General features: G+C 43.6%; 58 protein-coding genes and 2 tRNA genes (2 of these 60 cut by a window edge). 34 read left to right on the top strand and 26 right to left on the bottom strand.

The genetic code is table 11. The features are described 5' to 3' along the window. Positions 1-773: the final stretch of a phenylacetic acid degradation protein PaaN gene (paaN, locus tag C1N53_RS11225; protein ID WP_137759399.1), read on the top strand. The gene continues 901 nt to the left of window position 1, outside the view; only the last 773 of its 1,674 coding nucleotides appear in the window; its start codon lies beyond the left edge, outside the window; it ends in the stop codon at positions 771-773. Positions 774-884: 111 nt separating this feature from the next. On the opposite strand, the gene C1N53_RS11220 is transcribed toward paaN, so the two are convergent. After that, on the bottom strand, positions 885-1,181 hold the full coding sequence (locus C1N53_RS11220; RefSeq protein WP_137759398.1) for a hypothetical protein: 297 nt from the start codon (positions 1,179-1,181) through the stop codon (positions 885-887). A 455-nt stretch (positions 1,182-1,636) separates the two neighbouring features. On the opposite strand from C1N53_RS11220, the gene C1N53_RS11215 reads away from it, so the two are divergent. Continuing rightward, positions 1,637-2,077 carry a response regulator gene (locus C1N53_RS11215; protein ID WP_137759397.1) on the top strand — a complete coding sequence of 147 codons (441 nt, stop codon included), beginning with the start codon at positions 1,637-1,639 and terminating at the stop codon, positions 2,075-2,077. A 65-nt stretch (positions 2,078-2,142) separates the two neighbouring features. On the opposite strand, the gene C1N53_RS11210 is transcribed toward C1N53_RS11215, so the two are convergent. From C1N53_RS11210 to C1N53_RS11190, 5 genes are read right to left on the bottom strand one after another with little or no spacing between them, the layout of a single operon-like run. Then, a complete protein-coding gene (locus C1N53_RS11210) occupies positions 2,143-3,495 on the bottom strand; it encodes a sensor histidine kinase (RefSeq protein WP_137759396.1) in 1,353 nt (450 codons plus the stop codon). An 8-nt stretch (positions 3,496-3,503) separates the two neighbouring features. After that, positions 3,504-4,544: an ATP-binding protein gene (locus C1N53_RS11205; RefSeq protein WP_137759395.1), complete on the bottom strand. Its 1,041-nt coding sequence runs from the start codon at positions 4,542-4,544 to the stop codon at positions 3,504-3,506. Next, the gene (locus C1N53_RS11200) at positions 4,534-4,947 is read right to left on the bottom strand and encodes an anti-sigma regulatory factor (protein ID WP_206077568.1); all 414 of its coding nucleotides are present in this window, start codon (positions 4,945-4,947) and stop codon (positions 4,534-4,536) included. Before C1N53_RS11200 ends, C1N53_RS11205 begins: the two co-directional genes overlap by 11 nt. Beyond that, positions 4,931-5,347 (bottom strand): STAS domain-containing protein, encoded by a 417-nt coding sequence (locus C1N53_RS11195; protein WP_137759394.1) that lies wholly within the window; start codon positions 5,345-5,347, stop codon positions 4,931-4,933. Before C1N53_RS11195 ends, C1N53_RS11200 begins: the two co-directional genes overlap by 17 nt. Positions 5,348-5,350: 3 nt before the next feature. Further along, complete coding sequence (locus tag C1N53_RS11190; RefSeq protein ID WP_137759393.1) at positions 5,351-6,226, bottom strand: STAS domain-containing protein; 876 nt, start codon at positions 6,224-6,226, stop codon at positions 5,351-5,353. Between the two features lie 302 nt (positions 6,227-6,528). Here C1N53_RS11190 and C1N53_RS11185 point away from each other — a divergent pair, with 302 nt between their 5' ends. Then, entirely contained in the window at positions 6,529-7,071 is a 543-nt protein-coding gene (locus C1N53_RS11185; RefSeq protein WP_137759392.1) for a DUF4136 domain-containing protein, read from the top strand. Here C1N53_RS11185 and cobA read toward each other — a convergent pair. Continuing rightward, the gene (gene cobA, locus C1N53_RS11180; RefSeq protein WP_137759391.1) at positions 7,068-7,811 is read right to left on the bottom strand and encodes a uroporphyrinogen-III C-methyltransferase; all 744 of its coding nucleotides are present in this window, start codon (positions 7,809-7,811) and stop codon (positions 7,068-7,070) included. The two genes, C1N53_RS11185 and cobA, sit on opposite strands and share 4 nt — an antisense overlap. Before the next feature lie 767 nt (positions 7,812-8,578). On the opposite strand from cobA, the gene nirB reads away from it, so the two are divergent. The 11 genes from nirB (at position 8,579) to C1N53_RS11125 (ending at position 21,873) form a co-directional block, all read left to right on the top strand. Continuing rightward, a complete protein-coding gene (nirB, locus tag C1N53_RS11175; RefSeq protein ID WP_137759390.1) occupies positions 8,579-11,080 on the top strand; it encodes a nitrite reductase large subunit NirB in 2,502 nt (833 codons plus the stop codon). Positions 11,081-11,153: 73 nt separating this feature from the next. After that, entirely contained in the window at positions 11,154-11,507 is a 354-nt protein-coding gene (nirD, locus tag C1N53_RS11170; RefSeq protein WP_137759389.1) for a nitrite reductase small subunit NirD, read from the top strand. A 62-nt stretch (positions 11,508-11,569) separates the two neighbouring features. After that, entirely contained in the window at positions 11,570-12,505 is a 936-nt protein-coding gene (gene moaCB / locus C1N53_RS11165; protein ID WP_137759388.1) for a bifunctional molybdenum cofactor biosynthesis protein MoaC/MoaB, read from the top strand. 312 nt (positions 12,506-12,817) lie between these two features. Next, positions 12,818-14,182 carry an MFS transporter gene (locus tag C1N53_RS11160; protein WP_137761472.1) on the top strand — a complete coding sequence of 455 codons (1,365 nt, stop codon included), beginning with the start codon at positions 12,818-12,820 and terminating at the stop codon, positions 14,180-14,182. Between the two features lie 140 nt (positions 14,183-14,322). Further along, positions 14,323-17,841 carry a nitrate reductase gene (locus tag C1N53_RS11155; RefSeq protein WP_137759387.1) on the top strand — a complete coding sequence of 1,173 codons (3,519 nt, stop codon included), beginning with the start codon at positions 14,323-14,325 and terminating at the stop codon, positions 17,839-17,841. Between the two features lie 29 nt (positions 17,842-17,870). Then, positions 17,871-19,373: a rubredoxin gene (locus C1N53_RS11150; RefSeq protein WP_137759386.1), complete on the top strand. Its 1,503-nt coding sequence runs from the start codon at positions 17,871-17,873 to the stop codon at positions 19,371-19,373. Beyond that, complete coding sequence (locus C1N53_RS11145) at positions 19,363-20,103, top strand: sulfite exporter TauE/SafE family protein (protein ID WP_137759385.1); 741 nt, start codon at positions 19,363-19,365, stop codon at positions 20,101-20,103. Before C1N53_RS11150 ends, C1N53_RS11145 begins: the two co-directional genes overlap by 11 nt. 147 nt (positions 20,104-20,250) lie before the next feature. Further along, positions 20,251-20,484, top strand: a complete 234-nt coding sequence (locus C1N53_RS11140) for a MoaD/ThiS family protein (protein WP_168194014.1) — start codon at positions 20,251-20,253, stop codon at positions 20,482-20,484. Between the two features lie 43 nt (positions 20,485-20,527). After that, positions 20,528-21,004, top strand: coding sequence for a molybdenum cofactor biosynthesis protein MoaE (locus C1N53_RS11135; RefSeq protein ID WP_137759383.1), 477 nt, complete (start codon positions 20,528-20,530; stop codon positions 21,002-21,004). Positions 21,005-21,006: 2 nt separating this feature from the next. Further along, entirely contained in the window at positions 21,007-21,288 is a 282-nt protein-coding gene (locus C1N53_RS11130) for a SelT/SelW/SelH family protein (RefSeq protein ID WP_240773193.1), read from the top strand. Positions 21,289-21,294: 6 nt separating this feature from the next. Continuing rightward, on the top strand, positions 21,295-21,873 hold the full coding sequence (locus C1N53_RS11125; protein ID WP_137759381.1) for a molybdenum cofactor guanylyltransferase: 579 nt from the start codon (positions 21,295-21,297) through the stop codon (positions 21,871-21,873). 66 nt (positions 21,874-21,939) lie between these two features. Here the strand turns inward: C1N53_RS11125 and C1N53_RS11120 are convergent, their stop codons facing one another. The 4 genes from C1N53_RS11120 to C1N53_RS11105 all read right to left on the bottom strand — a co-directional run bounded on the left by C1N53_RS11120 (position 21,940) and on the right by C1N53_RS11105 (position 23,655). Further along, positions 21,940-22,320, bottom strand: a complete 381-nt coding sequence (locus C1N53_RS11120) for a DUF805 domain-containing protein (RefSeq protein WP_137759380.1) — start codon at positions 22,318-22,320, stop codon at positions 21,940-21,942. A gap of 366 nt (positions 22,321-22,686) precedes the next feature. After that, positions 22,687-22,760, bottom strand: a tRNA-Pro gene (locus C1N53_RS11115). 123 nt (positions 22,761-22,883) lie between these two features. Next, positions 22,884-23,279 carry a hypothetical protein gene (locus C1N53_RS11110; RefSeq protein ID WP_137759379.1) on the bottom strand — a complete coding sequence of 132 codons (396 nt, stop codon included), beginning with the start codon at positions 23,277-23,279 and terminating at the stop codon, positions 22,884-22,886. A 148-nt stretch (positions 23,280-23,427) separates the two neighbouring features. Then, positions 23,428-23,655 carry a hypothetical protein gene (locus C1N53_RS11105; protein ID WP_137759378.1) on the bottom strand — a complete coding sequence of 76 codons (228 nt, stop codon included), beginning with the start codon at positions 23,653-23,655 and terminating at the stop codon, positions 23,428-23,430. Positions 23,656-23,972: 317 nt separating this feature from the next. On the opposite strand from C1N53_RS11105, the gene C1N53_RS11100 reads away from it, so the two are divergent. After that, positions 23,973-25,064, top strand: coding sequence for a PAS domain-containing sensor histidine kinase (locus C1N53_RS11100; protein ID WP_137759377.1), 1,092 nt, complete (start codon positions 23,973-23,975; stop codon positions 25,062-25,064). Between the two features lie 12 nt (positions 25,065-25,076). Here the strand turns inward: C1N53_RS11100 and C1N53_RS11095 are convergent, their stop codons facing one another. Beyond that, the gene (locus C1N53_RS11095) at positions 25,077-25,511 is read right to left on the bottom strand and encodes a hypothetical protein (protein ID WP_137759376.1); all 435 of its coding nucleotides are present in this window, start codon (positions 25,509-25,511) and stop codon (positions 25,077-25,079) included. Between the two features lie 312 nt (positions 25,512-25,823). Between C1N53_RS11095 and C1N53_RS11090 the strand changes: the two genes are divergently transcribed. Continuing rightward, positions 25,824-26,465 carry a TVP38/TMEM64 family protein gene (locus C1N53_RS11090; protein ID WP_137759375.1) on the top strand — a complete coding sequence of 214 codons (642 nt, stop codon included), beginning with the start codon at positions 25,824-25,826 and terminating at the stop codon, positions 26,463-26,465. A 27-nt stretch (positions 26,466-26,492) separates the two neighbouring features. Here C1N53_RS11090 and C1N53_RS11085 read toward each other — a convergent pair whose 3' ends face one another. Further along, positions 26,493-26,900: a hypothetical protein gene (locus tag C1N53_RS11085; RefSeq protein WP_137759374.1), complete on the bottom strand. Its 408-nt coding sequence runs from the start codon at positions 26,898-26,900 to the stop codon at positions 26,493-26,495. A 559-nt stretch (positions 26,901-27,459) separates the two neighbouring features. Here C1N53_RS11085 and C1N53_RS11080 point away from each other — a divergent pair. Next, positions 27,460-28,911, top strand: coding sequence for a tyrosine-type recombinase/integrase (locus tag C1N53_RS11080; RefSeq protein WP_137759373.1), 1,452 nt, complete (start codon positions 27,460-27,462; stop codon positions 28,909-28,911). A gap of 17 nt (positions 28,912-28,928) precedes the next feature. Here C1N53_RS11080 and C1N53_RS11075 read toward each other — a convergent pair whose 3' ends face one another. Both C1N53_RS11075 and C1N53_RS11070 read right to left on the bottom strand, forming a co-directional pair. Beyond that, a complete protein-coding gene (locus tag C1N53_RS11075; RefSeq protein WP_137759372.1) occupies positions 28,929-29,489 on the bottom strand; it encodes a recombinase family protein in 561 nt (186 codons plus the stop codon). Positions 29,490-29,667: 178 nt separating this feature from the next. Next, positions 29,668-30,075 carry a hypothetical protein gene (locus tag C1N53_RS11070; RefSeq protein ID WP_137759371.1) on the bottom strand — a complete coding sequence of 136 codons (408 nt, stop codon included), beginning with the start codon at positions 30,073-30,075 and terminating at the stop codon, positions 29,668-29,670. A gap of 289 nt (positions 30,076-30,364) precedes the next feature. On the opposite strand from C1N53_RS11070, the gene C1N53_RS11065 reads away from it, so the two are divergent. Next, entirely contained in the window at positions 30,365-30,847 is a 483-nt protein-coding gene (locus C1N53_RS11065) for a hypothetical protein (RefSeq protein WP_137759370.1), read from the top strand. Positions 30,848-30,906: 59 nt separating this feature from the next. Here the strand turns inward: C1N53_RS11065 and C1N53_RS11060 are convergent, their stop codons facing one another. After that, on the bottom strand, positions 30,907-31,212 hold the full coding sequence (locus tag C1N53_RS11060; protein ID WP_137759369.1) for a hypothetical protein: 306 nt from the start codon (positions 31,210-31,212) through the stop codon (positions 30,907-30,909). A 292-nt stretch (positions 31,213-31,504) separates the two neighbouring features. On the opposite strand from C1N53_RS11060, the gene C1N53_RS11055 reads away from it, so the two are divergent. The 4 genes from C1N53_RS11055 to C1N53_RS11040 are packed head-to-tail and all read left to right on the top strand — an operon-like array spanning position 31,505 to position 33,278. Then, positions 31,505-31,717, top strand: a complete 213-nt coding sequence (locus C1N53_RS11055; RefSeq protein WP_137759368.1) for a helix-turn-helix domain-containing protein — start codon at positions 31,505-31,507, stop codon at positions 31,715-31,717. Further along, a complete protein-coding gene (locus C1N53_RS11050) occupies positions 31,714-32,229 on the top strand; it encodes a hypothetical protein (protein ID WP_137759367.1) in 516 nt (171 codons plus the stop codon). The genes C1N53_RS11055 and C1N53_RS11050 overlap by 4 nt, the downstream gene beginning before the upstream one ends. Positions 32,230-32,232: 3 nt before the next feature. Continuing rightward, positions 32,233-32,751 carry a PD-(D/E)XK nuclease superfamily protein gene (locus tag C1N53_RS11045; protein ID WP_137759366.1) on the top strand — a complete coding sequence of 173 codons (519 nt, stop codon included), beginning with the start codon at positions 32,233-32,235 and terminating at the stop codon, positions 32,749-32,751. A gap of 5 nt (positions 32,752-32,756) precedes the next feature. Further along, a complete protein-coding gene (locus C1N53_RS11040; RefSeq protein WP_137759365.1) occupies positions 32,757-33,278 on the top strand; it encodes a hypothetical protein in 522 nt (173 codons plus the stop codon). On the opposite strand, the gene C1N53_RS11035 is transcribed toward C1N53_RS11040, so the two are convergent. The 3 genes from C1N53_RS11035 to C1N53_RS11025 all read right to left on the bottom strand — a co-directional run bounded on the left by C1N53_RS11035 (position 33,275) and on the right by C1N53_RS11025 (position 35,536). Then, the gene (locus C1N53_RS11035; protein ID WP_137759364.1) at positions 33,275-34,072 is read right to left on the bottom strand and encodes a site-specific DNA-methyltransferase; all 798 of its coding nucleotides are present in this window, start codon (positions 34,070-34,072) and stop codon (positions 33,275-33,277) included. The genes C1N53_RS11040 and C1N53_RS11035 overlap by 4 nt on opposite strands. Beyond that, on the bottom strand, positions 34,073-35,041 hold the full coding sequence (locus C1N53_RS11030; RefSeq protein WP_137759363.1) for a Dam family site-specific DNA-(adenine-N6)-methyltransferase: 969 nt from the start codon (positions 35,039-35,041) through the stop codon (positions 34,073-34,075). Between the two features lie 78 nt (positions 35,042-35,119). Next, complete coding sequence (locus C1N53_RS11025) at positions 35,120-35,536, bottom strand: hypothetical protein (RefSeq protein ID WP_137759362.1); 417 nt, start codon at positions 35,534-35,536, stop codon at positions 35,120-35,122. Positions 35,537-35,851: 315 nt separating this feature from the next. Here C1N53_RS11025 and C1N53_RS11020 point away from each other — a divergent pair, with 315 nt between their 5' ends. From C1N53_RS11020 to C1N53_RS11005, 4 genes are all read left to right on the top strand, one after another. Further along, positions 35,852-37,285: a hypothetical protein gene (locus tag C1N53_RS11020; protein ID WP_137759361.1), complete on the top strand. Its 1,434-nt coding sequence runs from the start codon at positions 35,852-35,854 to the stop codon at positions 37,283-37,285. 105 nt (positions 37,286-37,390) lie between these two features. After that, a complete protein-coding gene (locus C1N53_RS11015) occupies positions 37,391-37,792 on the top strand; it encodes a hypothetical protein (RefSeq protein ID WP_137759360.1) in 402 nt (133 codons plus the stop codon). Between the two features lie 22 nt (positions 37,793-37,814). Beyond that, positions 37,815-38,315, top strand: a complete 501-nt coding sequence (locus C1N53_RS11010; protein WP_137759359.1) for a hypothetical protein — start codon at positions 37,815-37,817, stop codon at positions 38,313-38,315. Positions 38,316-38,468: 153 nt separating this feature from the next. Beyond that, complete coding sequence (locus C1N53_RS11005; RefSeq protein ID WP_137759358.1) at positions 38,469-38,771, top strand: hypothetical protein; 303 nt, start codon at positions 38,469-38,471, stop codon at positions 38,769-38,771. Positions 38,772-38,996: 225 nt separating this feature from the next. Here C1N53_RS11005 and C1N53_RS11000 read toward each other — a convergent pair. Further along, positions 38,997-39,070 (bottom strand) — tRNA-Arg (locus C1N53_RS11000). Between the two features lie 184 nt (positions 39,071-39,254). Between C1N53_RS11000 and C1N53_RS10995 the strand changes: the two genes are divergently transcribed. Continuing rightward, positions 39,255-39,674, top strand: a complete 420-nt coding sequence (locus C1N53_RS10995; RefSeq protein ID WP_137759357.1) for an organic hydroperoxide resistance protein — start codon at positions 39,255-39,257, stop codon at positions 39,672-39,674. Positions 39,675-39,810: 136 nt separating this feature from the next. Here C1N53_RS10995 and sucC read toward each other — a convergent pair whose 3' ends face one another. Beyond that, complete coding sequence (gene sucC, locus C1N53_RS10990) at positions 39,811-41,007, bottom strand: ADP-forming succinate--CoA ligase subunit beta (RefSeq protein ID WP_137759356.1); 1,197 nt, start codon at positions 41,005-41,007, stop codon at positions 39,811-39,813. A 239-nt stretch (positions 41,008-41,246) separates the two neighbouring features. Between sucC and C1N53_RS10985 the strand changes: the two genes are divergently transcribed. After that, the gene (locus C1N53_RS10985; protein WP_137759355.1) at positions 41,247-41,936 is read left to right on the top strand and encodes an ABC transporter ATP-binding protein; all 690 of its coding nucleotides are present in this window, start codon (positions 41,247-41,249) and stop codon (positions 41,934-41,936) included. Between the two features lie 288 nt (positions 41,937-42,224). Then, positions 42,225-43,331 (top strand): T9SS type A sorting domain-containing protein, encoded by a 1,107-nt coding sequence (locus C1N53_RS10980; protein ID WP_137759354.1) that lies wholly within the window; start codon positions 42,225-42,227, stop codon positions 43,329-43,331. Between the two features lie 98 nt (positions 43,332-43,429). Here C1N53_RS10980 and C1N53_RS10975 read toward each other — a convergent pair whose 3' ends face one another. Beyond that, positions 43,430-43,657, bottom strand: a complete 228-nt coding sequence (locus tag C1N53_RS10975; RefSeq protein ID WP_137759353.1) for a hypothetical protein — start codon at positions 43,655-43,657, stop codon at positions 43,430-43,432. 286 nt (positions 43,658-43,943) lie between these two features. On the opposite strand from C1N53_RS10975, the gene C1N53_RS10970 reads away from it, so the two are divergent. From C1N53_RS10970 to C1N53_RS10960, 3 genes are all read left to right on the top strand, one after another. Further along, the gene (locus tag C1N53_RS10970) at positions 43,944-44,312 is read left to right on the top strand and encodes a hypothetical protein (protein WP_137759352.1); all 369 of its coding nucleotides are present in this window, start codon (positions 43,944-43,946) and stop codon (positions 44,310-44,312) included. Positions 44,313-44,474: 162 nt separating this feature from the next. Continuing rightward, positions 44,475-45,080, top strand: a complete 606-nt coding sequence (locus C1N53_RS10965) for a DUF3347 domain-containing protein (RefSeq protein WP_137759351.1) — start codon at positions 44,475-44,477, stop codon at positions 45,078-45,080. 25 nt (positions 45,081-45,105) lie between these two features. Further along, positions 45,106-45,687 carry an AraC family transcriptional regulator gene (locus C1N53_RS10960; RefSeq protein WP_137759350.1) on the top strand — a complete coding sequence of 194 codons (582 nt, stop codon included), beginning with the start codon at positions 45,106-45,108 and terminating at the stop codon, positions 45,685-45,687. Between the two features lie 80 nt (positions 45,688-45,767). Here the strand turns inward: C1N53_RS10960 and C1N53_RS10955 are convergent, their stop codons facing one another. Beyond that, positions 45,768-46,178, bottom strand: coding sequence for a two-component system response regulator (locus tag C1N53_RS10955; RefSeq protein WP_137759349.1), 411 nt, complete (start codon positions 46,176-46,178; stop codon positions 45,768-45,770). A gap of 9 nt (positions 46,179-46,187) precedes the next feature. Next, positions 46,188-49,532, bottom strand: a complete 3,345-nt coding sequence (locus C1N53_RS10950) for a PAS domain S-box protein (RefSeq protein WP_137759348.1) — start codon at positions 49,530-49,532, stop codon at positions 46,188-46,190. Positions 49,533-49,913: 381 nt separating this feature from the next. Here C1N53_RS10950 and C1N53_RS10945 point away from each other — a divergent pair, with 381 nt between their 5' ends. Together C1N53_RS10945 and C1N53_RS10940 are read left to right on the top strand one after the other, a co-directional pair. After that, positions 49,914-52,145: a cation-translocating P-type ATPase gene (locus C1N53_RS10945; protein WP_137759347.1), complete on the top strand. Its 2,232-nt coding sequence runs from the start codon at positions 49,914-49,916 to the stop codon at positions 52,143-52,145. Between the two features lie 25 nt (positions 52,146-52,170). After that, positions 52,171-52,380, top strand: a complete 210-nt coding sequence (locus tag C1N53_RS10940; protein WP_137759346.1) for a heavy-metal-associated domain-containing protein — start codon at positions 52,171-52,173, stop codon at positions 52,378-52,380. 86 nt (positions 52,381-52,466) lie between these two features. Here the strand turns inward: C1N53_RS10940 and C1N53_RS10935 are convergent, their stop codons facing one another. Next, the gene (locus C1N53_RS10935; RefSeq protein WP_137759345.1) at positions 52,467-53,468 is read right to left on the bottom strand and encodes a type IX secretion system membrane protein PorP/SprF; all 1,002 of its coding nucleotides are present in this window, start codon (positions 53,466-53,468) and stop codon (positions 52,467-52,469) included. Positions 53,469-53,477: 9 nt separating this feature from the next. Continuing rightward, positions 53,478-56,362 carry the 3' portion of a gliding motility-associated C-terminal domain-containing protein gene (locus C1N53_RS10930; RefSeq protein ID WP_137759344.1) on the bottom strand. The gene runs 1,576 nt beyond the window's last position, so only the last 2,885 of its 4,461 coding nucleotides appear in the window; its start codon lies off the right edge, out of view; its stop codon occupies positions 53,478-53,480.

Below are 56,362 nucleotides of genomic sequence, written 5' to 3'. Positions count from 1 at the left end.
AAGGTAAAACGGTATTTACAGAAAAAACCGGCGTTAATTCCATCATACTGGATTCGATGCCTGACCTGGATAAGGTGCTACAGAACCTGGCTTTTTCACTTACCTTATACTCCGGGCAAATGTGCACGGCCCCGCAGAATTTCTTTGTGCCTGAAACCGGCGTGCAGGTTGGAGGGGAAACAGTGCCTTATGAGCAGGTGGTTCAGAAATTAGCCGATGCCGTAACAGGTCTGGTCAATAATCCCAAGGCTGGTCCGCACATACTGGGAGCCATACAAAACCCGGCAACAACAGAACGAGTGAAAGGAGCAGCCTCTGTAAAAGGGAAAGAAATACTAAGTAGCTGCGACTTCAGCAACCCGATATTTGCCAATGCCCGCACCTGCACACCTGTTATTTACGAGGTAGATGCCACTGAGAAAGAGAGCTATAGCCGTGAATTGTTTGGCCCGATTGCGCTTATCATTAAAACCAAAGATACTAATCAGTCTATAGAGATAGCAAAGGAGATGGCCCTAAACTACGGCGCAATTTCTTGCGGCGCCTATACCACTGATGCGGATGTGAAAGAAAAGATAATGGATGAAATGGGCTTAGCGGCAACACCGGTAAGCTTTAACCTGACCGGCGGACTCTACGTGAACCAGAATGCCAGTTTCTCCGATTTTCATGTGACAGGTGGTAACCCTGCCGGGAATGCTTCTTTCACAAACCCCGAATTCGTGATCAAACGCTTTACCTGGGTTGGCTTCAGAGAGCCGGTAGGGAGCTAAGTAGAAAGGTCCAAGATAGCAAAGTAAAGAGGCTGTTCTGAGATTCAGAACAGCCTCTTTACTTTGCTGCTGCAGCCTTAGTGCTTCTATGGAGCATATCCCAAGTCAGCCTTAACCTCTTAGCTTGTCTGCGTCGCGGTGAAGGTCGTCGAGGCCGCTTTGTAAGTTTTGCCAGCCGCTGTTGTCTTCGCCGCTGGTGCCAAGTTTATTTGCGATGAGGCCTCTTTTTTGTTCAAGGGCAGCTATGTGCTCATGAAACGTATGATGAGAATCGGCCGTTGTAGCGTTTACCTTAGCTTTTAAGGTTTTAATTTTGCTATCCAGCTCATCTAAGCTCTTTTGAATCTCTTCTCTTGTCAGATGATTCGGAGCACGCATGTTTTCGGGTTTTAGGTGATATGTATCCATTGTTTAAGTCTTATATCTGTATAGTGAGATAAAATTTCTGTTTTAAGAATAGATACTGTAAAAAGCAGAAAAAAGATGTAGGAGGTACGGCATGAAGTGTCTTATGCCTTGGTAAAGAATGTTATAACAGAATATGGATATGAGAAAACAGGCTACTGCATGAATCTATGTAAGTGCTTAAAAGAAATAAAATAGCCTGATATAAATACTGATATTGCCTTCCTGATTTCGCACATTATATTTTGTTTTATATCTTGTAGCTTGAACCGGATACTTTCATTAAAATATTTTATCTCTGAAGCTCCGGAAGCAGGTACGGAATTTTTAATATATTAATATTCAATATCTTAATTAAACTGTGGAACGCAAAGTTTGAACTTTGCGTTTTGTAAGCACTATTTGGGTAAGTTATAATGATGTTATAACTCTTAATTATAAACTGGTACACAACTTGTATGAATGAGCAGACTACGCAGCTTGACTTGGTATTATTAGTAGACGATGATGAAACTACTAATTACCTGAACAAGCGACTTCTGAATGAGATGAAGGTTGCTAAAGAAATAATGGCCTTAAAGAACGGGCAGGAGGCGATTGAGTACCTGGATAAGGCATACAATACCGATGGCGACCCGGCGTTTAAGCGCCCGGATCTTATTTTCCTGGATATAAAAATGCCTGTTATGGATGGCTTCTCATTTCTGGATGAGTATCATAAGCGTGGGCTTGATGCTGCAGATCATGTGATCATCTTAATGCTTACTTCTTCAGCCAGTTTTTATGATCTGCAGCGGCTTAAAAACTACAAGAAGGTAAGAAAGCACTATTCCAAAGCGCTTACAAAACATGACATACGAGAAATTATGGCAGAGTATTTTAAAAGAGTAAGCAACTGATTTGCCTCAGAAATCTCAAGAATAAAAAAGGAGAGCCTGTTACTAAACCAGCAGGCTCTCCTTTTTTATTCTTCTTTTACGATCTCATCGGCAGGCCAGGTAAAGATAAACTTGGAACCACGCCCTTCAGACTCTACCCAGATACGGCCTTCTTTTTCTTTGATGATTTTATGCACAATGGATAGCCCCAGCCCTGTGCTGTCAGAACGGTTGCTGCTTTGCCCCAGCGTTTCATATTTCATAAATATGGCCTCCTGGTGCACGGGAGCTATACCTGGTCCGTTATCTGTTACGCTAAACTGAAGTACATCTCCGAGTTCTTCATAGTGTATTTCAATGCTGGCATCCTGTGGCTTGTCGTGGTATTTAACAGCATTGCCGATCAGGTTGCTGAATACCTGGTACAAGTATATCTCCTGGGAATAAAGCAGTGGCAGGCGTTGCGGAACCAACAGTTTAAAGGAAGAAGGCACATTCAGCGATTCGATAACCTGATGCAAGAGTACCTGCAGGTCGATGATTTGCTTGCTCAGGTTGTGATGGCCTGCTAACGAATAAGCCAGTATGCCTGTTATCAGACGATCCATTTTAGTAGTCTGGTCACGCAGGAGAGGGAAGACAGAGTTAGCGTCTTCCATATCGTTGGCTTCCAGGCATGCCTCCAGCACTACCGTCAGGGCATTTATATTCTGGAGAGGTGCGCGCAGGTCGTGCGAAACCGTATGTGCAAAAGAATCGAGGTCCTCGTTTATTTTTAACAACTGCTGGTTTTTTCTATCGCGCTCTTCCAACAGCTGGCTTATTTCCTGGTTCGAAAGCTGCAGCTGGCCGTTCAGGCGGCGAATTTCCTGGAGTTGTTGTTCTGCCTCCAGGTTGCGCAGGCGCAGTTGCTCCAGTAACTCGAGCAGGTGCATATTCTGCCGCTTTATTTCGGCATAAGGGGAGATGTCTTCTTCGTTATCGAACTCGCTGGCCCACCTGTCTATGGTTGCTTTGGAAATAGTATAGGCCTGGTTCGGCAGCCTTTTCCGAAGTGTAACGCGGGTACCTTTGTCAAACTCGCTGGTTACATGAAAATAGTCTACCAGCTTTTTAGAGTTAATGAGTCCGGTCCCCTTACCGGAAGAATTAAAACCTGTATGGTTCAGCAGGCTGTCTACGTTACCGATGCCGCGCCCCCGGTCGCTCACAAGGGCTTCTAAAAAGTTATAGCCATCCTCTTCGTGTATACCGAATTGTATGCTGCCATTGCCAACATGTTCTACCACATTGCGGCATATCTCAGAAACAGCAGTCGCAAATTTTGTCTGGTTAGCCAGTGCAATACCCACCCGCTCCGATAACTGCATAGCTCTCTTATAGGCCAGCACCACATCGAGTTCATTCGTTATATTGATTTTAGATATTATGCGCTGCATTTGCTCTGCTATAATTTTGCCTTGCAAACCAAGACTAACGTATCGTCGGTATGGCGGCTGTTGTCTTTATACAATACGGCGGCAATGATACTGGCATGGTGGCGGTGCAGGCCCGGGTATTTACCTAAATCCCAGCGCGACTTCAAGCCATCTGAATGTACAATCAACAACTTGTTGCGTCCCCAGTCCAGTTGTTGATTATGCAATGATGTAGGAATATTGTGGCCTATAATGCCATTATAAGAAATTATATTTTTATAGCTGCCACCCATTGTACCCCCATCCGCAGAAAAAAGTTTTCCGGCTATGTTTCCAACGCCACAATACGTAATGTGCTGTGCTTTGCCTGTAATATGGGCTGCAAAGCCAACAGCTCCGCGGGTTTTTCTGATAGCATCATGTATGGTACGCAACGATTCAGCCGGGTTTTGACTGGGGGCTTTGCAGAAAGTCTCAACGGCTTGCTGGGCAGCGGCATGGGCTTGTTCGCCATGGCCGAGGCCATCCAGTGCTAGCATAAATAAATCTGTACCTTTGGTAACAATGGCAAAGCCGTCACCACAATCTACTTCCTGTGGTTTAGGCACCATTACAGAGCCGATCTCAAACCTTGTGATGGATTGAACAGGAGTAACAGCAGGCTTGTTCTTGTATATACGGGAAAGTATAACTGTGCCGATGCCTGTATGGGAATAGATGTCAAATTCATCCGACTGCCGCTTTATGGCTCCCAGACCTTCTCCGGCAGAGCCATACGTAGAAACGCCATCCTGCATCATACGGTGCAGGTCACCTATGCCGGGGCCATTGTCGTAGCAGATAATTTCTATGCCTTTTACAGGTTTGCCTATCGCCTTTACCAGAATTTCTCCGCCTGAAGGGGAATGTTTAGCCAGGTTAGAAGCCATTTCGGCCACAATAATATTTACCCGGCCTACCAGGTTTGGCGACAGGCCATAACTCTCGGCAAGCCGGGTAATATCACGTTTTGCCAGACTTGAGAAGCTCCTGTCCGGTATAGAAAATCGGTTATGGTGGTTAACGTCCATGCTTCCAATGAATAATGGAAACAGTAGTTCCTTCTCCAACTTTGCTTTTAATGTCAAACTCATTCACAAGCCTTTTAGTGCCAGGTAAACCCAGCCCCAGGCTTTTTCCGGTGGAGAAACCGTCGCGCATGGCAGCCTGAATATCAGCAATACCAGGGCCTTCGTCAATAAAAGTTAAACGAACGCCTCTCTGTGCGTTTTTGCTGATAATTTCTAAAACGACCTTTCCTCCATTGGCGTATTTGAGCATGTTACGAACCAGTTCGCTTGCAGCAGTAATAAGCTTTGTTTGGTTTACAAGGCTCATTCCTATTTTTGTGCTGAATTCACGGACTCTGTTCCGAAAGAGAACTACATCCTGCTCCCGCACAATCTGCATTATGTCTTTACTCAGTACTATCATCCGCGTCTCCTTCTTCTTCGTCTTCTTTTGCGGAGAAGGTATCGAGGTCGATTTTAGTATACAATAGCTCCATTCCTTTTTCTACGTTAAGGGCGGTATATACCCCCTGTAGCGTCAGGCCCAGTTCTACCAGTGTAATGGCTACAGCAGGCTGCATTCCTACAACAACAGTCTCTGCATCCATAATACGAGACATCGAGGCAATATTGCCCAAAATGCGGCCCATAAATGAATCCACAATGCTTACAGCAGAAATATCTATCAGCACTCCCCTTGCACCCGTTTTGCTCACCATTGTTATCAGGTCGTTTTCCAGGTTCAGGGCAAGCCTGTCGTAAAGATCAACCTGTATGGTGACTAGCAGGAAGGGGCCCATCTTTAGAATAGGTATCCTTTCCATGTATTATCCGATTATTTTAAATTTATTTGATCTGTCGCTTCCGCGCTTTACTTCCAGGTTTAGCATACTGAAAGCAAGCTGCAGTGCGCTGGCCAGGGAGGCTTTTGTTTTGATATTGGATAGGTCTATACCTAAATGCACAATGGTCTGCGCAATTTCAGCTCGAATACCGCTAATGATACATTCAGCACCCATCAGGCGGGTAGCACTTACAGTTTTGATTAAATGCTGCGCAACCAGAGAGTCAACGGCCGGCACACCGGAAATATCCAGGATAGCGATGCTGCTGCCGGTGTTCACAATTTCCTGAAGGAGGTTCTCCATCACAATCTGTGTGCGGGCACTATCAAGGGTGCCGATAATAGGCAGGGCCAGTATACCATCCCACACCCGTATAACCGGCGTCGATATTTCGCTTATTTCATCTGTCTGGCGAAGAATAACTTCTTCGCGGCCTTTGATAAACGTTTCAAATGTAATAATGCTTAATTGATCCAGTAGCTTGTGGATACGCATTATCTCTGTATAGAGCACTACTGGCTGGTCTTTTAATTCAGCTTCCAGCACATCGCTCAATGCCTGCTTCAGACCAAGCACATATAAGCCAGTCTCACGCGGACTAAAACCTTGTCGGGCACGGGTAACAGACAAGTCGCTCAGAATATCAGTTACCTGTTCGAAATCGGAAGTATAGATATCCTCAAAATTTCCTTTACTGATGGCACGAAGCAGGCCGTTTAGCAGCTCTTCAGACTGTTCCTGCAGCTCATCATTCGACATAAGGTCGTCTCGAAGAGTAGCATCGTTCAGCTGGTTGCTTATCCATTTTTCAAGGATATTGTCCTTGTTTCGTAGTAAAATATCTATTATGTTATCCATGAGTTGGCCTAACGAGGCTTTTTAGAAAGATGTTTTTTCCTGAAATTAAAAATGCTTTAAATTCCACGTGAATTTAGCACAATTTGTACGAAGTGGAAAGTTTTGTACTAAGTGAATTCCAAATGCATGCTGATTTTGTCCTGTGTTATATATGTTTATAGATATTATCCTATATCCGGATAGTGCTGGTAATGTATGTTTTCCTGCCGATAAATAACACAAAACCACCCTGTGCGTAACCATAAATGCTAAAGCAGAAAGCTACCGGCTTTTTTCTAAATAGGATTAAATACGCTTTATAAATGAAAAATATAGCTATCATCTGGTGTTGCCTGCTTGCCTTGGTGGCACTAGCCTGTTCGCCTGTTACTATTCTGAACACAGAGGCATCCGAAAATTTTAGCCTGGGCAATTACCAGACATTTGGCTTTTATGAGGTAGATGCCAGTGGAGATGCCCTTGGAACAAATTATGGGCCTCAGCTGGAGTATCTAAAGCAGGAGATCAGCAGGCAGCTGGCAGCTCGGGGCCTTGCAGAAAATGCTACGGAACCGGATCTGCGTATAAATATAGGTGTCGTGGTGGCAGAAGAAGTGCAGACCCGGGAAACTAATCTTATTTCGGATCCGCCTACGTACATCGGGCAGCGCCGTTATACCTGGAGAAGCCGCGAGGTAGAAGTGGGGCGTTATCGGGAAGGAACCTTGTCGCTGCACCTGGTTGACCGGGAGCGTGAGGCACTGGTCTGGCAGGGAACCGCTGAAGCTGTAGTGCCAAAAGATCCTGAAGATATCCAGGCGCGTATCTCGAAAGGCGTGGAGAAGCTGATGAGCCGGATTCCTTAGCTTCTTGCTTCGCCCTGCGCTACGGCTATTACCCAGCCAATCATGATAATAGCAGGGTGAGTAAGCCCGTTTGTCTGTATCATTTCAGGTAAATCCTTTACCACACCTATAGCCGATTTGCGGTGTGGGAGCGAAGCATGCTGAATAATGGCCGCAGGTATATGTCCGTTGCCGGCTTCTATATACGTATAGGCAATTTCTGCCGCTTTTTTCATACCCATGTAAATAACCACCGTAGCATTGCTCTGCATTGCCAGGCGCAGATCATCTGAAAGTGAACCGTCTTTCTTAGTGCCTGTTAAAACCCAAATTCCTTCACTCACGGCGCGGTGTGTTAAAGGAATATCCTCAAATCCGCTTGCCTGCATGCTAGTAATGCCTGGTATATACTGCGTGTTGATGCCGTGTTCCCTGGCAAACAGTATTTCCTCGAATCCACGGCCAAAGATAAACGGGTCACCACCTTTCAGCCTTACTATTACACCTTTGGTTTGTGCCTTTTCTTTGATCAGCTCATGAATGGTTTCCTGTGGTGTGTAGGAGCCATAAGGATGTTTCCCGACATATACCTTCTCGCAGTCCTCGCGTGTCAGGTTTAGTAATTCTTTGTTGGCAAGGTTGTCGTACAGCACCACATCCGCCTGCTGCAAAACCTTGTATGCTTTTACCGTAATAAGTTCAGGATCGCCTGGTCCCGCTCCCACTACATAGAGGGTTGGGTTCGTTTTTTTGTCAGACATACTGCATAAATAGTTTATTAATTTTAAAAATAATACCTGCTCTGCTCTTTATTTACTCCCGGCTGCCTATTTGTGCTGGTTTACTGTTGCTTACAGACCAGCGTACAGTCTGTTGGCAGTTCATATTACATCGCTTCGCATACAAGAGCACAGAGGGCACAACCTAAAATGATAGCTCTGACTGCCGGCAGTGCAGTTGCTGACAATAACATATATTGTTCAGATTCCTTTCCCGTTCATTCTGCACATAAGCTATTAATGGGTTTTTGCCTGCACTTTTTTTCTGATATAAATTTTTCAAGCAGGAGCTAATAAGTTAAGAATATAAAAATTAGTTAAAAGCCAGTTCCAAGCATTTTTAACAGATAAAGTAAAATTACTTAAGTATGTGTTTGAAAAGCAACAGTTGAAATATATTTATAAAATAGTTAAGTGGGTATATGTTTTGATATCGAATTGATAATTAAATACGTAAAAAATTAACATACCCCCCTTGCTATTGTAGGGTGTGTCTATTATGTTTATGGTAAAATTAAGTAATAACCCCTGAAATATATAGGGGCATTACTTAAAATGATAATTTTAACATTAGGTATATATGCTGTTTAAAGTGCAAAAATGCCATAAGTAAATTAAGAGCCTTTAAGAGTGAGTGCATACTAACAGGTTTTGTATTGTTCGAAGAAAGCTAGGTTAAAGCAGGGTATATTGTAGTAGGTTCTGCTGGAGTTATTTAAAGAATAGATTAACATTAAGTATTTATAATTATGGCACAGCACCGTCAGACAATAGTTGTTATAGGAAATGGCATGGTAGGATATAAGTTTTGTGAAAAACTAACCGCCAGAACAGCTGACTTTAACATTGTGGTTTTTGGAGAAGAGCCTCGCCGGGCTTACGACCGCGTGCATTTAAGCGAGTATTTTAATGGCAAGTCTGCGGAAGATCTCTCACTTTCTTCAGAAAACTGGTACCAGGAAAAAGGCATCACGCTTTACCTGGGAGATACCGTGCAGGAGATAAACAGAACAGAAAAAATGGTGCACTCTTTAAAAGGAGTAGTCCAGCCCTACGATTACCTGGTGTTTGCGACTGGTTCCGCTGCCTTTGTGCCTGATATACCTGGAGTGGAAAAAGACGGTGTTTTTGTGTACCGTACCATTGAAGATCTGGAAATGATACAGAAATATGCCGGGTCGGCTAAGAATGGAGCTGTGCTGGGAGGAGGACTTCTAGGACTGGAAGCCGCCAAGGCATTACTTGATTTAGGAATACAGGAAGCGCATGTGGTGGAGTTTGCCCCTCGCCTGATGCCACGCCAGATCGACTCGGCGGGCAGTGCCATGCTGCAGGCAAAGCTGGAGGCGCTTGGCCTGCAAATGCACCTTCAGAAAAGCACTAAGTGTATAGCAGGAGAAAATAAGATTACCGGGCTGCAGTTTACCGATGATACTTTGCTGGAGGTGGATATGCTGGTAATATCGGCTGGCATCAGACCACGCGACGAGCTGGCAAAGCTGGCAGGATTGGAGACGGGCTTACGTGGCGGCATTGTGGTAAATGAGAAGATGCAGACCAGTGATAAGCACATTTTTGCGATAGGTGAGTGTGCTTTGTATGATGGGATGATCTATGGACTGGTGGCGCCGGGCTATGATATGGCAGAAGTGGCGGCTACTACCATATGTGCAGGTAAGCGGAATTTTACCGGTTACGACATGAGCACTAAACTGAAACTGATTGGTGTGGACGTTGCCAGCTTTGGTGATCCGTTTGTGTCGGAACCCGATAGCAGGTCTATTGTTTTCGAAGACAGGCACAAAGGTGTTTATAAGCGCATTAATATTTCCAACGACGGCAAATACTTGTTGGGAGGTGTACTGATAGGCGAAGCAGAAGCCTATAATATGCTGTTGCAGACGGTCAACAACAAACTTGTGCTTCCCCCTAACCCAGAAGACTTGGTGTTAGGAGCAAGGGGAGGGGAGTTTGCCGGTGGTGCAGGCGTTATGAGCCTTCCGGATGAGGCCCTGATCTGCTCCTGTGAAGCTGTTTCGAAAGGTGCCATCTGCGCAGCTGTAACAGAGGGAGGTGCTACCAACCTGGAGGAGATTAAAAAGCATACCAAAGCGGGTACCTGCTGTGGGGGATGTGTGCCTCTGGTGAAGGATCTCCTAAACGATACCCTGAAAGCAAACGGTTCCTATATCAAGAATACAATTTGCGAACACTTCGATTTTTCAAGACAGGAGTTATTTGATCTGTTAAAGCTGAATAGCATTATAACATATGATGAAGCCCTGGATGTATTCGGGAAAGGGGATGGCTGTGAGGTATGCAAACCTGCTGTAGCCAGTATCCTCTCCAGCCTCTGGAACGATGTGATTGTAAGGCAGCAAACCATCCAGGATAGCAATGACCGTTACCTGGCCAACATACAGAAAGGCGGTACATATTCGGTGGTGCCGCGCATACCGGGAGGGGAAATAACACCGGATAAACTGATTGTGATCGGGCAGGTAGCCAAGAAATACGGCCTCTATACCAAGATAACAGGCGGGCAAAGAATTGATATGTTTGGGGCGCATTTAAGCGACCTGCCCGACATCTGGGAAGAGCTGATTGAGGCCGGATTTGAGAGCGGGCATGCCTATGGCAAAGCCCTGCGGACTGTGAAAAGCTGCGTGGGCAGCACCTGGTGCCGCTTCGGCCTGCACGACAGCGTTTCCTTTGCCATTGAGGTAGAAGATCGTTATAAAGGCATCCGTGCTCCGCATAAAATCAAAGGAGGTGTAAGCGGCTGCATAAGAGAGTGTGCCGAAGCACAATCGAAAGACTTTGGCATAATAGCCACCGACAAGGGCTGGAACCTGTACGTGTGTGGAAATGGTGGCTCCAAGCCGCAGCATGCGCAATTGTTAGCCTCTGACATTGATAAAGATACTTGCCTTAAATACCTCGACAGGTTCCTGATGTTCTATATTAAAACAGCTGATGCCCTTACCCGTACCGCCACCTGGCTCAATAAAATGGAAGGCGGCATGAGCTACCTTAAAAATGTAATCATAAACGACAGCTTAGGTATAAGTGAGCAACTGGAGAAGGAAATGCAACTGCTTATTAACAACTACCATTGCGAGTGGAAAGAGGTGGTGCAGAACCCGGAGCTGCGGAAGCGTTTTGTACACTTTGTGAATGCTCCCCGCGAAAAGGATCCGAACGTGAAGTTTGAATTGATGCGGGAACAGGTAAAAGCAACGGAGTGGTAATTAGCTGCGCCAAGTGATAAATTAGAAGGTAGTAAATAACCAGATTCTATAAAGTTTTAAATCAGAAACAATTATGGAAGTAGAAGTTTTAACATCCGTAGACTGGGTACTTGTCTGTAAGACAGACGATGTGCCTGAGAATGGCGGTGCTTGTGTAAAACATAACGATGAGCAGATCGCCATCTATAATTTTAGCAGGCGCGGAACATGGTATGCTACACAGAATCTATGTCCGCATAAGCAGCAGATGGTGCTTTCGCGGGGCATGATTGGCAGCTCCGGCGACACCTGCGAACCGAAAGTAGCCTGCCCTTTTCATAAGAAAACCTTCTCGCTGCTTTCCGGCGAATGCTTGTCGGGGGAAGATTATCAGATTAAAACCTACCCGGTAAAAGTAGTAGGAGATGAAGTATACATTGGCATATAGTAATAACATTTCTGCTACTTTAGCTGGCAGAAAAGAAACAGGTTATTACTAAACAGGAACTCATGCACGATTTAACGTCTCAATCTACTGCCTTGCAAACAGCACAAGCCATTGGCGTAGTGTTCTGTACCGCAGAAACTATTGCACTCCTGGAGCAAGGAGGGTTGCCTGGTGGTAGTCCTTTTAGCTTAGCCAGAGCGGCAGGTTTTATAGGTGCAAAAGCTACCCCGCAACTACTGCCACAACGCCATGCCATACAGCTCGACAGCCTGCAACTGGAGTTCGAAACGCTACAGGAAGAGCTGCATAAGGGTATACTGGAAGAAGGGGTGCTGCAGCGAAGCGGGATTCTGATAAAGGCAGTGGGCAAGGCCATAGGGCGTGCAGGAATAGAAACAGAAGTACTTACTGCGGTGTCGGTAGCAGCCCTGGAGCTGTTTGACCTGCTGAAGACAGTTGATGCACAGCTGGAAATCGGACAGCTGAGGGCGCTGGAGCAGAAAAAGAAAAAGTATTTTAATACACCGCCTGTATGTGCCGTGCTGGTATGCTCCGATTCTACTGCTGCCGGTGAGCGTGAAGACAACAGCGGCAAAATAATCATGCAGATGCTGGAAGAGGTGAATGCGGAAGTAAAGCATTACCTCGTTTTGCCCGACGATAAAGCGCAGATACAGCAGCAAATCAAGAAGTGGGTGGAGGAAGATGTTCAGTTCATTTTTACGACAGGCGGTACCGGTTTAGGCCCCCGGGACAATACGGTAAGTGCTGTAAAGGAAATGCTGGAAAGAGATGCCGATGGTATAGCAGAAGCTATACGGGTACACGGGCAAATGCGTACGCCACTTGCCATGATGAGCCGTGGTGTGGCAGGGGCCATAGGACATACCCTGGTTGTAACCTTACCGGGCAGCTCGAATGGTGTCCGGGAGTCTTTAGAAGCCATACTGCCAGCTGTATTTCATGCCCGCAAGATGATGAAGGGCGGAGGACACTAGCCGCTGTAAACCGTGCCCGGTTTCACTGCTCAGGTGAACTGTTCATCAGGTGGAGGGTTTTTGAATTTGTTCTGCGACACGAACAGGTTGCAGGAAAAGCTGGCGGTATCCTACTTCTTTAAATCCATTCGTTGGGCAATGCACATGTACTGCCCAGGGGGGTAACCTTAAATTTATTCCTGCTTCCGGTTTTAATGAGCTGAGCAGGATTAAAGCAGAATCTCCAGCTTCTCCTTCTTGTATCTGCAGCAGATACTTGTGACAGACTAAATTATTTAAACCTCAAATAACCTAAAACCAGATCACATCATGATGAAAGTTTCAAACGGCAAGGCAACTTCGATTAATCTTTTTAGCCTGAAAACCATTCAGATGCGTACGTTCCATCTTTCCTGGCTGGCGTTTTTCCTCTGCTTCTTTGGTTGGTTTGGCATTGCTCCGCTAATGGCAGTTGTACGGGAAGAACTGCATCTTTCCAAATCTGAGATTGGCAACATTATTATTTCTTCGGTGGCTATTACTATTCTGGCCCGCCTGGCGATAGGCTGGCTATGCGATAAGATAGGTCCCCGTATCAGTTATACCCTGATTCTGTTATTGGGATCATTACCTGTTATCTGTATCGGGTTTAGCAACAACTATGAATCTTTTCTGCTTTTCCGCCTGGCGATAGGGGTAATCGGTGCTTCGTTTGTAATTACACAGTACCACACCACTGCCATGTTTGCCCCAAATGTGGTAGGCACCGCGAATGCAACAACAGCAGGCTGGGGTAATCTGGGTGGTGGTATCACGCAAATGGTGATGCCATTGATTTTTGCCGGCTTTGTGGGTTTGGGCTTTGTAGACGCACAGGCCTGGCGCTATGCTATGGTCGTGCCAGGTGTCTTAATGATCCTTTGTGGGATCGCCTACTACTACTGTACCACCGACTACCCGGGTGGTAACAAGGCTGATCTGGCAGGAACTGAAGGCTTCCGGAAAAAAGATAAAGTTCCTTTTTGGAAAGCGGTTGCCGATTACCGGGTGTGGGCGCTTTTTGTGCTGTATGGCGCCTGCTTCGGAATTGAGCTTACTATCAATAATATTGCGGCCATTTACTACCACGATAACTTTGCGTTAAGCCTCGAAACAGCCGGTCTGATAGCAGGTTTGTTCGGGTTGATGAATATCTTCGCCAGAACACTGGGAGGCTTTTTCGGCGACAGGGCCGGAATGCGTTGGGGCCTGGCCGGTAGAGTGTGGTTTTTAGGCGCTGTTATTCTGGTAGAAGGGCTGGCCCTGGTGCTGTTTTCGCAAATGACCATGCTGCCGCTTTCCATTATGGCGCTGATCGTTTTCAGTCTGTTCGTGCAGATGTCGGAGGGAGCTACTTTCTCGGTTGTTCCTTTCATCAATAAAAAAGCAATGGGAGCCGTGGCGGGTGTGGTTGGAGCAGGCGGAAATGCCGGAGCAGTAGCGGCGGGTTTCCTCTTTAAAGTGGAAAGCCTTTCTTATCCCGAAGCCCTCTTTATTATTGGCCTGGTGGTAGCTGCTACCTCTGTGCTTGCTCTGCTCGTGCGCTTTTCTCCCGAAATGGAACAAGAAGCCAGGCTGGAAATGAAGGCGCTACTGGCTGAGAAGGATAATAGGCCAGCTCCTGTGAAAGTGTATGCTGAGGAAGCGGTGGAAAGCTGAGAGAGCTTGGGAGGTAGAAAGTTAAAAAGTTAGAGAGTTAAAAAGAGGGGGCAGTTGTACTTCCGCAAAACCCCAGCCTCTGGTGCCTGTATAGAAATGCTCCTTTACCTGAGCTGTATCACAACCAAACCTGAGTAAAAATGCCTGCGAACAAATTGCATAAAGAATCTTTTACCAGCACCTGTTGCTACTGCGGCGTAGGTTGTGGTGTGGTGGTGAAAAAAGAGAAAAATGGTACTGTAACCGTAGAGGGCAACCAGCATCATCCTGTAAACAGGGGCATGCTGTGCAGCAAAGGAATGAACCTACACTATACAGTGAATGATACGTCTGATCGCCTGCTGTACCCGCAGATGCGCTACAACAAAAGTATGCCGCTGCAACGGGTGGGGTGGGAAGAAGCCTTGCAAAGAACGGCTGCTGTTTTTAAAACCTTTATCCAGAAGTATGGGCCTGACGCTGTTGCCTTTTATGTATCGGGACAATGCCTGACAGAGGAGTACTATGTTGTGAACAAACTCATGAAAGGCTTTATCGGGAGCAACAACATCGATACAAATTCCAGGCTTTGCATGAGCAGTGCCGTGGCAGGCTACAAAATGGCTTTGGGCGAAGACAGCGTGCCTGTCTGCTACGATGATATAGAGCTGGCAGATTGCTTTTATGTAACCGGTGCCAACCCGGCCTGGTGCCACCCGATACTGTGGCGCAGGGTAGAAGCACATAAAACCGCAAACCCGAACGTAAAAGTTATAGTTGCAGATCCGCGTGCCACCGATTCTAGTGCCCTGGCTGACCTGCACCTGCAACTGAATCCCGGCACCGATATTACCCTTAACCATGCCATCGGCAGAATATTAATTGAAAACGGTGACATAGACGTTGCTTTTATCAGCAGGCATGCGGAGGGTTTTGAGAAGTACAAAGCATTGGTCTTTGAAAAATCAGTAGCTGAAGCGGCAGAGATATGTGGGGTGCCCGAGGAACAACTGAGGCTGGCAGCCCATTACATCGGCAATGCCAAAGGCTTTATTTCGATGTGGACCATGGGGTTGAACCAAAGTTCGATCGGTGTGAGCAAGAACCTGAGCCTGCTTAACCTGAACCTGATTACAGGCCATATCGGGAAACCCGGTTCGGGGCCTTTTTCTTTAACCGGGCAGCCCAACGCCATGGGGGGCAGAGAAGTAGGTGGCCTGGCCAACCTGCTGGCAGCCCACCGCAACCTGAACGATTCGAAGCACCGGGAGGAGGTACAGAAGTTCTGGGGAGGAACAGCCATCGCAGCAAAGCCAGGGTTATCAGCCACCGAAATGTTTGAGGCGCTGCATGCTGGAACTTTAAAAGCGATCTGGATTATCTGTACCAATCCCTTAACGAGCTTACCCAATGTGCGGGTGGCAGAGGAAGGGCTACGGAAAGCTAAGTTTGTGGTGGTGCAGGAGATTAGCAGTAAGCCTGAAACACTGCAGTATGCCGATGTTATTCTGCCTGCGGCAGCCTGGGCAGAGAAAGAAGGCACTATGACCAACTCTGAGCGACGCATCAGTTACCTGCACAAGGTGCTGGACCCGCCCGGTGAGGCGCTGCCAGACGCAGAGATTATCTGCAGGTTTGCCCGGCAAATGGGGTACCAGGGATTTGATTTTGCCAATGCCGCAGCTATTTACCAGGAGCATGCCCGGTTAACAGACGGAACAAATATCGATATAACCGGCCTGAATTATGAGGTGCTGAAAGAGAAGGGAACGGTGCAATGGCCATATAAAACCGGAGAAGCTGGTCAGGGGACAGCACGCTTATTTACAGACAAAGTATTTTATACTCCGTCTGCTAAAGCCATTATCCATCCGGTGCCCGATGAGTTCCGAAGCGAAAAGCCTGACCAGGATTACCCGTTGATCCTGACCACAGGGCGCATCCGGGACCAGTGGCACACGATGAGCAAAACCGGCAAAGTAAACAAACTTAAAAAGCACATCAGCCAGGCTTTCCTGGAAATGCATCCTTTGGATGCCGATCTGTTAGGTATAAGTAACGAGGACATCGTGGTGGTTAGCTCCAGAAGGGGGGATGTAAGAGTAAAAGCTAACGTTTCTTCCTCAATTAAAAAGGGCGTGGTGTTTCTGCCCATGCATTGGGGCAAAATTCTGGGAAGCGACCTGAACCGGGCCAATAACCTGACAAGCGACCTTGTCGATCCTGTTTCCAAAGAACCTGACTTTAAGTATTGTGCCGTTAAAGTTGAAAAGTATAAAAAACCTTACCAGCGCATTGTGATAGTGGGTGCCGGTGCCGGAGCTTTTGGCTTTGTGAAGTCTTACCGGGAACTGAACCAGGACGATGAAATCACCATTTTCAGCAAAGAAGATTTTCCATTCTACAACAGGGTAATGCTTCCCGACTACATTAGCGGCCAGCAGCAATGGGAGCAACTCGTGAAAATGAAAGACGCTGAGGAACCAGCCTATCGTATCCGTTTACTGCGTGGGGTAAGTGTAGAGAAGGTGGACAGGGAACGCAAGTTTGTTACTGATTCACGTGGAATCCGCACCGACTATGACATTTTGATCATGGCCACTGGTAGCCGTGCCGCAGTGCCGAAGCACGTGCCGAACCTGCCGGGCATCTTTACCATGCGCAGCCGCACCGATGCCGATAACTTTAAAAGCCACCTGCCGGCAAAGGCGCATGTGGTAATTGTGGGAGGTGGTTTGTTAGGACTGGAAATGGCTGCTTCGCTACGGGAGATCGGCACCAGGGTAACCATTATACAGCGTATTTCCCGTTTCCTGGACAGGCAACTGGACCCGCTCGGGAGCCAGCTGCTGCAGGAGGAAATGATGGATCAGGGCTGTGATTTATACTTTAATGATGAAGTACAGCTCTACTATGGCCGCTCCAGACTGACAGGAGTGGGATTGCGCAGTGGCCGCCGCATCGACTGCGATGCCATGATCATTGCTATTGGTACCGTGCCTAACCTGGAGCTGGCGCGGGAATGCGGACTGGACTGCAAGCGCGGGGTGCTGGTAAACGAACGACTACAAACCAGCGATCCGGACATCTTTGCTATTGGCGAGATTGCGGAGTTCGAAGGAGTCCTGTATGGCATCACGGCTGCGGCAGAGCAACAAGCTGACATTGTAGCCCGATACCTGGCAGGAGATATTGCCAGCCATTATACCGGCAGCACCTTTATGAACATCATCAAAATACACGGGTTCGACTTGTGCAGCATTGGCATACCCGAATGCCCGGATGAGGAACACTATGAAGAAGTGGTATTTATAGACAAGGCCAAACGCTATTACAAGAAATGTATTATTCACCAGGACAGGTTAGTAGGGGCTATCCTAATCGGAGATAAAAGTGAGTTCCAGGAGTTCCGGGAGCTGATCTCGAACAAAACCGAGCTAAGTGAAAAACGCCTCCAACTGTTGCGCAGCGGAAGCAAAGCAGAGCCTGTGATCGGGAAACTGGTATGCAGCTGCAACAACGTGGGCAGTGGCAACATCAAAAACAAGATAGCAGAAGGCTGCACCGATTTTAAACAGTTATGTACCGCCACAGGTGCAGGCACCGGCTGCGGCTCCTGCCGCCCCGAAGTAAAGCAGATACTCGAAGAAAGTATGAAGCAGGAGGTGGTAAAGGTGTAGTGAGAAAGTTAAGAAATTGAAATGTAGCAATGGCAGCAAAAGACTATACTATAAAAATAAACCTGACAGGTGGCATTGTATCGGCTGGTGATTTGTATCATATACTGGAAGCGGCGGAGAAAGCACAAGTGGAGCATATCCGTTTCGGAAACAGGCAGCAGCTTTTTTTTTCAGTGGCAGAAGAAAAACTGTGGGAACTGCAGCAAGATTTAATGGCCGCCGATATCATTTTTGAACTTAACAAAGACCTGCACCCCAATATCCTGAGTTCTTATGTAACCGAAGACGTTTTTTACCATGCTAACTGGCTGCGGGAGGGTGTATACAAAGACATACTCGACCTGTTCGATTACCGGCCACAGGTAAAGATAAACCTGGTAGATAGCGAACAAGCCTTTGTGCCTTTTTTTACAGGTAACCTGAATTTTATCGCCTCCGAAACGAGCAATTACTGGTTTCTGTACATCCGTTTCCCGAAAACAAACATTATTTACCAGTGGCCGTCGCTTGTTTATTCAGAAGATATTCCCGGGCTTAGTAGCCTGGTTGAGCAGGTGATTTTTTCGAATAAGGAGCGGTTTTACGACCAGCGGGCAATAGACGGAAATCTGCTGCATAACATGGTGCGGGCAAGCGGAAACTTTGTAATTCAGCCTATCACCCACCCGCTAAGGTTGCCTGAGTTTAAGCTGCCCTACTACGAAGGTTTTAACCGCTATGGCAACAAATTATGGCTGGGTATTTACCGCCGGGACGAACAGTTTCCGCTCTCTTTTCTGAAGCGTATATGTACCATATGCCTTCAGACCAGGATCGGTCAGTTGTACACTACCCCCTGGAAATCGCTGGTGATAAAGGGTATTGAGCTGGCTGACCGGAACTTGTGGGACAATGTGCTAAGCAGGTACCGCATTAATGTACGCCATGCCTCCAATGAGCTGAACTGGCAGGTAGAAGACCTGTGTGCGTATGGCCTGAACCTGAAAAACCACCTTGTCAGGAAATTCAATGAAGAAGATGTAAGAACCTATCGCTTGTGTTTTGCCATAAAAACGCAGCCTAAAACGGGGCTTTTCGGCTCTATCATTATCCGTACACAGCAAGATATTGGCAGTAGTGCCGCACTAACAGAAGAGCTGTTCGAAATACTTTATACCCGCGATTTTAATCCTAATTCAAAAGATTTTATTAGTTTTAAAAAAGGAGTAGCCAAAGAAGACCTGAGCACGTACCTGATAAAGCTTTGCGACGATTATTATGAGCAGCAAAGTGAGCCTGAACTGCTCTCGGTCGCTGCGCAGCCGAATGAACAGGTGCCTGGTAAACCGGAAGAACTGGCAGTATATAAAGTATACCAATGCCGCAACTGCTATACCATGTACGACGAGCATTATGGCGACGAAGTGAACGAGGTACAAAATGGTACTCCCTTTACATCTATTCCGGATTATACATGCCCTACCTGCGGAGCACCAAAGGCAGATTTTGTAATAGCCGGAAGCTCATTATCATTACTACAAAATGGAACCTGATCTACTTATAGCACTGGCACTTCTTGTTGTTGGATTTTTGTATGCCTCTGTAGGCCATGGCGGAGCAAGTGGTTACCTGGCTGTGTTGTCGATTTTTGCGGTACCGGTGGTAACTTATAAGCCCATGATTTTGGTGCTGAACATGGTGGTAGCCGGTATGGGCTTTGTGCAGTTTTACAAGGCAGGCTACTTTAAGTGGAAGCTGCTCTGGCCTTTTCTGATTACTTCTATACCGCTTGCTTTTCTGGGTTCTAAAACAATACTGCCGGCCGGTAATTATAATCTGCTGTTGGGCCTGGCCCTGATCGTGCCTGTGATCCGTTTGCTGGGAATGGGGCCAAAAGAAAAAGAGCAGCAGAAAGAACCTGTGCTGTGGGTGGCCCTGTTATGGGGGTGTGCCATCGGGTATTTGTCTGGCTTGCTAAATATTGGCGGCGGAATCTTTCTAAGCCCGATCCTGATGCTTTTAGCCTGGGCCCGAGCAAAAGAGGCAGCTGCTGTGTCCAGCCTCTTTATTTTCTTTAACTCCTTCGCCGGATTACTGGGGAATACAACTTTTGACACAGCCTTTAACAGTTCTGCTTATATCTGGTTTGCTGCTGCCGTTATTGGCGGCACAAGCGGTGCCTATTTTGGCAGTCATCGGTTTGGGCAGGCTACAGTGCGCTATCTACTCACAGCTGTACTTGGCATTGCTTCCCTGAAGCTTATTTTCTTTATGCCGGGGTAATGCATTCTCGGATCAGAGCTCATAAATGAAGATGACAACAATTGTTGATGATTTATGAGCCGAAGAAACAATACGATAGCTTGTATAATAGTTACGGATAGGATGTAAACAATGAGTGGCTTAAGAGGTGGTTTTAAGAATAGAAAAATGAAAATACAGGTTTATGCGGCCCTAAAAGAGTATTACGATAAAGAGTTTGAGCTTGATGGTGATATTCGGGATGTGGCAGCTTTGAAAGAGCAATTAAGGAAATTGAATGGAGCTGCGGACGGAGTCCTGCGCAGTTGCAGGTTTGCCGTAGACGATACTTTTGTAGGAGCAGATTATCAGCTGAAAGAAGATGATGTTGTGAGCGTGATACCGCCCAGCAGCGGTGGATAAGCTGATGGTGCTTCCGACAGAACTAAAAACTTAGCATTTTACGATGGAATATATTTCAGCAAAGCCTTTGGACCTGGTAGGTCTGCTGGCAGAGTCGCATCATCCGCAGGCCGGGGCAGTGGTATTGTTCAGCGGCGATGTGCGCGACAATAACCTGGGCAGGCAAGTGGCTTACCTTGATTATGAAGCACATGAATCTATGGCCTCTAAAATGGTGGCCGGAATACTAGCAGATGCTAAAAGCAAGTGGCCCTTGAATATTGCTCTTGCGCAGCATCGTGTGGGCAAAGTAGGAGTGGGAGAGTCTGCCGTAGTTGTTATAACAGCCTCTCCGCATCGTACTGAAGCCTATGCTGCTAACCGCTATATCATTGACCGCATTAAGCACGAAGCTCCTATCTGGAAGTGCGAGTACTTTACCGACGGAACCAAGAAGTGGGGCGGCAACTGCAATTGCCACGATATTACTGGCGATGCCAACAAGCATGTGTATGAGTTTGATGAGTCAAAAGTAAAATAATTGTGGAAAAGCCCGTTGTAACCATTGAATATTGCCCAAAGTGTGGCTGGATGTTGCGTGCCGCTTACATGGCACAGGAACTGCTCACTACTTTTTCGGAAGAACTGCACGGTGTGTTGCTACAGCCAAGCGAAGTAAGTGGGAGGTACAACATTCGGGTAAATGAGGAGCCGGTTTTTGATCGCAAAGAAGCAGGCCGTTTTCCGGAGATGAAGGAGCTGAAGCAACTGATACGTGACAAAGTAAGCCCCGGTAAAAGCTTGGGGCACTCTGATAAAAAGTGAGCTGCTATGGCTAAGCTGTTGGGTGTGGTGTTAAGTGGCGGCGAGAGCAGGCGCATGGGCCGCGACAAAGGCCTGCTGCCTATACAGGATACTGCCTGGGCAAAGTATGTAGCAGCAAAGCTGGAGGCATTGGCACTGCCTGTTGTTGTTTCTGTTAATGCTGCTCAGTGGAGTAACTACAACAGGCTTTTTTCTTCTGAAACATTGGTGCTGGATACGGTAGCTATAGTAGAGGGGCCTTTGCGTGGTCTTCTGAGTGTGCACCAGCAATATCCTACACAGGATTTGCTCCTGCTTGCCTGTGATATGATTGATATGGAGCAGGCAACTCTGGAGAAGCTAATAGCTGTGTATCAGCAGGAGCCGGACTACGATGCTTATGTATACCAGAATGAGGAATTAATAGAGCCATTCGGAGCTGTATATACAGCAAGATGTTTGGCAAATACCTTAAGAAAAGCAGTGTCTGGTGCTTTGAGCAGGTACAGTTTGAAAAGCGTGGTAGAAAGCGGGGATGCCAGGAGGCTTTTAGGGGTGCAGGGGAGCAGCTTTAAAAACTATAACACTTGCACCAATCAGAAATAAACATTCCGCCATTAAAAACCTTTTACTTGGCAAAGGGCTTTTAATGGCGGAATGTTCCTGTTACGCTTAGATAAGTATATAATCTTCTTCTTTTGGATTCTCGCCGTACCTGTTTGCACCTGGAGTACTATCTGTAACAAGCAGCACAAATAGCCAGATAGCGCCTGCAATTGGAATAAACGACACCAGGACCATCCAACCGCTTTTTCCTACATCATGAAGCCTTCTGACTAGAACTGCCAGGCTGGGAATAATCATGGCAAAGACGAAGATGCCGTAAATCGGCCCATAATTCAATTCCTCGACAGCAATACCAAGCATGTTATCTAAAATCATGGCAACTATCGCAAAAAGGATGTAAAAGAGCGAAAACATCCAATATTCTTTTCTTCTTGCTCTGCCGCTAAATACAGCATACTTTTTTAATACTTGTAAAAACCAATTCATAAAATGTTAAAGTTTCGTCTTCCTACTCCTAAGGCTTTTCGGCTCTGCCCCGTTTTTTATATGGTTTCTGGACTCCACAGTTGTTTTAAAATTGTGTATTAAAATCCAAAGCAAAGCCAAGGTATTAATGGTGCAACTACTGGTGTAGTTTCTATTATATATTAAAGTATTTGTTGGTAAATATAATATTTAGAATTTAATATATGTATCTGTTGTTATTAAATTTATGCTTCATTTAAAGTTAAAGTTTGTAACCGGACTTATTGAAAATGAAATGTTTGTGAAAGGTAAAATGGGGTGGAGTGATTGTAAGAAAACCAGGTGCCATAAAAAAGCCTTCTACAGCTAAGTAGAAGGCTAATAAAGTCGGAGTGGCGGGATTCGAACCCACGACCTCCAGCACCCCATGCTGGCGCGATACCAGGCTACGCTACACCCCGGATATTTTTGGCGAACATACTAAAAGGACTGCAGCTATACAAGTGTTTGCGGCAAGCATTATTGCATTAACATCAGGCCGGAATGTAAGTTGCTGTCTCTGAAACCGGAAAATTTTACCTGGTTCAGGCAGTAAGCCACTCCAGGGCTGCTTCTTTGGTTTGAAAGTTCCGGAAAACAAACCGAGGTTTTGTCTCCTGCTCCACCTGGTTTACTCTTTCTTCTCGTGTTATATCAGCAGATAAGATACGGGCCATCTTCACCAGCCTGGTTTGCATCAGGTTCTGCACAAATTTTACCATAATAGGTTTGTAATCGGAGTCGCTCAGGTCCACAACCGTACCGCTTGAATCTATAAGCAGTTTCTTTACATCATAATTTCGAATAGTTTCCAGAATAATATCCAACGACTGTTTCACCTCAGGCAGTACGAATTGATGAAAGTCGGGCCATTGCATAAATAGAATGTCGGTGGCTGGATCATAGTCCAACTGAACAATACCGTTACTATAAAGAATCATGTAGAAGCAGATGTATAGCTTTTATCAAATAAAGGTAGCTAAATTTGTTAAAAAAAAACAAGCGGCGTACAAGGCAGGAGTTTTATTTTGCGGGCTGTGGTAAACACATAAAAAAAGCCCTCATAGGAGAGGGCAGGTAGTGTAGCTGTTACACCCATTTGATATCGATTCTGTTCAGGCCGATCTTGTAAAGCTTATTGGTCAGAGACTCCAGTTCGCTTATCAGTTCCAGGTCGAGGGCACTATGACGGCTCTTCAGTTTAGCAGCGGTTACTAAATTTCGGAGTGTTTGTAATTCACTTGATGTTATTTCTACAGAAGTTGTAAACCTGTTGTCTAACCCGTTCCCCATTGTTTTCATAGTTTGTAGCATCATAGTAGCTTATTTGGTAACACACTTATTAAGCAAAGAATAAAACGAAATAAAAAGTTCAAATGTGTAACCTTATTTTAGAAAGATGCGTAGCCGAGGCTTCCCGGGTCATGCTTTTTTAAGTAAGCCTTTGCATTGCAAAAGAGGGTGTAGCCTTACAAATAAATTTTGTTAACATTTTGTTCCTGCAGTAGGTTAAATGATGTAGGCATTAACAAAGGTGCCTCAGAAAACGCTACTCATCTCGCTGACAAATTAATTTACTAAACGTAAGATGGCAATCATAGTAGGTTAATAGTTATGGCTTTATACAATTGGCAATGGACATAAACAATAACTTCGAAATATTCGAAAAGCTGATCAATCAGGCCGAAAAGGTGCTGTTTTCTTTCGATACAGCCGCAAACAGTGTTTCATACCTGAACCACGCCTTCGAGCTGATCTGGAAGCAGAGCAGAGAACGTTTTGTTTCCAACCCGGCCAATATTCTAGAAACAGTTCATCCGGATGACAGGGATTACCTGGTAAAGAAGTACCGAGAAGTATTAAAAGGGAAAAGCAGAGAGAATCTGGAGTTCAGGATAGTGCATCCTGATAATGCACTAAGATGGCTGCAGCTTACGCCACAACGGGTAACCGATAAGCATGGCAGGGAATATGTAGTGGGTTTAATTGATGATGTAACTATTATGAGGGAAAACATCAGTACGATGCAGAAGTTTGGGGCTAAGAAAAACTCTATTCTGGAAATTCTTTCTCATGACCTGGCCGGACCTTTAGCCAACATTAAAGTTTTGTCGGAGGTACTTTCTGAAAGTACAAGGGAATACAACAATCCTGAAGTAAACGAAATTATCAGCATTATCAGGGAAAGCAGTGACCGTAACATTCACCTGATCCGCAACTTTGTACAGCAGGAGTTTTTAGAATCAGTAGATGCAGGCCTTGTGAAGAAGAGGATAGACTTGGTAGCCAAAGTTCAGGAGGTGATGGAGCAATACAAGGATGGCCAGAACCTTATCCACAAAGAGATACGGTTTAGCTCGTCATCTGATAAAATATACGTAAATATTGATCAGACAAAGTTTATGCAGGTGATTAATAACCTAATGTCAAATGCTATCAAGTTTACAGAAGACAACGGTATTATTGCTGTTGACCTGAGCGAAAAGGAATCAACCGTACTTATAAAGGTGCAGGATAATGGTATCGGAATACCCAGAAAATATCATGATGAACTTTTTGAGAAATTTACCAGGGCAAGGCGCGAAGGCTTAAAGGGAGAGCCTTCTACAGGTTTGGGGATGTCTATTATCAAAACCATAGTAGAATGGCACGATGGCAGCATATGGTTTGAAAGCGAAGAAAAAGCAGGCACTACTTTTTATATTGAGCTACCGAAAGATGCTTAACCTCACATAGGGTTAATGCATTTTCTCTTCCTGCTGCGCCACATCTGAAGAAGCTGATTGACTGAACCAGTTAATAGCTTCCTCTTTTTTAACAAAGTACTGAAAATCGAACGTAGTATCTTCTTTCCCATGTACCATAATAGCAGCAATGGCCATGTGGTTATACAGGTTTTCCGGAATAATAATCGCTACCTTTTTTACGCCCATTTCCGAAAGGCCAGGCAATAACACTTTGCTGGTCCAGGTCTGGTCTTCCGGTTGAATCAGATCTATTTTGCTCGAGTTTGCCAGCCAGTACCTGAGCTTATAGGTAGCCACTATATCCATACAATCCTTAACGGCTTCCCGGAATTGAGCAGAATTAAAAGTGCCGTTCCAGTCCATAATAATGGTGGAATTAAGCTCATCAACTTCAACAGTTAAAAAAGGGTATTTTCTGTAAGCCATGGAATTGTAAACGTATGGGCGCTATTAATAGTCCAGAGGTTCTTGTTTTTAATTATAGTCAGATAGAGACAAATTTATATGAAATATAGCTTAGGCCTCTGTCATAATTTCAAATTTACGACTTTATATACGTATTTTTTTAATTTTTAGTATTATTTAGTTAAGTGTTTGTTTAAAAAAGTTGATTTACCCTTTTCTTTAGTAAAGTTTGGTTTGCGCAGTGTGCACAGTAAGCCTTCGCTTAACGTACATATATAGCAGATTTATTGTTGTGCTTATGAAATCAGCTTACTTTTGCCGAAAGTACATTTCATGAAAAAGCTGCTGTCTATATTCGTTTTCTGCTGTTTTGTTATTCTAATTTCTTTTGCCCTTTTCGGACAGGTAGAGCAGCAAATTGAGCAAATACTAAGTACAAAGGAGTCGCTGGCTGCCTATGCCCTGGTTAGCTTTGCTTTTCTAACCTCGGATATTTTTCTGCCCGTACCTTCCAGTTTTATACTAATCCTGAATGGGAAAATATTAGGTGTTGTTTCAGGTACTTTGCTTTCAACTGTTTCGGGTGTATTATCGTCGGCTATCGGGTTTTATGTAGGCAGAAGAGCAAACCAATATCTGAACAGGTATTTCGGTGAAAAGGAGCAGCATGCCAGCAACTGGCTTTTTCAAAAATTTGGGAATGTGGCCATTGCTATATCCAAAGCTTTGCCTATACTTTCAGAAGCCATTTCGGTGGTAGCTGGCACAACCTCCATGTCGCTTAAGGTGTTTCTGGTTTATTCGCTGATCGGGCACTTTTTCGTTTCGTTAGCTTATGCCTACGTAGGCAGTTTTTCCTCTTCGCTTAATTCTGGTGTGCTGTCAGCCATTGTTATATTGGCAAGCCTCGCTTTCGGTTGGGTGTTGCAGTACTTTATTCAAAGAAAAGAAGCCGGAGGGGCGTTAAAACGCTGAGAGGCTGCTGGCATTGGGCGTGCCAGATTATATTTCTACCCACATTAAGGCATCTTCGTCATTGGTGAAGTTTTTTACCTCAAACTTTGTAATACCCAAAGCGTCTGCTCTGGTAGCCACCGATTCCAGAGCAATGCGGTAAAAGACATTTAGAGGTAACACCCGGGCAATTTTTTGAAGCTTTGTTTTGGAGAGCAATTCATAGAAAGTGGTAGACATCCATTCTTTTGCTTCCGCACTCAGTGTTTCGAAAGCCTGTGCATTGGCTATTACTCTCGTAATCCTGGTGTCGCGTAGTACTTCATAAAGCATTGTGCCACCAGCTTCCACTTCTTCCGCATTAACGCTCTTTAACCATTTCGACCTGATTATATTATTTTCTACGTCTGCCTCAATTCTGTAAAAAGCAGATTCATACATTGTTTTGAAAGCCATCAGGGATATATGGTGGAATAATTAATCGCAAAGATAGTAAAAAGACTGCATATACTGACTAAACGTTTTGGCTGATGTAGTTGAGGTGGTGCTGCGGCGTTCATATAAGTTAAATAGACATTTGTTAAGCTAGTAGTTGGCTAATTACATCTACAATGTAGTTAGACAACCTTAATTATCATTCAATAATATAGCTTTCAAGATTATTGAATGATTAGCCCGAGAAAGAAGCTGTCCATTAAATGCTGCCTTTCATTATTTTAAAGGTGGTTGTAATAGAGTTATAAGATAAACAATTCAGATTAACAGCAATCAAGCATTTCAGGAATTGTTTCATTGAAAAGTTTTGAAGTTAACAAAAAACGCTGGCTACAGGTGGTGTAGTCAGCGTTTCAGTTTACTTCCCTTGTGCACCCGAGAGGATTCGAACGTATGTAAAAATGTGCTTTACATGGCTAAAAATGAGGTTTTGCTGAAAATGTTGTATCAACTGTTGTATTAATTTATATTAATACAACTATCTTTGCCATAAAGAGATACCTGATATTAAATTCCTGGCATGAGCTTCACAACAAAAGCATATCTTCAAAAGGCAGACAAACAAGGCATAGGCAGAGTTTATCTTCGTTACACTTACAAACGTAGACCTGATGGACTTAATCTAAGCCTAAAAGTTCACAAAAGTAAGTTTGATTCAGCGAAGGGATTCGTTAAAACCAGCCATCCAGAAGCATCGGAAATAAACGCAGCTATTAGACAAGCGCAGCAGTTGGTTGAAGATATTGCCTCCAAACTTCCGGACCCAGATTTCAAGCAGGTTAAAAAACTTTATGTGCAGAGGCTGGTGGAGATTAAAGAACAAGAGCGTATTGCCGAGGACAAAATACGCAAAGAGCGTAAGGTTCTGAAGATAGACCACCTCATTAATCACATAGATTCAGAAGAGATACCTGAGCAGATTAAGGCACTGCAAAAGAAAATCGCTGAACTCACCGAAAGGCAACAGGAACTAAAGCAATTAGGGTACAGAAATGAGACGTATGAGGAAGCGGAGTTTAAGCTACTCTTAGATGAATACCAAGAAACGTTCAAAGTCAAGAGTAAAAGTGCCCAGGCTCACATAAAAGTTTGGGCCAGTACATTATTAGAGTTTTCCAAAGACACAAATACATGTCTGGTTTTTAGCGTGTTTGACCGCAATTTTTACCTTGCGTATGCTAAATACCTTATGCATGGAGAGCGTGATTTTTACAATAACACGTTTGGCAACCATATCAAAGACCTTCGTGCGTTTCTGACCTGGGTAGAAGATGAAAAGGGTGTTTCGGTGAATAGGGGATATAAAAAGTATGAACGTACGAAAGATGATATTGAGGTTATTTACCTTACTGCTGAAGAGTTAGAGCTTTTGTGGGATTACAGAAGTGAGGTGAAGGAGGAATATAAAAAGTACATCGACCTGTGCGTATTTGGAAATCTGACCGGGCTACGCATAAGCGATATTCTACGCTCTTACTGGAAAGTTGAAAATGGAGTGTTGATGGGTAAAACGAAAAAAACCAAGGGTCACTATCAAGTACCCCTTATTCTGGACCCCAGAATTGAAGAGATACTAAAACGCTATAATTATAACTTAAAGTTAGTTAGCAGTGTGAAATACAACGAATATATCAAGGTCATATTGAAAGCTTTATTTATGAAGCATGAGATTAACCAACAGCCTATTGCTGTAATGCGCTATAAACTTAAAGAAGAGTTTGTTTTCCACCATTATAAGTATGAGCTAATGAGTAGTCATAGCAATCGTAGGGGCTTCTGCACCAGGCTGTGGCAAGAAGGCCACACTGAGCGTGATATACTCTTGATGTTGGGAAGTAAGTCTAATCAAGTGCTGCGGAAATATATTCATAACGACACTGAAAACCTTGTAAGGAAGGTAACGGAGAAAGTCGCTGAAAAGAAAGCAGCCGTGCAGGCTGCCTTAGCAAGGGTGGAGTCAGAAGTAGCGTAGGAAAGATTGAAAACATCCTAAGCCCGCTCTTTTTGCTTTATATAGCTATATAGAGTGGGCTTAGTAATGCCAATCATGGTGCAAATTTTATCGACTGTGTGTTGCTTTTCGTTGTAAAGTCTAATAGCAAGCTCTTTTTTCTCGGGGCTTACCTTTGGAGGTCGGCCACCTTTCCTTCCCCGTGCACGAGCGGCAGATAAGCCGGCCATCGTTCGTTCCTTTATTAGGTTTTTCTCAAATTCTGCCATGCTGGCGAAGATATGAAAGACAAGTCTGCCAGTAGCGGTGCTGGTATCAATGGCTTCTTGCAAGCTTTTAAGTGCTATATTATGCTCTTCCAAAAAAATCATCCATTCTATTAGGTCTTTCAGTGAGCGACCCAATCTGTCGAGGCGCCAGACAGTGAGCGTATCCCCTGGGCGAAGCATATCTTTTAGTTTACTTAACTCAGGTCGAGCCGCAACTGCACCAGATATCTTATCCGTAAATATTTTTTGACAACCAGCCTGTGTGAGGGCGTCAATTTGCAAGTCCGTGTTTTGCAAAAGAGTAGAAACTCTGGCGTAGCCTATAATCATAGTAAATAAACTTGTTTAGCAAATATAAATATTTACTTTGATATATTTACTGAGTTTATTTACTTTTTGTGTGCCCTATACGCTTAGTATAGTTGGCTTGATAACATGTAGCTTAATAGTAAATTATACCACCGTTTATTTTACTCCTTATAGTACGTTGTTTAGAATGTAAGCTGTATTAATCTAAATCACTATTAGCTTTCGATATATTATTTACGAATTCAGAAAAATGCATTATCAATTTATCAGCCTGGGAAGAAGAGTCGAATCTGTTACTTGCAGGTGTAAATGTCACAGCTATTTTTAGAGGCTGAACTGTATGTAACTTCAATATTGGGTCAAAATATATTCTCAATATATCTAAATTAATATCCTGTGCCTTGCTATTCGATTTGATATAGTCTGTAACCGCACCAAAATAATCTTCCTCTGGCATCACCAAATCAAAGGTTGTGGCTCCTGGGATTTCATCTACAACGTGGGTTTGGTAACTTCCCTCTTGATTATTCACCTTAAATGGCTCAGGCCAACTACCGGATAATTCCTTATATTCTATGACATCTACATCATTCTTAGTTCTTTTCATGTTCAATACTTTCATTTTTTAGACGTGTAGTAAATACTGTCATAGCGAGCCTTATAACATCTCCTTTTGTAAGCTTTATGTTCCTTTGCAGGAAGAATAGTTTAGCCTTTTCGATTTGTAAATCAACGTCATTGTTCAACTTAACGCTGCGTTTTATATTTGGCATACTTATGTAATTTTATTTATGATATATATCATAAATAAAATATACTTTTCTACTATTATACCCATTCTTACAGGCGACCTACCATTCTACTTTTGATATATAATTAAAAGTAGAATAAGAAAAATGAAAATAAATAATGCTAACATAGATACTGAGATTGAGTACAGGATACCTGTTTCCCAGATTAATGATAAACATCTACGAGAGGCAACTAACAGTAACATACCTTATTTTTGGGAGTTTGGTGATTATCAAAGGAAAAGAAATGATAAATTATACTGCATCGTAGACTCGCACCTGGTACAATTTCCAATAAGAGAATTTGTAATGATTGCTTGGTATGACCATTACGAAAATAGAGGTGAAGATATTCCTGCCTCCGCTATATTTTATATTCACAAGAAAAGCAACAAAGTCTTTATGCTCCCAAATTTCGATTATCAGTTGCATGTAATCGCTGTGCCTATTGACTTTTCAGCACCGGAAGTTATGGATACAATTGAGGGAGGCGGCAATGATAGCTACCAAGTATACAGGGAGAGGTTTAAAAAATTCAACATGGTAAACAGAAAAAAAAGAATCAAATCAATCATAGGGGCTTTATGACAACGATTAAGGCGTTAGATAATGTAAAATGTTTAACGCCTTAATCGTTACCACACAATCTATTCCTTGCTACAACTTTTGATAGTCACTAAATTTAGGCCCACCATTTTTGCCATATCCCAATATTGTGTGAAAGTACCGGAGCCAGTTTCTAATATAGTTCTACGAGAACCTTCTTTGCATATAATATCAAATTTCCAGAACTGTGCTGGCATACAGGTAACATAAACTTTGATTAGGTAATCTTTTGTCTCGACAGAGCCTAAGTCAGTTTCTACACCAGTTTCACAAACAAATTCCCTTAATCCAAGCCCTAATAGCAACGGTAAATCTTCTTTGTAAGGAGTATTAATTAGGTCAAACATTGGCTTTATATATGATTTGACTACTAAGATAGAATTTTTGTTCTGTTGTAGTTTAATCTATGATGTATTTTTAATCCTACGCTATAGTTAATTGTATTCATCATTTCCTTCCATTTCTAATTGCACAACAAAATTTTGACCTGGGTTGACAAGCTTAACATCTTTTAATGAAAAAGAATTTAAGCGATACACGCCTTGTTTATTGGAAAGGCAAAAGCTTAAAGACATACAAATATTCGAATGATACTTATTGTATGTGGATTAGCGGTATCAAAACCAGGTTATTTGGAAAGTGGAAAGTGAACTTCTATCAAGATTTGGCAAACGGATTAGACAACTCAGAGTAGCCGAAGGCTGGACTCAAGAAGACCTTGCTGAACATACCCAATTTCATCGCACATACATTGGTATGGTGGAAAGGGGAGAGAGGAACATATCCATAAAAAGTGCAGAAGTGTTCGCTCGTGCCTTTAATATTCCTCTTTCCAAACTCTTTGAGCTATGATAACAGAAGCTACTCTCTCTGTCCTGGGAGATAGATTTCAAATTCGTGAACAAGTCGTAAATGTATTTCTCAACGAAGCACCCGGTAGAGGTAATGGAGATTTATGCTCCAAATACATCTACTATGTTGAAGATACAATAAGTAATAAAAGGATATTTCTAAAACGGCCAGCACGTCTTAATAAAGGCTTTGATTTTGAGGTACATGTTGAATCAACTCTTTTTGGTGACAAGAGAAAATCAACCAGGCCACGCCATATTGATATCTACACCGACTTATCGAATAAAAAGCTCGAATCAGCAGCCGAATATCAGAAAGTCAGACCACTTCTCACAAGCCTATACGATTGCCAAGAACTTCAACCAAGTGACTATAACAGCCTGAATTTTAAAACAGGATATCCGATTGATATGATGCTTAAAGCTATTAAGTGGCTTTTCATTGAACAGGACATCACCTATTGGAATTGGTCTGGACGAAGCATGTTTTATACATCATTAAATGAAATATAGATTATGATTAAAGGTGGAGTAGGTGGAGCAAACACTACCACGGGATTGGTTTTTGAACAGAAAACAAGCTTAGAAAGTGCTATTACAAAAATTGATGGCTATCGAGTTGTTGGAAGTACTGTGTATAAGGAAAATACAGTAGTTGGCACTTTATTAAGTAAAGGAAGCTTATATACTAAGTTACTTAAGCCACGTGGAATTGACTACAAAACAGTTATTTCTAAAAAGTTGCTTCCAGATGATGCGTATTTAAATCACACAAGTAACACTCTTTATATAATTGAGAAAAAGTATCAGCAAGGTGCAGGTTCCGTTGATGAAAAATTACAAACCGCTGATTTCAAAATAAAACAATATAGAAAGCTTTTAGCTCCACTAAACATTGAGGTGGAGTTTATTTATGTACTAAATGATTGGTATCTACAAGAGTGTTATAGTGATGTTTTACAATATATTACTGATGTAGGGTGTAGCTATTATTTCGGTAAAATACCGGTGGAAGTGTTAGGCTTAGGTGAGTAGGAGCAATGTCTAATTTGAGAAAGTATTCCATGGGTGGAGCTTCCCAGGTAGCTGATAAAGCCGCTGCTGATATAGAAGCTTTGTTAAAAAAGCAAGCAGTAACACTCGAAGTCATTAATGTTGAAGGCGACCCTGTTTATAGAGAAAAAGACATAGACCTTCTTTGGAAAGTAAAACTAAGTGATGGTACTTCTAAAACTGTAAGTATAGAAGTCAAAGGAGACCGATGGCACAAAACGGGCAACTACTTTTTTGAAACACTTAGCAACGAAGGAAAGGGTACTCCTGGTTGCTTTATGTATACAGAAGCTAACTATGTTTACTACTACTTTGTTGACGAACGAGAACTTCACATTTTGCCCATGCCAGCTACCAAGGAATGGTTTATAAAGCATCTACCAGAATTTAAGGAACGAAAGACTTCTACTCCTGTTGGTAATGGGGAATACTACGTTACAGTAGGTAGGTTAGTACCACGGCACATTGTTTTAGCTAATGTGCCGGGTGTAAAGATTCTAAAAATTTAACTGCTTATTAATATTGATTGTTGCTGCCTGGTAGCATCAAGTTCTTTTTTCCTGCATATACTTAAGTTTAGAAATTCTGGAGATATATCTGTTCCGATGTATCTCCTATTGTGCGTGTTTGCAGCTATACCAGTAGTACTACTCCCTGCAAACGGGTCAAGAACCAAATCGTCTTCCTGGGACGAGGCTAAAATTATTCTATTCAATAGTGACAATGACTTTTGTGTTGGATGTTTGCCACAAGTAGTTTCTTTTTTTGAGACAGCAGGCAAAGTCCAGACATCCTTCATTTGCTTACCCTGGTTAATAGACTTCATTAATTCGTAGTTGAAGTAATGAGCCTTATTCTGGTGCTTCCTTGCCCAGATAATATGCTCTGTTGAATGAGTGAAGTACCTGCACGATAAGTTAGGTGGTGGATTTGTCTTTTGCCAAGTAACTATGTTGAGTGTTTTGAACCCCAATCTTTGTAAAGCGGAGCCAACATCAAATAAGTTATGCATAGTGCAGCTTACCCAGATGGTTGCACTATCTTTCATAACATGGCGTACCGCTTCAAGCCATTGTTCAGTAAATTGAATTGTAGAAAGATGGTTTTCTTTTTTATCCCAATCGCCTTTGTTAACACTTGCTACTTTACCGGCCTTGATTGTAAATCCATCGTTGGACAGGAAATATGGAGGGTCAGCAAAAACCAAATCAACTTTCTCATTGATTTTAGGTAATATGTCAACGCAGTTCCCCAGATATAATTGAAAATTACTATCAGGCGAGTTATAATATACTTTATCCATTTAAAATAAAGAAGTTTGTAATGCAGCTTTATGTATGGATGAAATATCTCCTAAGACACTATCATTAGATATTATTAATTCAAAAATCTCGCCACGCCCACTACCCTTGGAGTTTATGGCTCTTTTAGCCTTTACTCTTTCAATCGTGTAGTCAGCGTATAACTGTTGAAAGAAGTTATTGCTTTCATCATTATTTGTTGTATCCGAATTGCTCTGTACAAAGTAAGCTTTCCCGCCATTAACTAAATCGCAGAAAGACTTCAATCTTACTTGGTCTTCGTCTACGAAACCTTCTTTCGCATATGAGTTAAATGATGCGGTATTACTTATTGGCTTATAAGGAGGGTCAAAGTAAAAGAATGCATCCTCATGAATGTATTCTTCTGTTGCTGTAAAATCAGTATTTAAAATTTCAACTCTCTGTAAGGCCGCACTATTTGCTCGTATTACTGAGGCGTTACATATGTTTGGCTTTGCGAACTTGCCAAATGGCACATTAAAGTTGCCTTTAGAGTTCACCCTGTACAAACCATTGAAACAAGTTTTATTTAAGAAAATCATTAGTGCGCTTTTGCGAATCGGATTATCTTTTATGCAATTAAACTCTTCTCGTTTTTCTAAGAAAAGCTGTTTTCTGTCTTCTTCTTCAGAAAAGCTAAAATACTGTTGCTCAAGCTCAGCTAATTGATTTATTAACAAGTCCGGTGATTGTCTTATTGTTTTATAACAATCTGTTAGTACAGGGTTAATATCATTAATAACAGCATGTTTAATGTACTTACCATATACCCTAAGCATAAAAAATAAGACAGCGCCACTTCCAGCAAAAGGCTCAATAAAATCTATGCTCTTTTTGTTGTGTAGACGTTGAATAAGCTTAGTTTCAATTGCCGGTAACAATTGAGTTTTACCACCGGCCCATTTTAAGAATGGTTTAATATCTGTTTCTTTTATTAAATTATTTGACATCTACTTTGTAAAGATTTGTAATACAAAAATAGTCAATATAGTTGAAGCCAGCAGGAAATATATGCTAAAGTACAAGTATCAGATAGATGTTGCGTAAGCAATAGCATCATCATAAGCACCTAAGTATTTAGTCGCTTTGATTATACTATTATTAAGAATAACCCATTCTTCTCCTATTCTGCTTCCCACAGTAGGTGTTTTGTACAGTATGCTGTCGTAAGTATCCCTTAACTTGTCTGCTATAAGTTTATCTAATACTTCATAGTTTTCACCACCCAGGTAACGGGTAACGTCATGATTAGGGAATAATTGCTCAAATGCACTGAACTGGTCAAGAGTAATGAAAGTGTTTTTAGGTGCTATTTCTAACATAAAATAATAGGAGCCGCCAACAATATTGATAGAGGGCCTTGTGAAAGTAAATATGCCTTTATCATTCCGCATGATATCATTGCTATCTCTGGACTTGTGATATACTCTTTTGAATTCATTCATGGTTCAATATAGAAGAAGTAAATGTACTTTGCGCTTAATTAATAACGTATCACCGGTTTAGACTTCAGTTAAATATAATAAAAGTAAGAGAACAATTAATAAGCTAATAACTAAATTAGATTGTAACCAGATAGTAAATATGATTTAATAAATAAATTTAAATAAAATATAAAATAATTTAATTCAATTAAATGGTTAATAACTAAGTGTTTTAACTAATAAACAAGGCTAAATATCATATATTATTAAATTGTACTTTATAAAATTTTAAAAACAAAAACGATTCTGATTATATAATGAAAAAATCAGAATCAAATGAATACTATAAACAACAGCAACTACGAAGAGATATACACACCTATCAATTTCGATTCCAAGGAAATACTAAAACAAGAAGGTTGGAAAGATTATGTTATCGAAAGACACCATCAGAAATTAGACTTCATTCTCCACCAGATATACATCAATCGAATCTTACACGATAAGTATGAGCGTGATGATTTTATAAAGCTATCATCTAAGCACCACATTGAACGCTATTTATACGCTGATACAACTATTAAATTAAAGCCATTGCTGTATAAGTATGGAGTAATCGAAGACAATGATTATTTCAGAATCGCCCAGGAGGAAAATGGCTTTCATGGCGAGTGCTTGGGATATAGGCTAACACCAAAGTATGATGTACAACATAGGCGTATATCAGTAGATAAACATTCAACTTTATACAATAACATCATCCGTTTTAGAAAAGCAGATTTTAAAAGACAAGACCAGGTTACGCAATGGATTGGCACTAATATGCAGAACATTGGTATTCGCAGAGATGATGCAATAGCCTATGTGGAAGAATGGTATATCAATGCCATACTGTTCTATAACCCAGATAATGTAAAAAAGAAGCAACTAAATGATGATTATCAAAAAATCATAGAGGGTAAAAGGGAACGCTATCTGTACATTATAAACGCAATCCATAATGGCTCCATCTTCCCGGCAAAGCGAGATGGTAGAGGGGAACGTGTACATCATGCAATAACTGTGCTTTGGAGAGAGCTTAGGCAGTTCCTTTTTTTAAAGAACAAGCCCGATGCTTTGCTATGTAACCTCGATGTAGCAAACTCGCAGCCATTTTGTCTGACTAAAATACTGTTAAATATATTTAAAGATAAGGCTATGCCTGATAGTGTTCAAATCTACACAAAAGAGGTGAGCCAAGGTACATTTTATCACTACATGGCTAATGTTGTTGGCTTGACCGGGAGTGACTTCTCAAAATTTAAAGTTGACCTTTTTGCTAATGTATTTTATGGTGAGAATGAGAAGACTTTTGATAGTAAGAGTGCGCAAGCATTCATGAAAGAGTTTCCATCTGTTTATCAGGTTATCGAAAATGAAAAACAGGGTAACTATAAGAAGCTTGCGGTTCTAATGCAGCGAATAGAATCAGAGGCCATTATAGATGGTGTTATGGTTGACTTGATGAACAAATACAATGATAAGTATTTCTTTACCTCGCTGCATGACTCTGTTATTTTCGAATACCATCCTGGGCTGGTTGATGAAATCAAAGAGTTGATGATATACCACATGAATAAGGTTGTTGGCCTTAAACCGAAAGTTAAACAGCTTGAATACTTCAATTTGCCACCAGCGACTGGCAGTGCGGTGCAGCAGTTCAAAAATGCAATAGAGATGTTTGACCATTACGATGCTTTATATGAGCATCAGGCAGCTTCCATTTTATAATTTGGCATTCAAGCTACCCAGGAAAAAATAAATGAAAATTTTTAAAACAAGAGTCTTTGTCAAATCTATAATAACCATCACAACATTTAATAAATAGCAATTGAAATGACAAAGAGTTTAATAATCAAATTTTTAGCGGGTATAAATGCAGTGGTAGTAGACCCAGGCGGTAATGATGGTGCTGTACCAGAAGTACTAATCCAGGCAATAATCGGAAACTGGCCACAAAGAATTGGCGACTTATGCCTTTATGCTACCAGTGACGAGCGTACAGAAGTGAGTAATTCTTATGTGTGGGTATATAAAGATGTAATTACTGGTTCACTATATGAGCTTGTCATGCAAATTAAAGACACTAAGATTATAGCGAGAAGAATTCCATTCTCGGACAAGTTTCTATTTGAGCAGCTAAGATATAAATCTCATATTAGTGTATTTAATGGTGTCAATCGTAATCGCAAAATTAAATTATATCTAACCGATAAAGGTCCAAGCGAAATCTTTTAATATCATTCAAGATACATTACACATGAAGGAAAATAGTGAACCATTAGTGAGCATAATTAAGCAGCAGCTATGGCAAAGTGGAGGTGTAGTAACAGACGAGATTCGCATCTTGATAGATGAAGACATTGAATCTAATCCTTGGAAATACGATAGCTTTGATGAAATCGAAGGTTATGCATCATGGTTAGAAGATTTACCAATCGACCCTCTTGAATATCACTTTCAACCAGAAATTAAACTGAAATGCGGTGGGGCTTTGATAGCATTTGAAGACCTGTATATGTATGCCTTCCGTGAAGACAGTAGTGGGTATGAAAATATTCGATACTGGGTATATAAGCATATAAGGACTGGTGAAATGTTTGAAGTTGCAGGTTGTTATGACATCTATGATGAATTTGAATCTTCGAGAGTAAGAAGAGTTAGCTCTACAGACAACGATTTACTTGAATTAGGCTATTTGCCTGATACAACTGGGTACAACAAGGTTAGTAGAAAGTACAGACTTGCATTTTTGCTATAGTGATTCCGGTGCCCAAAGCACCAGCGATAATTATAAAGTAAATGAAGGACAAAAGACAAATATAATGCATATACTTGTAAAGTACAATTAATTTGGCTGTTTTGTTGCATTAAACATTGAATAGTAATATATTTGTAGTATTAATTATGTCGTATGTTTAATTTACAAGAGCTAAAAGTGAGACCTATAAAAATAGAAAAGACATTAAAGAAATATATCCAGGATGGCCTTAATAGAGGCGCAAACGAATGTGGATTACTTACAACATTAAATGGTAAATGGGTTTTAACGATGGATAATGATGCAAGCAAAGCCACAAATTATTATTTGATTAGCTTTTACATTGATGGTGCCGCTTTTAATGCAATTAGGAGGCTACTCACTTCACAAGATAAGATGGGTGCATTGCGTAAATATGTTAGGAAGGAAAGAATTAACAACTTACTCTTAGAATAATACGTGATACGGTTATTCAAGTCGTAAATACAAGCTTCTCTTATACTATAACCGGCAAATGACGTGTGTAAATATAAATTTTCTTAAAGCCCTGTATCAAAACTTAATCTAACATCAGTATGTTTTAATCTAACATTTATGAGATAAGTTGGATTAAGCCACCTGTCTAAAAACACAAAACGCTGACTATCAGTATGACAGTCAGCGTAAGTGAATGATAAAATGTGCACCCGAGAGGATTCGAACCCCTAACCCTCGGAGCCGAAATCCGATATTCTATCCAGTTGAACTACGGGTGCTTGTGGTGGTGCAAAATTAGCAAGTATGTGCACAAATGGAAACTTTCTGCTTAAAAATTATCAAGAATTTCTACAGCTCAGGTGCTATGGCTTGCTCTTTGGTTTACATTAAACCTGATACCTAAAACATTACAGGTACTTTCATAGTTAAAAAGGGGAATGTAAAGCAAAAACAATTTAAGCTATGGAAAAACTGTATACAGCAGTAGTAACTGCTACAGGTGGCCGCCAGGGCCAGGTAAAATCTTCAGATGGAATCATAGACATGAAATTAGCTGTACCGGAAGGCCTGCTGGGCGGAAAAGGTGGAAGCACTAACCCGGAGCAGCTGTTTGCTGCCGGTTATGCAGCCTGCTTTCAGAGCGCGCTTTTAGTAGTGGCCGGTAAACACAAAGAAAAACTCGACCCTGAATCTACTGTTACAGCGCATGTTGATCTGAACAAAACAGATGAAGGAGGCTATGGGCTGAGCGTAAAGCTTTCAGTAGACCTGAAAGGTGTTGACAAAGAGAAGGCTAAACAATATGTAGATGAGGCACATGAAATATGTCCTTACTCAGTAGGCACAAGAGGCAACATTAATGTAGAGCTGGAAGTTGTTTAAGTCGGTTAACTTTTTAAAAAGCCAGAAGGCCTTGGGGCTGAGCTTTTTGGGGTTACCTGGCTTTTGCAGATCGAATTTTTATAAAACAGAAAAGGCTGCCTTTCGGGCAGCCTTTTCTGTTTTATAAAAAGGAATATTAAGCTTGCGCTAATACTTGCTTAACTTTTTCAGCAGCTTCTTTCAAGGCTACGGCAGAATATACTTTAAGGCCGGATTCATCAATAATACGGGCACCTTCTTCTGCGTTTGTTCCTTGCAGACGCACAATGATTGGTACACGGATATCGCCAATGTTTTTGTAAGCTTCTACTACACCATTGGCAACACGGTCGCAACGAACAATACCACCAAAAATATTGATCAGGATAGCTTTAACATTAGGGTCTTTCAGGATAATGCGGAAACCGGCTTCTACCGTCTGAGCGTTAGCACCACCACCTACATCCAGGAAGTTAGCAGGCTCACCGCCAGAAAGTTTAATGATATCCATGGTAGCCATAGCCAGACCAGCACCGTTTACCATACAACCTACATTACCATCCAGCTTCACATAGTTCAGGTGAGATTCACTGGCCTCCACTTCCAACGGATCTTCTTCTGAAAGATCACGCAGGGCAGCAAGGTCTTTGTGGCGATACAGGGCGTTATCATCTAAGTCTACCTTCGCGTCTACTGCTAATATTTTATTATCAGAAGTTTTCAGCACAGGGTTGATTTCAAACATAGAAGAGTCTGTTTCCACATAAGCCTTGTAAAGGTTGGTTACAAACTTCACCATTTCTTTGAAAGCTTCACCTTCTAAACCGAATGCAAAAGCAATTTTACGAGCCTGGAAGCCTTGTAAACCAACTGCAGGATCGATCCACTCCTTAATGATTTTCTCAGGAGATTTTTCAGCAACTTCCTCAATGTCCATACCACCTTCGGTAGAAGCCATGATCACGTTCATGCCTTTAGCGCGGTCCAGCAGGATACTCAGGTAAAATTCTTTTGGCTCAGAATCGCCAGGATAGTATACATCCTGTGCAACAAGTACTTTATGTACATCCTTACCTTCAGGGCCGGTTTGGTGTGTAACCAGGTTCATGCCAATGATCTGAGAGGATATCTCTTTCACCTGCTCCAGGTTCTTGGCAAGTTTAACACCACCGCCTTTACCGCGACCACCCGCATGTATCTGCGCTTTAATCACGTGCCAGCCTGTACCTGTTTCTTCAGTAAGTCTTTTGGCAGCCTCTACAGCCTGCTCTGGCGTTTCGGCCACAATACCTTCTTGTATGCGTACGCCGTAGCTTTTCAGAATGTCTTTAGCCTGATATTCGTGTATGTTCATGCTTTCAGTTTTATTGGACGCACGAAAGTAAGCCTTTATTGGCTTAAATTCAAGTAAAGCTATTTTAAATCTTCCGCACGCATTTAAGTATTACAAATGCCGCCTGTAAAGTAAGTTCCGGAGCTTTTTTAAGGAACTCCGGAAGTACAAAAAATAACCTTTATACCGATTTCTTACGTTTGTTTTGTAGCTTTGGAAGCTATACTGCTGAACCTTCAGATAAAACACGTAGATAACCAGTGCTTCAGGTAATAAATATTCAAAAAAAATACGGCTCTTTAGCTGTTCTAAAAGGTATCGATCTGCTTATCTCTTCCGGTGAGGTGGTGTCTATTGTAGGGGCTTCCGGTGCAGGTAAAAGTACTTTACTGCATATACTGGGTACTTTGGATACAGCTGATTCGGGGCAGGTGCTCTTCGATAACAAGAACATCGAAAAACTGAATGCCACAGAACTGGCGCGTTTCAGAAACAGGCATATCGGCTTTATTTTTCAGTTTCATAATTTACTGCCGGAGTTTACAGCGTTGGAGAATGCCTGTTTGCCGGGTTTTCTGGCGGGCAGGCCGGAAAATGAAGTACGGGAGCGGGCAAAGGAACTACTGCACATGCTCAACCTGTCGCACCGCTTGGATCATAAACCTTCCCAGATGTCGGGCGGCGAGCAGCAGAGAACAGCTGTGGCGCGGGCACTTATCAATTCTCCCCGTATTATTTTTGCCGATGAGCCCAGCGGCAACCTCGATTCTAAAAATGCACAGGAGCTGCATGAGATCTTTTTCCGTCTGCGCGAAGAATTTAACCAGACCTTTGTAATCGTAACCCATAACGAGCAGCTGGCTTCTATGGCCGACCGTACGCTTGTAATGAAAGACGGCCTGATTGTGCAGGAATCCCTGGATTCTTCTGAGCCGGATCAGGCAGAGTAGCCTAAGCCATTCTTTCCGGTATTGCTGTACTCTAGGCTTTGCAGGCCTGGGGCCTACGCTGCTGTCGCAAATTTTAACGCTTCTTTAACATTTTTTAACTCCTCCTTAACTATACCACAGGATTTGGTAAAGTAGCTTTGTTGTGTTCAGTTATACCGAATGCTCCCCGAATAAAACTATGAAAATGGCTCTTTCTGTATTCCTGTAGCCAGGCGCGGGTGCAGGAATACAGAAGAGTACAGATAAATGGGCAGGTATAACGAAATAAAAAAGCTTTAAAAAGTTAAAATGGAAAAGATGCTGAACCCTCGTATTCTTGTAGAATGGTTTTTACTGCTTCTACTCTCATTGCTGCTGAATTTCAATGCCACTGCTCAAAACAAAGGAACGGACAAGGCGGGTACAGACGAAAAGAAAGTGCGTATCAGGATGATGCAGACTATTGATGGAAAAACGTTAATTGTTGATACCCTTATGGCTGCATCGGATTTTGAAGCTTCTTTTGGCAAGCTGAAAGGCTTGCATGCTGATGCAGCAGCGCTCAGGCTGCAGATGAGGGAAATGCGGCGCCTGCAAAACCTGGATTCCCTGGCCTTCGCAGGAGGCAGGCGCCAGTTGTTTATTTACAAAAATCCTGTAGGAGATACGGCTTTAAGCAGGAGACTGAAAATGCTGGTGACAGATAGCCTGCACACCCGGTTTAAAAATGGAAACCTACTTCTGAACAGGTTTCCTGTAAAAGGCATAGATTCCTTAACCTGGAAAAGAATACAAAAAATAATAATAGCAGACAGTGCAGCAGCTAGGCTGAACAACAGGCTCAGGCTTAGCCTTAAAGGCGATACGATTATATTTAAAAGAACCAATCCTCAAATTTTACGGAAAGTACCCCAGGATTCCGGGCAGATTTTTCTGCTGCCTACTTTTAATAGTATAGCCGATACGCTGTTTATCATAAAAGGCAGGCATTATGATTCGCTGGCTCAAAAAGCAGTAAAATCGCTTAAACACATAAAAACAGGCGATGGCTACATCACTTCTGTTACCATCGTTAAAACCATGGTGGCCGATCTGTCTAAAGAGGAAAAGAGCACACTTACATCAGCGGGCGCTCCCGTAGAGACTCCTGCCACAGCACTAGGAGTAGAAGACTTCAGCTTTTATCCCAACCCCAGCGATGGCCGCTTCGAAATAGCTTTTAAACTGAAAAATGAAGCAACTGTAAAAATCAGGATACTCGATATAACCGGAAAAGAAGTGTACTCAGAGGCTTTGAAAGGAGTTGGTGGGGAGTATAGGCAGGCGGTGAATATCGCAAAATTAGGGAGCGGTATGTATTTTCTGCAGGTGATTCAAAACGAAAAATACCTAACAAAAAAGTTAGTAATACAGTAATTAAGAATAAGTTAGATTAGTTAGGAAAGCCCACTATATTTTATGGTGGGTTTTTTCTTTTCATCTGAACCTGGCTCTCAAGCCTATACTTAAAATGATTAATGATGGTGGTGATGCCCTCCATTTTGATTGTCGTCCCTGAGATTGGCTATAGTGCCCAAAATAAAGAAGGCAGTCCAGCAAATGTAAAGCGCCTCAAAATTATCGATTGTCTTGCCAATAAACAGGATGATGATATGTGCTACCAACGACATAATAAAGCCGGTTGCGGCAACAAATTGATAGGAGTTCATCTCCTGCGGATTGTATATTTTTGAAAGTTTCATGAGCCGCGCTTTAGCTGGTATCTGATTATAGTTGAGAACAGAGAAAGAGCAAAAGTGGTGCCTTTTCCTGATTAATTCTGTGGCAAAGATAGCAGTTGCCTGCTGTTTTATGGCAGAGTCAACGAGTTCTGTCGGTAAATAAACCACTTTATAGGTGTACCGGATTATCCTTTCTAAAGTTATAAGATACAAGCCACGCTACAAAACCTTCTCTGTCTAATGTGCCGGCTTCCGAACAAGTGGTGTTGCCAAGCGTATAGCTATAGGAACTAATCAGAAATAAATCATGGCTAATAACGATAAAGTAAACGACAATGCAGATAATGTAAAAAGCGTGAATGACGACTATCATAAACGCGTAGGCATGAATAACAATCCGGATCCATCGGCCAAACGAAATATTGGCCCAAATGGCGAAACAGAACGGAGAGGCCAGAAAGATAAGCTGGAGAATATGCACATTGGTGGGAATGAAGCTACTGGTTATGGTGCCAATACCCAGGAAAACATAGAAGCAAGTGCCCAGGGACCGGGTTTCGAGTTCGAAGGCAGCGATACAGCTATGGACGATGATGTAAACGGCGTGCGCAGCAGCCAGCAAGGTTTTGGCGAAGATGAAGCCAAGAGAGATAATGCAGACCACAGTCGCAGATAAAATATAAAACAAACAAGCGGATAAAAGGCAATGGCAGTGGCAATAGCTACTGCCATTGCCTTTTATTTAGCAGCATCAGGGCGGGAGAGTATCCGGCTATCGCTATATCTAAGTGAATTTTAATTAAGTTTGTAGTGTTTTAAATTCTATAGCATCAGGAATATGAAAAAGAATGTTTTAAGAATTGCACTATGGGCAATGGTAGCCGGAGCAGGCACATCAGGAATGGTAGCCTGTTCGGGAAACACAGATAACACGGAGAATACCGACCAGCTGAAGCAGACAGAAGAGGAAGCAGCAGTAGAAACAGTAAATGCGAAATACAGCACTCCTGAGGGATTTGTGAAAGCAGCCGACAGCTACCTGGCCCTTAAAGATGGCTTAGTGGAAAGCAAGGCTGCCGAAGCGCAGCTAAGAGCAAGCGAGCTGGTAGTAGACCTGCAAAAAGTAGATGCCTCTGCCCTGGAAACCGAAGTGGCAGCAGAGTGGACTAAAATGGCCGGCACTTTACAAAACGACGCCAATACTATTGCAAGTACCACCGACCTTGCCAGCCAGCGGGAAGCCTTTACCAGTTTATCGAACAACATGATTAAAGCGGTAGAGACATTCGGAGCAGATAAAACCATGTATCTGCAACATTGCCCGATGGCAAACAATAACAATGGCGGCAGCTGGCTTAGCAGTAACGAAGAGATCCGTAACCCTTACTACGGAGACGCGATGCTGAAGTGCGGAGAAGTTCAGGCTGCTATAAACACAAAATAGTTGAGCAGGTTGCCTGTTCTGTTATATGGCTTTATACGCGCTACATATCAAAAACATGGTTTGCCCGCGCTGCATAAAAGTAGTGGGGGAGGAGTTGCAGCGCTTAAACCAACCTGTGGCAGAGGTAAAGCTCGGGGAAGCTTTACTGAGCCAGGAGCCATCTGATAAAGCGCGTAAAGAAATAAAAGAAGCCTTAGCTGCTAACGGCTTTGAAGTACTGGAAGATAAAAAAGCAGAGGTGATCGAACAGGTGAAGCGTGCTGTCATCGCGCTAATCAGAACGGGGCAGGTAGAGCATCTGCAGACCAATATATCGGATTACCTGTCGGAGGTTACCGGTAAAGAGTATACCTATCTGAGCAGCGCTTTTTCAACTGAAGAGGGAACTACAATAGCCAGGTTTGTGATGCTGCAAAAAGTAGAGCGGATTAAGGAGTTGGTAACCTACAACGAGTTAACCTTAAGTCAGATAGCCTATCAGTTAGGCTATAGCAGCGTGGCTCATCTATCTAATCAGTTTAAGCAGGTAACGGGGCTTACTCCTTCCGAATATAAAAAATCGGCTTCACATCCGCGCAAACCTTTAGACCAGGTACTGGATAAGTAGCCGGAAAAGGCGGAGCATAAATAAAAAACCTCGCTATGAGTATGGTAGCGAGGTTTTTTTATGATGCCAGGCATGAAAGCTTACACCTGTATAAATTCTTCTTTGATAAAATTAAGGATTTCAGGTGACAGGGGCTTTGAGAAGAAGTCTCTTACTTCCTCATGATTTTTTGCACTCACAATATCCTTTCTGTCTACGGCAGATGAGAGCATAAACAGGCAGCAATTCTTCGTTGCTTCTACAGGTAGTTTCCGGTATTCGTCAATAAACGACCAGCCATCCATACCCGGCATGTTGATGTCCAGAAAAATTAAATCAGGAAAGGAAACAGCTCCATCTTTGGTTGCATCTTTTAAGAAAGACAATGCATCCTCAGCCATCTGGAAACTAATTACCTCTTCAGCAAATTTTTCATTCCGGATGATGCTCTCGCAAACAAAATTGTTCACCTGATCATCATCTATCAAAATCACTTTTTTTAGAATACTCATCTACTACACTTAGTTCTTAAAATAAATACTGAAGGTAGTTCCGATATTTGGTTGACTTTCCACTTCCACTTTCCCACCTAAAAGCTCAGCCTGAGTCTTTACAAGGTGCAGGCCAATTCCTTTGCCTTCTGTTTTAGGGTGAAAGCGTTTATACAGACCAAATACCTTTTCCTTTTCCTTCTCCAGGTCGATGCCCAAGCCGTTATCGCTAACGCTGAGACAAATATAATTAGGAAGTAGGAAAGTTTTAAGTTTTAACTGCAACTTTCTTGTCGGGCATCGATATTTAAATGCATTGGTAATAAGGTTTTGCATGATGCTGTGTATGTAACTCCTTACTGTTGTGACAGTTGGCGCTTCATTAAAGTTGAAATCGATTTCAAAATCTGCCCCGGTAACATGGTCTTCTATGCTGGATAGAATGTCTTCGTACATATCCTGAAAATGTATTTCTTCCCTTACCTTGGTAAGCTCGCTCCGTACTGTCAGGATATCGTTCAGGTCACGTATAGTCGCATCCAGTAAATTCGCTGATTTATACAGGTTATCAATAACAGTATGGTTAATCAGGTCGTCCGGAGCTTGCTTGTTATAGATAGAAGTAAGACCCAGTATATTAGCAATCGGCGCCCGAAGGTTATGCGATACAATATAAGCAAATTGCTGCAGATTCTGGTTCTGTTTCAGCAGTTCGTCTGTCAGTTCTTTTCGCTTTGTTTCAGCCTCTTTATATTGCGTCATGTCAGAAGCAGAGCCGTCGATACGTATAACCAGGCCATCTTCGTTCCGCAAGGGAGAAAGCCTGAACATAAGCCATTTTACTTCACCGTCACGCCTTGTTATGCGCAATTCGCACTGCTGCCTTTGGCCGGCATACAGGGTCGGCAAAATTTGCTCGAGCAGTAACGATCTGTCTTCCTCAAACATCATTCCCCACCACAAGTCGGTATCCTGCAACAGTTCTTCTTCATAATACCCTGTCAGCTCATAGCACTGCGGGCTTATATAGGTCAATTCAAAGTTACTGTCAGCAGAGAAGATAATCTCCGGAATGTTCTCCAACGTAGACTGAAGCAGGTTTTTAGCTTCTCTAACATCTTTTTCGGCTTGCTTACGCGCAGTAATGTCCTGTACAGAGCCGGAAATTTTCACTGCGTTTCCTTCGTCGTCGCAGTAAACTTCGCCAATCTCGAATAATACCCGCTCCGATTTGTTTGGCATTACAATACGATGTTCTACCTGTATCAGCGATTTTTCAGCTATCGCCTTATTGAACTCCGCCTGTACCTGTTCACGGTCAGCAGGATGTATAAGCAGCATGAAATTATGAAATGTAGGCCTGAAGGTTTCCTTCGAAACGCCGAAGATTTTGTACGCATCATCAGGCCATGACATGATATCGCGTTTGATGTCGTATTCCCAATTGCCGAGCTGTGCCAGTTGTTGCGCCCTGGCCAGTTGAGACTCGTTCCGTTTTATAGTTTCGAGCACCTGCTTCTGCTCCGAAATATCCAGGATGCTTAAAGACACCGCCAACACATCTTTGCTGGAAGATAAAACAGGCCGGAAAGCTATCTCATGCCAGTAGTCGCCCCGTCCGGACTCATACAGGATTGTATCGCCTTGCATGGCCTTTTCATGGTTCTGAATGATCTCGTCTTTCAGCTCCGAACTGATAAAGTTTAAGATGCTTTCTCCCACTTCCAGCTTTTTAAGAAGGTGCTGGCGCACTTCCTGTGCTGCCACCGCATTGTAGAGTACTACATTTAAATCTTTATCCAGCAAGTAGATAGCCTGAGGTGAACTGTCAAGCAAAGCGCGAAGGTTTGCTTCGCTGTTTGCCAGCTTATCCTGGGCCTCTTTCTGGTGTGTGATATCAATAAGGGTTCCGTTCCAGATAATCGTTTTGTTTTCGCGGAGCGTAGGCAGGCCGTGGCCACGTATCCAGCGCCACTTGTTTTCCAGTGGTTGCCACTGCCGGTATTCAATTAGCAATGGAGTAAGGCTCTGATAAGACACTTCCAGTGCCTGGCCCAACTTTACCAGATCGTGGCGGTGAATTGTTTTAAACAAAGTCTGTGGATTAGCCAGGATATCTTCCGGGGTTAGGCCGGAAAGCGCTTCAATACCATCACTGATAAATGTAAAGGCATAGCTGGTGGCATTGGTTTGCTGCATCTGAAACACAGCTCCCGGTATACTGGAGCTGACTTCACGCAACTGCTTCTCGCTTCTTTCGAGCATGTCGATAGCACGAAGCCTGTCTTCGATATTTACGGCAGTTACCAGCCTTGGGTGTATCTCGCCGTGTACCGGCATAGCGTGAGAGCGTGTCTCAACAGGAAATACGGAGCCGTCTTTGCGCATGTGCTGCCAGTTACCAGAAGCAGTAGCCCATTTATCAGCCTGGGTAAGCTTAAGCAGTAAGTGCGGGATGTCCTTTTTAGGGCGAATATCTAAAATGGTGGATGACAGGAATTCTTCGCGGGTAAAACCGTATTCTTTCAGCGCAGCCTCGTTGATTTCCAAAAAATTATAAGTATGCTGGTCGAAGAGCCACATCGGGATTGGGTTGTTGTCGAAGAGCATTTTGTACTGCCGCTGGCTTTCGCTCAGTGCATCCTCCAGCAACTGCCTTTCCTGGATTTCCAGGCTAAGCAACTCATTGTCTCTTTTCAACCTTCTGAACACTCTTTGCACCAATGTTGCTGCCACCAGAGTAGCACCCAGGGCCAGAAGCAAGGCCATTCCATAAACATTTACAGCATGGCTGATTGCACCGATTGTTTCATTCCCGTTCCGGCGCATGGTTTCACGTACATTGTCGCTTAAGCCGGAAAGGAACTTCTGGTGCGCCTGAAAAGCAGGCGTCATGATCTCGTTGTTAAAGAGGTGCGCCTTTTGGTCTCTGCCCTGCCTGCTATATGTAAGGAGTGTGTTTAACTGCTGGTTAAAACGGTTCCGTTCCTGGATAAACTGCTCCAGAAGCGCTGCGTTTTCATTTTCCTGTAGTAAGCCGGACAGCAGTAGTATGCTGGAGTCGCTTTTTTGGATGTTCAGGGCAATTTGCTGCTCATAGGCATGCTTCAGAAGCGGGTCGTTTGAGCTCAGGTGTGCCAAAGCCGCATTATAGGTAGCGTCTTCGTTATGGTTAAGGGTGTTTATGATATCCAGTTTTACCAGCGCTTCCGAAACAAGGCTGTTGTAGTTTTCCTGAACGTTCTTTGCCCCCAAAAAAGATAGTACGCTTAGAGAAAGTAAGGTAATAGCGAGTATACCAAACGCAACTGCTACATACCTTGTTGTTTTCCCGTTCTGCCGGAGCAGAGAAAACTTATTTGCAGATACATTCATTTTTTAGGACTGATCCTAATTCTTTGGCTAAAAGAACTAAGTGTTTTGATTAAATCAACTATTAAGTTTAGTGATAAGGATTTGTATGTAGAACTATTATACATACCCTTTTTAAGGGGTTAATAGTTCCACCTGTATCTATTGTTTCAAAGCATGCCAGGAATTCCTGGCATTATTCGGGCTACGGGCGAGGTGTTAAAAAGTTGTATAATGCTAAACTTGTTTTGTAACTGGCTGGTTGATAGATGTAATTTTGAAAATAGGTATTGTTTAGTTATATCGTGTTCCTGAAAATTTGTAAACCTTACTTTAAAATCTGTAAAATACAGGCCTTTGCTGTATTTTATCTTTGTAACATCAACAAGAGAAGAATGTTTAAAAATGAATATAGTAGTAGCGCAACCTAAAAAGGCAACATATCCTGTCGAAGGAATGAGCTGTGCCTCCTGTGCCGCCAGCATTGAAAGCATGCTCAGGGCAAGGGAAGGGGTGCGGGAGGCAAACGTAAACTTTGCCGTTAAAACGGTGCAAATAGCTTATGAGCCTGCTGTCGTTTCTCCCGGCCAACTGAAGGAAACGGTACAGGAAATAGGTTTTGATCTTTTAATCGAAAACCAGACTGAAGAAGAGCTGGAACAGCGGCAAGAAGCAACGCTTTCCCGCCTCAGGCTGAAGACTACGGTGGCAGCCGTACTGGCCGCGCCTGTTTTTGTGCTGGGGATGTTTTTTCATAATGCTTTTAGCTGGGGAAACTGGGTTATGCTCCTGTTTACAGCGCCGGTGCTGCTTTGGGCCGGACAAAGCTTTTTTGTAAATGCGTTTAAGCAGGCCCGGTTCCTACGGGCTAACATGGATACCCTGGTGGCTTTGAGCACAGGTATTGCCTTTTTGTTTAGTTTATTCAATACGGTTTATCCACAGTTTTTTGAGAGCAGAGGCTATATGCCCCATGTGTATTATGAGGCTGTGGCTGTTATTGTTGCTTTTATTCTGTTAGGCAAGTACCTGGAAGAGCGCGCTAAAGACAGCAGTTCTGAGGCTATTAAAAAGCTGATTGGACTGCAGCCTAAAACAGTGCGTGTGATCAGAGACGGTATGGAGGCAGAAGTTAAGGTGGAAGAAGTGCAGGCGGGCGAACGGGTTGTGTTACTTCCCGGCGACAGGGTGCCGGTAGACGGAGAGGTGCTGCAGGGATCCTCGTATATAGACGAAAGTATGTTAAGTGGCGAACCTTTGCCGGTGAAGAAGGAAACAGGCGATAAAGTGTTTGCCGGTACCATTAACCAGAAAGGCAGCTTACAACTTTTAGCCGCTAAAACCGGCGGAGAAACGATGCTGGCACATATCATTAAGCTGGTGCAGGAGGCGCAGGGCAGCAAAGCGCCGGTGCAAAAACTGGTTGATAAAGTGGCCGGTATTTTTGTGCCTGTGGTCTTGGCTATAGCCATACTTACGCTGGTTGCCTGGTTGGTTTTCGGAGGGGAAGCTTACCTGACAGAAGCTCTGCTTTCAATGATTTCTGTACTGGTTATTGCCTGCCCATGTGCACTGGGGCTGGCTACGCCAACTGCCATTATGGTAGGCGTTGGCAGAGGGGCTGAACAGGGCGTCCTGATAAAAGATGCTGAAAGCCTGGAGCGGGCACATCGTGCTGATGCTGTTGTGCTTGATAAAACTGGTACTATAACAATAGGCAAACCTGCCGTAACGGATGCCGTTTGGGTGGAAGAACTACAAAACAAAGAGCAGCTGGAGCAGCTTTTCTTTTCTATGGAAGCCCAATCGGAACACCCTGTTGCACAAGCTATCTATAGCTTCTACAAGGAAGCCGGAAATCAGGCTTTACAGCCAGACTATTTCAGCAGCCTTACCGGCCTGGGAGTTGAGGCCGGTTATAGTGGAGAAACCTATTATGCCGGCAATGAAAAGCTGCTAAGGCAAAAAGGCGTTGCCATCTCTGAAGAGCTGATGCAGCACGCGCATAAGCTTCAGCAGGAAGCTAAAACTGTGGTGTTTTTCGGGAATGCTACCCACGCACTGGCAACGTTTGCTGTTAACGATCCTGTAAAGCCTACTGCTGCCGAGGGTGTTAAAGCACTGCGTGATGCCGGTATAGAAGTATATATGCTTACAGGTGATAATGCTCAGACAGCGGCCACTGTAGCAAAGCAGGTAGGAATAGCGCATTACCAGGCGGAGTTACTGCCACAGGATAAAGCTGCCTTTGTGCAGGAGCTACAGGCAGAGGGTAAAACTGTTGCCATGGTGGGAGACGGCATTAACGATGCACAGGCCCTGGCAACAGCTGATATAAGTATTGCGATGGGGCAGGGAACAGATGTAGCTATGGAAGTGGCCGGCATTACCCTGATACGCTCAGATCTACGGCAATTAGCTGCTGCCATTCGCCTATCCAGGGCAACAGTGCAGACAATCAGGCAGAACCTTTTCTGGGCCTTTATTTATAATGTGATCTGTATACCAGTAGCGGCAGGCCTGCTGTACCCGTTCACCGGTTTCTTGCTGAATCCGATGGTGGCCGGTGCGGCCATGGCTTTAAGTTCGGTATCTGTAGTAGGCAATAGCCTGCGCTTACGTAAAAAGAATCTTTAAGTAATATTTAATTAAATTTTTGACTATGACAACCTATAAATTTAAAACAACTATAAATTGTGGAAGCTGTGTAAGAGCTGTAACACCTCACCTGAATAAACTGGAAGGGGTGCAGGAGTGGAAAGTTGATACCGAAAACCCGGATAAAGTGCTGGAGGTAACAAGCGATTCGCTTGATGCCGAAACCATTAAAAGTTCGGTGGTGAAAGCAGGATTTAAAGCGGAGCAGCTGTAAGCAGCTCTGGCCGGAAGCACAGCTTGAAAAGCAAAGGAGGGCTGCCAAACGGCAGCCCTCCTTTGCTTTTCAAGCTGTGGCGTGCTTTACCAGGCAAACTGTGGGCAAAGTACCTTACGGGTATTCCGAAGTTTAAAACCCAGTACTACCTCATGGCTTCCCGAATGGGAGGCACCTAAGGGAGAAGCGCTGGCATCGTAGGAGTAACTTACATCTAGTAAAGGGCTTACATTAATGCCTGCCATGGCTGCCAGGGCATCTTTATGACGGTAAGAAGCGCCTATCCAGAACCTGTCAGCATAAATTGCTTTCAGGTTTGCATCAACAGAAAGTGGGCTTGGCTGGGCCATTTTAACCATGACAGAAGGAACCAGTGAAATATCCGGAGTGGCTTCCAGTCGTACTCCACCTGTGATGAAATATTGCTTCTGCAGTTCTCCTGTATTGTCTGTAAAATCATAGTTTGCTATATCTTTTCGCTTGCCGGGAGCTAACTGTGCTCCGGCCAGCCCGATGTAGAAGTCCTGGGAATATAGCCACATACCCAGGTTCAGGTCCAGTTTGGTTTCATTTACCCGTCCATCCTGCACCGCCTGATCAGCTACATCTTTGGAGGCCAGTGTCACATAGTCCTGGTTCAGAGTATACTGTATCAAACCGGGAGATACACCTGCCGATAAGCGTATGGAACGGGTAAGTGGCACGTGGTATGCATAACTTACATTCAGGCTTGTACGCTCCAACGGGCCGGTTTTAGTGGTCATGACCATGGCGCCTATACCGTGGTGAGGCCGGACCGGGCGATGCGAGTTCTTTTTAAAGCTACCGCCAGAGCGCTGCGAAACAGGGAGCATGTCTTTCATGATAGGAGCATGAAAAGTAGCATAGTAGGAGACAGGAGCGCCCTCCAGCCCGGACCACTGGTGCCTGCTGCCTAGCTTCAGGTCGGCATAATCTTCTATACCGGAGATGGCAGGATTAAGAATGTAATTGTTCAGGGTATACTGGGTATAGTGTGGCTTTTGCTGTGCTACCGCCTGGCTTATAAGCAGTATGCTGAAAAAAGTAATGGCTAAAAGTTTGTTCATAGAAGGAGCTTATTTAACAATAGTTACACTGCCGGATAAGGGCTTTTCATTTACATCGTAATGGATAATATAGTAGTAAGTGGCTAGCGGCAGCTCTTTGCCGTTGTGTCGGCCATCCCATGGAGCACCATATCCTTCAGAATGGAAAATCAGGCTGCCCCACTGGTTAAACACCTCTACTTTGCAGTTCGGGTACTGTGCCAGGCTCTTTATTTCCCACGTATCGTTAATGCCGTCGCGGTTAGGCGTAAAAGTGTTCGGTATAAATATGTTTTCCTTAACTGTAATGGTTACTTCGTCGGTGTAAACACAGCCTGTAGCAGAAGTAACCGTCAGGGTGTAGGTTGTTGTTTGCTCCGGTGTGGCAACCGGGTTAGCCACATGCGGGTTGCTGAGGCCAATGGCAGGTGACCAGCTGTAGGTTTCTCCGCCGCTTCCGTTTAAAGTTACCGCTCTTCCTTTTATAGTAGTCATGTCCGGTCCGGCCGATGCAGTTATGCCTGTTACATGCACTGTAACCGGAGTGCGTTCACTGGCACACGACAGTGCTACCTCCTGCACATAGTAGGTAGTGGTTTCGGTTAGGTTTGGCGTATAGAATGGCGCGCCTGCAGAACCAACAAAAAGCGGTGAACTGTCTGTAGCCGATGCATACCACTCAAACTTCCGGTTGCCGTTTACTTTTGTATCGATGGTTGTGATAAAAAGTGTTGTGCTGGTGCCCGGGCAGATATTGGTTACACCCTGCACAAGCGGCGCATCTGGTACAGGCGTGATGTTGATCACAACAGGTGTGCTGGCCAGGTTATCGCAGGATTCTGAAGTTACGACTCTTCTGAACCAGGTCTTTTCACGCAGTACCCCAGGTTGATAATCGGCCTGATTGTTAGCGCCGGGTGCTGTGATAAAACCTTTGTCTGCTCCTTCGGTGCTGTATTCCCACAGGTAATAATAGGTGCCGCTTCCTCCTGCAGGCGCAGTACCGGTTAGCTTGCCGGGTGCAGTTCCATAGCATACAGTCTGGTTTGTGCTGATTCTGTTATTGCTTAATGCCGGCTTAACACTAATCAGAACAACAGCACTGGTATCTGGATTTGGGCCAGAAACGGCCACACGCCTGAACCAGGTATCCTGTGTTAAAGCCTGAGGGCTGTAGTGTTGCAGGTGGCTGGTGCCTGGTGCTGTTGTAAATCCTCGGTCAGGCCCTTTGGTGCTATACTGCCAAAGGTAAATATAGTCTTCGTCGCCACCGGTCGGGATTGTGCCTTTAAGTGGGGCCGGGCGATTATTGTAGCAGATTACCTGACTGGCTTCAATTGTGTTATTGGAGATAGCCGCAATTACGCTGATCATGATCGCCTCTGATACACTTTCGCAACCACCGGACAATACGCGCCTTCTGAACCAGGTTGTTTGCGTTAAAGCCCCAGGTGTGTAATGCTGCTCATCACTGATTCCTGTTGCCGTCGTGAACCCGCTGTCTCTGCCTGTTGTGCTGCTTTCCCAAACGTAGGTATACGTACCGGCTCCGGCACCTTTACCAGGTACAGAGCCTGTGAGGGTAGATGGAGCTTGTCCTGCATATACGCTTTGTGGTAAGCCTACGGTATTGTTTACAATTGCAGGAGAAACCGTTATTTGAACGACATTGGATACATTTGAACAGGCCCCTGAAGTAACAACTCTTCTGTACCAGGTATCTGCCACCAGTGTTCCCGGTGCAAAGGAGGCGTTTGTGGCATTATTTATCGCCCGGAAAGAACCATCCTTTCCGGTAGACGAAATTTCCCACTGGTAGGTAAACATGCCATTCCCGCCCGCAGGAGCTTCTCCTGTAAGTTCAGCGGGCGCTGCGCCTGTGCATATAGTTTCATCTTTCGAAATAATGTTTTGTGCAATGGCAGGATGTACTGTTACCAGGATCGGCTCTGAGTAAGACTCACAGTTGCCGGAGCTTACTTTGCGCCTGAACCAGGTGTTCTGTTCTAAAGCTTGGGAAGGAGTATAATCCTGTAGATGATGAGGTCCTGCTGCTTCTGTAAAATCAGCTGGCCGGCCGGTAGTACTGCTTTCCCAGCTATAGCTATAGTTGCCATTTCCGCCGGAAGGCAGGCCAGCTGTCATCTTTACCGGTACGTCGCCTGTGCAAATGGCCTGGTTGCCAGAAGTGATGGTGTTTTTGACAATGGCTGGCTGTACTGTGATAACAACAGGAGCACTTATATTTTGCTGGCATGGTCCGGAATAAACCACTCTTCTATACCAGGTAGTCTTTATAAGGGGAGCAGGAGCCGTATACTCAGGTAATGTGTTTTCACCTGCAGCAGCTGTAAAGCCTTTATCAGGTCCTGTGGTGCTACTCTCCCAGAGAAAGGAATAAGATCCGGCTCCACTGCCACCTGTTACCTGCTCTCCGGTTAACGTTTCGGGGGTGTCGCCTTCGCATATAGTTTGGTCGCTTTTTATATTGTTCAGGCCGATGGCAGGTACTACCTCTACTTTTACAGCGTTACTGATATTTTCGGCACAAGGTCCTGATATGGCTACTCTTCTGAACCAGGTAGTTTTAGTTAGGGCACCTGGTTTATAAGAAGCTGCTGTTGCATCCGGTATTATTTTATAGTCGCTTGCCTCTCCGGTTTCACTGCTTTCCCAGCGGAAGGAGAAAGGATATTCTCCGCCGGTAGGTATTGAGCCGGCCAGTTCTGCCGGAGATTGCCCGGCACAGATTGCAGCCGTAGGAGGAGTAACAGTATTGTTGCTGATGTTGTTTACATACGTTTCGAGTACAGTTACTTTTACTTCTGTTAAAGAGCTGAGGCAGCCATCTTTGGAAGCCTGAACAAAAAAGGAGGTGGTAACCTCTAAAGGGCGGGTTTTATAGTCAGAGCCGG

Origin of the sequence: Pontibacter sp. SGAir0037, assembly GCF_005491705.1 — a bacterium.
Classification (GTDB): domain Bacteria; phylum Bacteroidota; class Bacteroidia; order Cytophagales; family Hymenobacteraceae; genus Pontibacter.
Note: the sequence above shows the minus strand (reverse complement) of the source record. Positions and strands in the feature narration are given on the sequence as shown.

Bases quoted from the DNA above. Each gene is read 5' to 3' on its own strand.
- C1N53_RS11030 (WP_137759363.1), bottom strand. From the start codon at position 35,041: ATGTCAAATAATTTAATAAAAGAAACAGATATTAAACCATTCTTAAAA.
- C1N53_RS11195 (WP_137759394.1), bottom strand. From the start codon at position 5,347: ATGGAAAGGATACCTATTCTAAAGATGGGCCCCTTCCTGCTAGTCACC.
- C1N53_RS11190 (WP_137759393.1), bottom strand. From the start codon at position 6,226: ATGGATAACATAATAGATATTTTACTACGAAACAAGGACAATATCCTT.
- C1N53_RS11080 (WP_137759373.1), top strand. From the start codon at position 27,460: ATGAGCTTCACAACAAAAGCATATCTTCAAAAGGCAGACAAACAAGGC.
- C1N53_RS11140 (WP_168194014.1), top strand. From the start codon at position 20,251: ATGAAAATACAGGTTTATGCGGCCCTAAAAGAGTATTACGATAAAGAG.
- C1N53_RS10945 (WP_137759347.1), top strand. From the start codon at position 49,914: ATGAATATAGTAGTAGCGCAACCTAAAAAGGCAACATATCCTGTCGAA.
- C1N53_RS11090 (WP_137759375.1), top strand. From the start codon at position 25,824: ATGAAAAAGCTGCTGTCTATATTCGTTTTCTGCTGTTTTGTTATTCTA.
- C1N53_RS11185 (WP_137759392.1), top strand. From the start codon at position 6,529: ATGAAAAATATAGCTATCATCTGGTGTTGCCTGCTTGCCTTGGTGGCA.
- C1N53_RS11200 (WP_206077568.1), bottom strand. From the start codon at position 4,947: ATGATAGTACTGAGTAAAGACATAATGCAGATTGTGCGGGAGCAGGAT.
- C1N53_RS11095 (WP_137759376.1), bottom strand. From the start codon at position 25,511: ATGGCTTACAGAAAATACCCTTTTTTAACTGTTGAAGTTGATGAGCTT.
- C1N53_RS11100 (WP_137759377.1), top strand. From the start codon at position 23,973: ATGGACATAAACAATAACTTCGAAATATTCGAAAAGCTGATCAATCAG.
- C1N53_RS10975 (WP_137759353.1), bottom strand. From the start codon at position 43,657: ATGAAACTTTCAAAAATATACAATCCGCAGGAGATGAACTCCTATCAA.
- C1N53_RS11150 (WP_137759386.1), top strand. From the start codon at position 17,871: ATGGCAGCAAAAGACTATACTATAAAAATAAACCTGACAGGTGGCATT.
- C1N53_RS11010 (WP_137759359.1), top strand. From the start codon at position 37,815: ATGAAGGAAAATAGTGAACCATTAGTGAGCATAATTAAGCAGCAGCTA.
- C1N53_RS11050 (WP_137759367.1), top strand. From the start codon at position 31,714: ATGATAACAGAAGCTACTCTCTCTGTCCTGGGAGATAGATTTCAAATT.
- C1N53_RS11120 (WP_137759380.1), bottom strand. From the start codon at position 22,320: ATGAATTGGTTTTTACAAGTATTAAAAAAGTATGCTGTATTTAGCGGC.
- C1N53_RS11110 (WP_137759379.1), bottom strand. From the start codon at position 23,279: ATGATTCTTTATAGTAACGGTATTGTTCAGTTGGACTATGATCCAGCC.
- C1N53_RS11160 (WP_137761472.1), top strand. From the start codon at position 12,818: ATGAAAGTTTCAAACGGCAAGGCAACTTCGATTAATCTTTTTAGCCTG.
- C1N53_RS11060 (WP_137759369.1), bottom strand. From the start codon at position 31,212: ATGTTTGACCTAATTAATACTCCTTACAAAGAAGATTTACCGTTGCTA.
- C1N53_RS10980 (WP_137759354.1), top strand. From the start codon at position 42,225: ATGGAAAAGATGCTGAACCCTCGTATTCTTGTAGAATGGTTTTTACTG.
- C1N53_RS10950 (WP_137759348.1), bottom strand. From the start codon at position 49,532: ATGAATGTATCTGCAAATAAGTTTTCTCTGCTCCGGCAGAACGGGAAA.
- C1N53_RS10955 (WP_137759349.1), bottom strand. From the start codon at position 46,178: ATGAGTATTCTAAAAAAAGTGATTTTGATAGATGATGATCAGGTGAAC.
- C1N53_RS11015 (WP_137759360.1), top strand. From the start codon at position 37,391: ATGACAAAGAGTTTAATAATCAAATTTTTAGCGGGTATAAATGCAGTG.
- C1N53_RS11070 (WP_137759371.1), bottom strand. From the start codon at position 30,075: ATGAAAAGAACTAAGAATGATGTAGATGTCATAGAATATAAGGAATTA.
- nirD (WP_137759389.1), top strand. From the start codon at position 11,154: ATGGAAGTAGAAGTTTTAACATCCGTAGACTGGGTACTTGTCTGTAAG.
- C1N53_RS10960 (WP_137759350.1), top strand. From the start codon at position 45,106: ATGGCTTTATACGCGCTACATATCAAAAACATGGTTTGCCCGCGCTGC.
- C1N53_RS11155 (WP_137759387.1), top strand. From the start codon at position 14,323: ATGCCTGCGAACAAATTGCATAAAGAATCTTTTACCAGCACCTGTTGC.
- C1N53_RS11085 (WP_137759374.1), bottom strand. From the start codon at position 26,900: ATGGCTTTCAAAACAATGTATGAATCTGCTTTTTACAGAATTGAGGCA.
- C1N53_RS11105 (WP_137759378.1), bottom strand. From the start codon at position 23,655: ATGATGCTACAAACTATGAAAACAATGGGGAACGGGTTAGACAACAGG.
- C1N53_RS11005 (WP_137759358.1), top strand. From the start codon at position 38,469: ATGTTTAATTTACAAGAGCTAAAAGTGAGACCTATAAAAATAGAAAAG.
- C1N53_RS11210 (WP_137759396.1), bottom strand. From the start codon at position 3,495: ATGCAGCGCATAATATCTAAAATCAATATAACGAATGAACTCGATGTG.
- C1N53_RS10940 (WP_137759346.1), top strand. From the start codon at position 52,171: ATGACAACCTATAAATTTAAAACAACTATAAATTGTGGAAGCTGTGTA.
- nirB (WP_137759390.1), top strand. From the start codon at position 8,579: ATGGCACAGCACCGTCAGACAATAGTTGTTATAGGAAATGGCATGGTA.
- sucC (WP_137759356.1), bottom strand. From the start codon at position 41,007: ATGAACATACACGAATATCAGGCTAAAGACATTCTGAAAAGCTACGGC.
- C1N53_RS11045 (WP_137759366.1), top strand. From the start codon at position 32,233: ATGATTAAAGGTGGAGTAGGTGGAGCAAACACTACCACGGGATTGGTT.
- C1N53_RS11075 (WP_137759372.1), bottom strand. From the start codon at position 29,489: ATGATTATAGGCTACGCCAGAGTTTCTACTCTTTTGCAAAACACGGAC.
- C1N53_RS10965 (WP_137759351.1), top strand. From the start codon at position 44,475: ATGAAAAAGAATGTTTTAAGAATTGCACTATGGGCAATGGTAGCCGGA.
- C1N53_RS11035 (WP_137759364.1), bottom strand. From the start codon at position 34,072: ATGGATAAAGTATATTATAACTCGCCTGATAGTAATTTTCAATTATAT.
- cobA (WP_137759391.1), bottom strand. From the start codon at position 7,811: ATGTCTGACAAAAAAACGAACCCAACCCTCTATGTAGTGGGAGCGGGA.
- C1N53_RS11145 (WP_137759385.1), top strand. From the start codon at position 19,363: ATGGAACCTGATCTACTTATAGCACTGGCACTTCTTGTTGTTGGATTT.
- moaCB (WP_137759388.1), top strand. From the start codon at position 11,570: ATGCACGATTTAACGTCTCAATCTACTGCCTTGCAAACAGCACAAGCC.
- C1N53_RS11020 (WP_137759361.1), top strand. From the start codon at position 35,852: ATGAATACTATAAACAACAGCAACTACGAAGAGATATACACACCTATC.
- C1N53_RS10970 (WP_137759352.1), top strand. From the start codon at position 43,944: ATGGCTAATAACGATAAAGTAAACGACAATGCAGATAATGTAAAAAGC.
- C1N53_RS11135 (WP_137759383.1), top strand. From the start codon at position 20,528: ATGGAATATATTTCAGCAAAGCCTTTGGACCTGGTAGGTCTGCTGGCA.
- C1N53_RS10935 (WP_137759345.1), bottom strand. From the start codon at position 53,468: ATGAACAAACTTTTAGCCATTACTTTTTTCAGCATACTGCTTATAAGC.
- C1N53_RS11125 (WP_137759381.1), top strand. From the start codon at position 21,295: ATGGCTAAGCTGTTGGGTGTGGTGTTAAGTGGCGGCGAGAGCAGGCGC.
- C1N53_RS11040 (WP_137759365.1), top strand. From the start codon at position 32,757: ATGTCTAATTTGAGAAAGTATTCCATGGGTGGAGCTTCCCAGGTAGCT.
- C1N53_RS11065 (WP_137759370.1), top strand. From the start codon at position 30,365: ATGAAAATAAATAATGCTAACATAGATACTGAGATTGAGTACAGGATA.
- C1N53_RS11220 (WP_137759398.1), bottom strand. From the start codon at position 1,181: ATGGATACATATCACCTAAAACCCGAAAACATGCGTGCTCCGAATCAT.
- C1N53_RS10995 (WP_137759357.1), top strand. From the start codon at position 39,255: ATGGAAAAACTGTATACAGCAGTAGTAACTGCTACAGGTGGCCGCCAG.
- C1N53_RS11205 (WP_137759395.1), bottom strand. From the start codon at position 4,544: ATGGACGTTAACCACCATAACCGATTTTCTATACCGGACAGGAGCTTC.
- C1N53_RS11025 (WP_137759362.1), bottom strand. From the start codon at position 35,536: ATGAATGAATTCAAAAGAGTATATCACAAGTCCAGAGATAGCAATGAT.
- C1N53_RS11215 (WP_137759397.1), top strand. From the start codon at position 1,637: ATGAATGAGCAGACTACGCAGCTTGACTTGGTATTATTAGTAGACGAT.